Raw genomic sequence first — 41,184 nt, forward strand, 5'->3', positions numbered from 1 at the left:
TCTTCAGTTTTTAAAGCCGTATCCGCTTCTCATTATCCACCGAACCTCGCAGTTCGGGAGGGCAAAGGTAAAACCTTTTTCCTTTTAATTCAAAACTTTTTTAAGCTTTTTTTCCGAAGTTTTTTTTATCGTTTCTCTCTTCATTGTAAAGAGTTAAACCTTAAAATCTCGCTTCCATGTTTTCAAATGAACGTCGCCGTAGTTGCGGGTGCAAAGGTAGTAAACTTTTCGTTACATCCTAATCTTTTTGAAACTTTTTTTTCAAGGCCGCTTTTCAACGTTTTCAGCTATCCTATTATATAGGAATAACACCTCTTTTTAAATCCCATCAAGTTTTCTATGAACCTCGCTAACTTCTCTGTTGCGGGTGCAAAGATACTACTCTTTTATACTTAAACAACTCTTTTCTTACCACTTTGTTTAACTTTTTTTAACTCTAAACCATAAACCACTTAAACAACAAGAGTTACGGGAAGAAAAAAATCAAAAAAAAATTACTGGCACCAGTAAAAGTTGAAAAAACAACAGCAAAAACGGGTGTTCAATGTAAAATTATTCAAAACGAATAGCTTTTGAAGGCGCTATTTTAGTAATTATATAAGAAGGAATAAGCAGTAATGCCAGGCAAACCAAAACTGTTCCTACATTAATAATAAGTATAGCGGGTATGTTAAAGGTTACCGGAGCTACACTTACATAGTAATTTTCGGGACGCAGCTTTATTACGCCGAAGTATTTTTGAATAAAAAGAAGCCCCAAACCAATTCCGTTGCCCCAAAGAAGCCCCCTTATTATAAGATGACCTGCATTATACAGGAAAATTTTACGGATAGCCCAGTTTGATGCGCCTAATGCTTTTAGCATACCTACCATTTGCGTACGCTCTAATATAAGTACCAGTAGCGCTACTACCATATTAATGGTAGCTACTACCACCATTATTATAATGATTACAATAATATTAATGTCAAACAACTTTAGCCATTCGAATATATTTGCATATTTTTCCTTAATGGTTATGCTGTTTAAAGTACTGGGTATGGCTTCGTATACCTCTTTACCCTTTTCATCGAGTTTTGAAAAATCATCTATAAAAACCTCAAATGCGCCAACTTGCCCATTTTTCCATTTGTTAATACGCTGTACGTGCCTTATATCGCCAAGCACAAAGGTGGCGTCAAACTCCTGAAAACCGCTATTGTAAATCCCTACGAGATCAAATCTTCTTAAATTAGGCATACCATTTCCGCCTTCCTTCATAAAATAGGTGGTAAACTTATCACCTACTTTTAACTCCAGGCGATTAGCCATGTACTCAGAAAGTACAACCTCTGTATTTAACGCTCCTTTTAAGTTAGGCACGCGTCCTTTTACCATATATTCAGCTAGGGCATCCCACTTATAATCCTTCCCCACTCCTTTAAATACTATGCCTTCAAAAGATTTTTCTGTACGTATTATTCCGGCCTTACTGGCGGTAGCCTGCACATGGCTGATACCCTGAACATCTTTAAACCGGGGATAAAACGGCTGGTTGATGCCAATAGGCTCTACACTTACCTCACTTTGATTGTCGTCGAAATTGGTTATAATAATGTTACCGTTAAACGCCGATATTTTTTCGTGTATTTTATCTTGAAGCCCTACGCCGGTGGCTACAGAAACTAGCATCATAACAATTCCTATAGCAATTGCTACTACAGCAATTTTTATAATTGGCGCAGACACACTACTTTTGTGGCTTTTAGCCGAAACAAGCCTCCGGGCAATAAAGTATTCTAAATTCAAGGTTTTATATGGTATCTTATTTATCGGGCTTCCGCAAAATATTGCTAACCGTTGTCAAAAATACGGTTTTATTCTCATTATTATTATTTACTGCTTGCGGAAATTCGGCCAGTGTAACTAAAGGTAAACCAGTTACCATAGAAAATCCGGACAACCCCTACCGGAAGGGAATTAATACGGGAGCCGACCGGTTTTGGCTTTATCTTCCTGCACTGCGCGGTAAAAAAGTAGGAGTTACTACAAACCAAACAGGAGTAGTAACCACACAGGATACCGTACGCGAACTTGAAACCAACAAAATAGTACTGCAACCAAGACAACATCACCTGGTAGATTTTTTACTGTCTAAAAAAATCAACCTCCAAACCATATACGCGCCTGAACACGGCTTTAGGGGAACGGCAGATGCCGGTGAACTGGTTAAAGATGGTAAAGACACGCAAACAGGATTGCCCATTACGTCTTTATACGGCAACAACAAAAAACCGTCGGCAGAGCAGCTTGCAGGTATAGAAGTAATGGTTTTTGACATCCAGGATGTGGGGGCACGCTTTTACACCTATATATCTACCCTGCATTATGTAATGGAAGCCTGTGCAGAGCAACATATACCTTTAATAGTTTTAGACAGGCCAAATCCTAACGGGAGCATTGTAGATGGGCCTGTACTGGAAAAAGAGTTTAGCAGTTTTGTGGGTATGCATCCTATACCTGTACTACATGGCATGACCATAGGAGAATATGCACAAATGATTAACGGTGAAAAGTGGCTTAAAGACGGCGTTAAGTGCGAACTCACCGTAATTCCGTGCTCGTATTACAAAAGGGAGTTTTATTACTCGTTACCGGTAAAGCCATCGCCAAACCTACCCAATGACCAGGCCATAAACCTTTATGCAAGCCTGTGTCTTTTTGAAGGGACGAACGTTAGTGTGGGCAGGGGAACCGACAAACAGTTTCAGATATACGGGTCGCCGGATTTGCCGGGAGACGATTATTATTTTACGCCCGGGCCAAACGAAGGTGCTAAAAACCCTCCTTATAACGGTGTAATGTGTTTTGGCAAAGACCTTAGTGAAGTACGCCGTGTACATAAACTGGAAATTAAATGGCTTATAGACGCCTACCAAAACACTACCGATAAATCAAAGTTTTTTACCAGCTTCTTTACAAAACTGGCCGGCACTAAAACCCTGCAGGAACAAATTGAAGCCGGTATGGACGAATCTGATATAAGGCGCAGCTGGGAAACCGGTATTGAAGCCTTTAAGGACATGAGGAGACAGTATCTTATATATGGTAAATAATTTTCTTAAGGTTTGCACAAAGTAGCTTGAAATGCCGTAGCTATGTTGTAATTTTATAGTATCACTAAAAAAGACATAGCCATGAATATTAAAGAAACCATAGAAAATGTAGTAGAGTACATCCTTAAGTTTATTGAAAAAGCGAAAGGATATGTAGAAGATATTATCGAATTTTTCACCAATCTGCGTACCAGGATAGAAAACCTGCTGGAGTATGTAGAAGAAAAACTAGCCGGCATTACTCATTTTATTGAGGAATTAAAACAACAAAACGAGGCGCTTGCCGCCTAATATAAAAAGCCTTCCTTACTTATTGTTCGGAAGGCTTTTTATTTGATTTTCGCTTAAGCATACGTGCAACACCATTTAAAAACAGTAGCAATAAAAATACAGGCAGTGCCATAAATGCTATTTCGCCCAGCTCATCTGCTTTAGAATGGTGTACTATGGTCTCAGAATTTACAGAATATATGCCGTAGCCCACGCCTAACGACAACACTGCAAACAATAAAACGGTGCGGAAGGTTTTCATATTATTAACTATTTAACGGTTGGCCAAACTGTAGTATATAATTATTAGGATCGTATATGGCAAACTCGCGCATGCCGTACTCAAAATCTTCAATTTCGTAGCAAATTGTGCATTTGTCTTTCCATAATTCCCATAAACGGTCTACCCCGGTAACATTAAAGTAAAATGAGCCTGTAAACATAGGAGCATCAAATGGTACATGGGGGTTTGGGTATGCCAGCATTACCTCTATGCCATCGCGCTCTAAAACTGCCCACCCCTCTTCCTCCAGGGTACAATCAAAACCCAATACTTCCGTATAAAAAACAACGGTTTCGGGTATACGGTCTGTCCAGAGCATTGGGGTAATATAGTTGAATTTTGGCATAGGGTTATTGGTTTAGAAAATTATCAATTTCTTTGAGTGGTTTATATTTTGCCAATACAACATCATAATCCAAATGGATCATAAATTCTGATGCTCTATTTTCATGATACTTATTCATTGTAATCCTCTTCAATTCCTCTTTAGGTTTAGAAATAGACAGAGGATTTTTATACTTCAATTTTAACTTAAAAACTTTATTAAGGCTCTCTACATCAGAAAAGAAAATCGCTTCTAATTCATGAACATTTAAAAAAAGAACTGATTCCCCTTCAAATAAAGCTTTATTCTTAGTAAACCAATCATATCGATTTTTCACTTTAGCCTCATCGGTTTCAAATCCATCAAGATCTCTTACAAAGATCAAAACATCAAATTTTGTAGTCTTTAGTTCAGTCAGTAAGAGCTTAGAAAACTTTTCATTCTCAAGTTGATCACCTTTCCTACGTTTTAACACCGCAATATAATCATGCTTGTGCTGTTTTCTTAATAGCTCAGCTATCGCATCAGTATCATTGGGATTTTCGCCTATTAATCCTACTCTCATACTATTCTTCTAGATCAGAATGCACCCAATAATCACTAAGGTCTAGATCCTCCATATAAAGCTGCGCTTTGTGTTTTTGTTCATCTGTTAAGTGTACCAGCTTGGTCTGTCCATCTTCAAACTTAGCAATGATAATGCCATCTAGCTCATCTTTGTTCAGGATGTTAAGTACAACAGGAGAATGTGTTGTTATGATAAACTGTATGTCTTCAGACTTTTCTTTAATAAAATCCATCAATCTATGCAATTGATGAGGGTGCAAGCCTAATTCAGGTTCTTCAAGGAGGATAATATTTTTATCAGAGAGCGTAATTTCAGAGATTATATAAAACAACCTCTTAGTACCATCAGAAAGCTGGTTAAAAACAAGCCACTCATCATTAACAAAATATTCTAAATAAAGATTATTGAATGAAATTTCTTCTTCGTCAATGTCATTGATTTTGTAGTTCAGGCCGAATCTAATTTCCTTGATATGCGAAAACCTATTAAGGTTACTACTCAACTTTAACAAAACTGAACTGTTGACAAAATCTGCTTTGGATTTATTCTTGAAAATAACATTTGCAATATAATCAAACCCAATTGCTCCTACTAATCTAGTCTTTCTAGGATTTAGAAAATTAATATAACCTCCATTTCCGTCAATTTTTATAATAGATCCAGAAAAAGGTTCATCTGCTATATCATATTTTTCGGGTATACCGTGAGAAATTAAGACTGGAACTATAGCGGCAAGTATTGGTCGCTTTCCGTCAATTAAAATGTCATTATGAAAAAGTGAAATCTCATTAATCTCCATTTGAGTAAGGTCTTCACTAATGTATTTAGATGAAATATTTTTTTTTGTATATATTTCGTCAGAGTGACTAAAGTTTACCTCACTATTTGAAAATTCTGGAGACAACTGTAAACTATCGGTCAAATAATTTATAAAGTTAGTCTTACCAGTACCATTTTTACCAATTATTATATTAATACCTTTATTAAAAGTTATATTCACCTCTTTAATGGTAAGGTAATCTTTTAGTATGGCTCGTGTAATGTATACTTCTTTCATATAAAAATCTAGTACCCCAAATATAAACCTTTATGTTTATATTTTACAGCGCCATTTTCTTTTTCATTTCTTCTACTATATTATATGCTGCCGGACAAATGGCAACATTTTTTAACGTAATATCGCTTATTTGCTGAAACTTTTTCCTGTCGGTATGCGGATACTCCCTGCAGGCTTTTGGCCTAACCTCGTATATCATACAATAATTTTCGGCATCCAGAAACGTACAAGGAACGCTTTGCAACACATAGTCTTTGTCTTCATCTACACGCAGGTACTTGTCTATAAACTGCTGCGGCTTTAACCTTAGGTGTTTAGCTATGCGTTCTATATCGGCAAGGGTAAAAAGCGGCCCGGTAGTCTTACAGCAGTTGGCACACGTAAGGCAATCTGTTCTTTTAAACTCCCTGTCGTGCAGGTCCTGCATTACATAGTCTAGGTTTTTTGGCGGCTTTTTTTTAAGCTTATCAAAAAACTTTTTGTTTTCGGCATGTTTTTCCCTGGCCATACGGCCCAGGTCTTTTAGTACCTTTTCCACTATTTTATTTCCTTCAGCAGTGCTTTAATTTTATCTTCTACCTCAGCGCTATCCCATTTTTGTTCAATGCCTTCGGTTTTCATCACCTCATCCATAATCGCCTTTTGCCTGTCACCCAGTGCAAGCGCCTCACTGTACGGGCGGTAGCTAAAGGTAACCATACTGTAAAGAGGCTGCCAAAGTTCCGGGTATTTATCTGAAAAGTGTTTTTCTATTTTTTTACGCAACAGGAAATTAGCATCGGCAGTACTGCTGCTCATTTCCATAAAGTTACGGTAAGACAGTTCTGCTATGGCATCGGCATTAGGCTTACGGCTGGTTTCGTATTCATGGAATACCGCGTGCCAATCGTTACCATACTGCTCTATCATTTGGCTAAGTACGGTAATGTCTTCAAAACCCGCATTCATGCCATGCCCGTAAAAAGGCACAAGCGCATGGCAGGCATCTCCTATAAGCGCTACCTTGTCGCTGTAAGTCCACGGAAAACATTTCATGGTAACCAGCGTACTGGTAGGATTTTTAAAGAAATCCTCTACCAGCTTCGGTATTTCGTCTTTTGTAGAAGGGAAATATTTGGCAAAAAATGCCTCCAGTGTTTCTTTATCTTTAAGGCTGTCAAAAGAGTTTTCGCCTTCAAAAGGCATAAACAGCGTACATGTAAAGCTACCATCGTTATTAGGCAGCGCAATAAGCATAAAATCTTTGCGCGGCCATATATGCAGTGAGTTTTTGTCTAACTTGTGGGTTCCGTCTGCATTAGCAGGAATATTAAGCTCTTTATAACCCAGCGGTAAAAACTCCTGGCTGTAGTTAAAGCGGTTTTGGCGCTGCATACGGTGGCGTATGCGGCTAAAGGCACCATCTGAGCCAAACACCTTATCATAATGAAGTTCGTCCCATGCGCCGCGTTCCGTTTCGCCGGTAAATAGCGTAGCAGTAGCCAGGTCTACATCCCATATTCGGGTATTAAAGAAAAATTCTACACCTTCCGCTTCGGCAAGCGAAACCATTTTACGGTTCAGTTCGCCACGGCTTATGGAGTAAATGCACTCGCCTTCCTTACCGTAGTACTGATAGCTTAGCTCGTTGTTTACCGAGTGTATGGCACGTTTTTCCATAGGCACGGCCATCTTTCGGATTTCCTCTCCCAGGCCTACCTCATCCAGCGTACGCCACCCACGGTGCGACACGGCAAGGTTTATAGAACGGCCCGAAAACTCTATGGTTCTTATATCTGGGCTACGGTCGTAAACGTGTACGGTGTGCCCGGCTCTTTTTAAATATATTGCCAAAAGCGAACCAACCAATCCTGAGCCCACTACGGCAATCTTCAACGGAGTTTGCATGAAATCAATTTTCTTTCGAAGTACAAAAGTACTAATTAATTATGTGTATGATTTTTTTTATTGAATTATTTGCAACTGTTTAATTAAGAAAACTTTGGCTATTAAAGAATTCTTAATCAATTAACACATTCCGGTCATTAGATGTAATTTTAAAATATCAAATTTAAAAAAACACTATTATGAGAGATTTAATCTGGCTTATCGTTGTTATCCTTCTTATAGGATGGGCAGTAGGATACTTTGGCTTTGGTGAAGCTGTAGGATCTTTAATACACATACTACTGGTACTTGCCATAATAGGCATACTATACAGGTTAGCCACCGGCAGCAGGCCGTAGCGCAACCAGTACCTTTAAAAAACCTAAATGACAGTACAAAAAAACAAAAATCCCCAAATTGGGGATTTTGTTTTTTAAAAACCAGAAAACTACCGTAAACAAACGGCTTATATCTTTCTTAACGCACTACTGTTTAAGACCGTAATTTTTTTACCCGAAAGGGCTATGTAGCCCGCCTTATTAAATTCAGACAATAAACGTATACAACTCTCTGTAGCGGTACCTATCATACCGGCAAGTTCCTCGCGCGATAGTTTAAGGTTAAGGCTCTTGTCTTCGCTTTCGCCAAAGGTTTCGTGAAGATACAGTAACGTTTCTGCAAGACGCTGCTTAACCGATTTTTGCGCCATGGTTACCAGATGATCGTCTGCCTCTTTAAGGTCGCCACAAATGGTTTTCATTACCTGGAACGAAAAGCGGTTGTTGTTGTTAAAAAACTCCATAACCTCGTTCTTGGGTATGTAGCACACCGTCATATCCTCAAGTGCTACCGCGCTAAGGTTTACAGGCTCATCGCTTATCATGCTGCGCTGACCCAGCAACTCTCCCTTGGCTACCAGTTTTACTATCTGGTCGTTACCATTAGCACTTAGTTTGGTAAGTTTACACACGCCCTCGCGTACGCAAAATATACCGTTTACATTTTCGCCTTCGCTAAAAACAGCCTCACCTTTCCTTATGGTGTAGGTAGACTTGCAGTCAGCCAGTTTTATAAGCTCCTCTTTATTGAGGGCTTTTAACGAGCTGAGTTCCCTTACTATACACTGATCACATTTACTCATACCGGTGCAAATGTATTATTTGCCTAAAACCGAGAGTATGACAAAAATCATATTTTAAACATTTTAGCCTCCTCAACTTTGCTACAGGTAAAATTGAGCATTTATGGAAACCCAAAACTGTTATCACTGCGGGTTAGAGATCGTTAAAAAAGACGAAATCATTTTTGATGATAAATCATTTTGTTGTCCCGGTTGCAAAACCGTATACGAAATATTTACACAAAACGGCCTTACGCAGTACTACGACTACGAAAAAGCACCCGGTGCCACACCACAGGACATTGGCGGTAAGTACGACTTTCTAGACAATGAAACCATTACAGATAAGTTACTGGACTTTAAGGAGCAGCATACCCACATTGTGTCGCTGTACATACCGCACATCCACTGTAGTTCTTGTATCTGGATACTGGAAAACCTAAACCGGTTAAACAAAGGCATAAGCAGCTCTCAGGTAAACTTCCACGAGAAAAAGGCGCGTATAGTATTTAACCCGGAAGTAACTTCCCTGAAAGACATAGTACTGCTGCTAAACAGCATAGGCTATGAACCCTACATAAGCCTTGAAAACTACGAGGAGAAAAAGAAAAAAGTAAACCGCGAACTTATTTATAAGCTGGGAGTAGCATTTTTCTGCTTTGGCAATGTAATGCTGCTTTCGTTTCCGGAGTATTTTGAAGTGGAAGAATACTGGCTTGATAACTATCGTGGATTTTTCCGCTGGCTGATATTTACGCTTACGCTGCCTTCATTTTTATATTCTGCTAGCGGTTACTATGTATCGGCATGGAAAAGCATAAAGGCAGGCATGCTAAACATAGAAATCCCCATAGCACTGGGGCTTATAGTAATGTTTATACGCAGTACAGTAGATATAGTATTCGACTTGGGTTCGGGTTTCTTCGACAGCCTTTGCGGACTGGTGTTCTTTATGTTGCTGGGCAGGCTTTTCCAACAAAAAACATACAATTTCCTGTCATTTGAGCGCGACTTTAAATCCTATTTCCCTATAGCGGTTACTAAGCTTACCGGCAGACGAGAGGAAGTTTCGGTACCGGTATATGATGTAACACCCGGCGACAGGCTTATTATACGCAATAAAGAACTGATACCTGTAGACGGCATACTGATTACCGGGCAAACCGAAATAGACTACAGCTTTGTAACCGGTGAAGCCGAGCCTATTACCAAGAAATCAGGCGATAAAATATTTGCAGGCGGGCGTCAGCTGGGTCAGGTGGTAGAAATGGAGGTATTAAGTTCTGTATCTCAAAGTTACCTTACACAGCTGTGGAGTAACGAGGTTTTTGCCAAAAAAGATGACGAAAATTATAAAACCCTTACTGATACCGTAAGCAGGTACTTTACCCCTGCCCTGCTGTTAATAGCCATATTGGGGCTTACCGTTTGGCTTATAAAAGGCGACTATAATACGGCGTTTAATGTGTTTACTGCTGTGCTTATAGTAGCATGCCCGTGTGCGCTGGCACTAAGCGCACCGTTTACCGTGGGCAATGTACTACGTATAATGGGTAACCGTAAACTCTACCTAAAAAATGCTACCGTAATAGAACAAATGGCTAAGGTAGACACTATAGTTTTTGATAAAACGGGTACAATAACCACCAATAAAAAATCTGAAATAGTGTACGAAGGTGAGCATATAGATGCTAAAGAGCTTGCTTTTATACGCAGTTTACTGCGCGGAAGTAACCACCCACTAAGCCGCAGGCTGTATGAACACCTTCCGGCAAGCCAGTTGTTACAGGTAGAGGAATTTGAAGAAGTAACCGGAAAAGGAATACATGGGTATGTAAACGGATACCATGTAAAGGTAGGTTCGGCCACTTTTACCGGTGCACCGCAACACGAAAGCCTGCAAACGCTGGTACACATTTCTATAAATCGGAATTATGTAGGCAGGTTTATTTTCCAGAACCAGTACAGGGATGGGTTACCGGAGTTATTTAAAAGCCTATCGGCAAAATATCAGTTAAAAATACTTAGTGGCGATAACGAAGGCGAACGGCATGCGCTGGAACAACTGCTGCCCGCAGGTACAGAACTTGTTTTTAATCAAAAACCGGATGAAAAACTGGCTTTTATAGAAAAACTACAAAAACAGGGACATAATGTAATGATGGTGGGCGATGGCCTTAATGATGCAGGAGCACTGGCGCAGAGTAACGTGGGCATATCGGTTTCAGAAAACGTAAACGTGTTTTCGCCCGCGTGCGACGGTATACTAGATGCTACTCAGTTTAGCCGCCTGTCCTATTTTATGAAGCTGAGCAAAAACACGGTTAAAACCATTAAAATGAGTTTTACACTCTCCTTACTATATAATGTGATAGGGCTCACATTTGCCCTCATCGGTAAAATGCAACCACTGTTCGCAGCCATCATTATGCCACTGAGTACCATCACTATAGTATCATTTGTAACCATAATGAGCAACTATTATGCAAGCCGCAGGAAGTAGGTAATAAAATAAAGCAGTATGATAAATATCATGTTTTACCCCAAACCCCCATCCTACCTTTGTTAACATAAAATTAAGAAGTATGAGCGTAATCTATCTATTAATCAGCATTAGTGTAATTGTAGCCCTGCTGTTCCTTTATGTATTTATAAAGGCGGTGCGCAGCGGCCAGTTTGACGACAGTTATACCCCATCTGTAAGGATGCTTTTTGACGATGAAACTAAAAAAAGTGAAACCAAAAACTAATATGTAATTATTATGGAAATGCAGCAGTTTTATTACGACAATAAAATAGTCAAAAAGTTCCTATACGCTACCATAGTGTTTGGCGTTGTGGGCTTCTTGGTTGGTTTATTAATCGCGTTCTTTTATCTGTTTCCTAATCTTACCGAAGGCATCTCATTTCTAAGCTACGGTAGGCTAAGGCCGTTACACACAAACGCCGTTATTTTTGCCTTTGTGGGTAATGCCATGTTTGCAGGAACGTATTATTCTTTACAAAGGTTGCTTAAAACCCGTATGTTTAGCGATACGCTGAGCAACATTAACTTTTGGGGTTGGCAGCTTATTATTGTGGCGGCAGCCGTTACGCTTCCGCTGGGGTGGACTACCTCTAAAGAATACGCCGAGTTGGAATGGCCTATAGACATAGCCATTGCTGCAGTATGGGTAGTATTCGGTATAAACATGATAGGTACTATCATTAAACGCAGGGAGCGCCACCTTTATGTAGCCATTTGGTTTTACTTGGCCACATTTGTAACCGTAGCCCTGCTACATATTTTTAACAGCCTTGAGCTTCCGGTAAACTGGCACAAAAGTTACTCTGCATACGCCGGCGTACAAGATGCACTTGTACAGTGGTGGTACGGCCATAATGCGGTGGCATTCTTCCTTACCACACCGTTCCTGGGGCTTATGTATTACTATATGCCTAAGGCAGCTAACAGGCCTGTGTACTCATACAAACTGTCTATTATCCACTTTTGGTCACTAATATTTATCTATATCTGGGCCGGGCCACACCACTTACTATACTCTGCCCTGCCAGACTGGGCTCAGAACCTGGGTGTGGTGTTCTCTGTAATGCTTATAGCGCCATCTTGGGGTGGTATGATTAACGGTCTTCTTACCCTTCGCGGCGCGTGGGATAAAGTAAGGGAAAGTTCTGTACTAAAATTTTTCGTGGTAGCCATTACAGGTTATGGTATGGCTACGTTTGAAGGCCCTATGCTTTCGCTTAAAAACGTAAACGCCATAGCCCACTTTACAGACTGGATTATAGCACACGTACACGTAGGTGCACTTGCATGGAACGGTTTCTTAAGCTTCGGTATGATTTACTGGCTTATACCCCGCCTTACTAAAACCAAACTGTACTCAGAAAAGCTGGCTAACTTCCACTTCTGGATAGGTACCCTTGGTATAGTAATGTATGCACTTCCTATGTATGTAGCCGGTTTTACACAGGCAGCTATGTGGAAAGAATTTAACCCGGACGGTACACTTAAGTACGGTAACTTCCTGGAAACAGTAAAGCAAATTATGCCAATGTACTACATACGTGCCATAGGTGGTACCCTGTACGTAATAGGTATGTTTGTACTGGTATACAACATTATAAAAACCATAAAACAAGGCCAGCCTGTAGAAGACGAACTTGCAGAGGCTCCTGCACTGGAACGCATCAGCGAGAAAAGGCTTCAGGGAGAAAAATGGCACAGCTGGCTTGAAAGAAGGCCAATACAGCTTACCATACTGGCTACTGTAGCCGTAACCATAGGTGGTTTAATTCAGATAGTACCTACCATAATGGTTAAGAGTAATATACCTACCATAAGCGTGGTAAAACCATACACGCCGCTGGAACTTGAAGGTAGAGACCTTTATATACGCGAAGGCTGTGTAGGCTGCCACTCTCAAATGATACGCCCGTTCCGTAGCGAAGTAGAGCGCTATGGCGAATACTCTAAATCAGGCGAATATGTATACGATCACCCATTCCTTTGGGGTTCTAAAAGAACCGGGCCAGACCTGCACAGGGTGGGCGGAAAATACAGCGACAACTGGCACTTTAACCACATGTGGGATCCTCAAAGTGTGTCTGAAGGAAGTATAATGCCATCATACAAATGGATGTTTGACAATAAAAAGGCAGACTATACTGAGACCCAGAAAAAAATGGAGGTTATGGTTACACTGGGTGTTCCGTATACCAAAGAGGAAATAGCCAATGCACAGAAAACAATAGAAGCGCAGGCTACCAAAATAGAAAATAACCTGCATACCGACCCTGACTTTGTAAAAACATACGAAGCAAGTAAAAAGGCTGCTGCAGCAAAAGGCGAAACCTTTGTACCAATGCGCGAAAGGGAAATCGTAGCACTAATAGCGTACCTGCAACGTATGGGAACCGACATTAAAGCGAAACCGGTAGCCGAAACCACTAAATAATATGTTATGCTGAAGTTTGTAAAACACAACCTGGAAACCATCTCGGGAGTTGAGATTTATCCTATACTATCGCTGCTTATATTTTTCATCTTTTTTGTAATGCTGTACACCTGGACAATGACCTACAAAAGCGAGAAAATCAACGAGCTGAGCAACATTCCGTTTAGCGACGAAGCAGATGAAAACAATACTAATAGCTAACAAAAAACTGAAAGCATCATGAAAAAACTGATTCCGGTATACGTAAGGGTGCCCGTTATATTTGCCCTGGTATTTGCAGCTTTAGAATACTTTATAGACTCTGGCGACAGGCCGGCCTTTATAAAATACCCATTGGTATCGCTGTTCCTTGCCGTATTCCTGTTTATACAAATAGCCATAGAAATTGTAATTATGGCTATAGACAGGGTTACTTACAACCTGCTTACTGATGAACAAAAGGCAAAACTGGCAGAGGTAGAAGAACTGGGTATAGCAGACAGCGCCTGGTTTAAAAAACTAAAAGGCTACTTTGTAAAAACAAGGCCAGTTGCCGAAGAAGGCGAAATCACGCTGCACCATAATTACGATGGCATACAGGAACTGGATAACGTACTTCCGCCATGGTGGGTAAAGCTGTTTTATTTAACCATTATATTCGGCCTGGTATACTTAGTTCGTTTCCACATAATGGGAGACAAAAACCAAAAACAGGAATTTGAACAGGAAATGGCCGATGCAAAACTGGCTGTAGAAGAATACAAAAAAACCGCTAAAGACCTTATAGACGAAAAAACCGTTACCCTGCTTACAGATCCTGCGGATTTAGCAAAAGGGAAAGAGGTATTTACGGCAAACTGTATTCCGTGCCACAGGGCAGATGCCGGTGGTGCAATAGGCCCTAACCTAACAGACCAGTACTGGTTACTGGGTGGCGGTATAAAAAATGTGTTCCATACCATAACAAACGGTGGTAGAGATGGTAAAGGTATGGTGGCCTGGAAAGGCACTTTAAAACCATCTGAAATACAAGCCGTGGCAAGCTACGTACTTTCACTTCAGGGTACTAACCCTAAAGACGCTAAAGAGCCTCAGGGCGATCTTTGGAAAGAAGACGCGGCCGCTGCTGCAACACCCGCAAAATAAATTTTAAAAAGAGAGCATTATGTCAGTCGATAGGTATGAGCATGAACATGATGAAGATGAATTTCGTAACAAGATTTCAACCATAAATGAAGAAGGCAAGCGGGCCTGGATTTATCCTAAAAAACCCGCGGGTAAGTTTTACAACTACCGAAAAACGCTGAGTTATTTCCTGCTTGCCTTTTTATTTTCTGCTCCGTTTATAAAAATAAACGGAGAACAGTTCTTAATGTTTAACGTGCTGGAACGCCGGTTTAATATTTTCGGTTTTCCGTTTTGGCCACAGGATTTTTACCTCTTTGTAATTTGTATGATTACCGGGGTAATATTTGTGTCTCTGTTTACTGTAGCCTTTGGCCGTATTTTCTGCGGATGGATATGTCCACAGACCATTTTTATGGAAATGGTATTCAGGCGCATAGAATACGCTATAGAGGGCGACCGCAATGCCCAGATAAAACTGGAAAAGCAAGCGTGGGATGCCGAAAAAATAAGAAAAAAAGGCCTTAAATGGCTGGCGTTCTTTTTGGTATCGTTCCTTATTGCGAATGTATTCCTGGCATACATCAGCGGAAGCGACAACCTGATACAGATGGTAGAGGAAGGCCCGACAGAAAATCTGGGTACGCTTGTAGCGCTGCTTATATTTACCGGGGTGTTCTTCTTTATCTATATGTGGTTTAGGGAACAGGTGTGTATTATCGCCTGCCCATACGGAAGGCTCCAAGGTGCACTGCTGGACAACAAAAGTGTAATTGTGGCATACGACCATGTAAGGGGCGAAGGCGAAAAAGGCCGCGCCCGCATGGTAAAAAATGAAGACCGCAAAACAGCAGGTAAAGGCGATTGTATAGACTGCAAGCTCTGTATAGCCGTATGCCCTACGGGTATAGACATACGAAACGGTACGCAGCTGGAGTGTATTAACTGTACGGCTTGTATAGATGAGTGCAATACCGTAATGGATAAAGTAGGGCTGCCGAAAGGGCTTATCCGCTACGCGAGTGAAGATGAAATTACCAAAAAGGAAAAGTTTGTTTTTACCCCGCGTATGAAAGGCTACACTGCTGTACTTATTATACTTACTACCGTGTTTATAGGTTTGCTGTTCCTCCGTAATGATGTTGAAGCTACGGTACTAAGGCTGCCCGGGCAGTTGTATGAGCACAAAGGCGACAGCATAAGTAACGTGTACACTTTTAAGGTAATCAACAAAACGGAGAAAAATTTTAAAAACGTACACTTTAAGCTGGAAAACATAAAAGGTACCGTAAGGCTGGTAGGTAAACAAAGTTTTGCCGTGGCGCGTACAGGCATGGCCCAGGGTACATTGTTTATACAAATTAATGAGGCGCTTTTAGAAAAAGACAAAACCAAAATAATATTGGGCGTATACGAAGGAGACAAACGTATAGATACAGAAAAAACAAGTTTCCTTGCTCCCAGGACGTTTAACTAATAAAGAACTGCAATCATGAAAATTAACTGGGGAACCGGAATTGTAGCTGCGTTTGCACTGTTTATGAGTTTTATACTCTTCTTTGTATTTCGCGTGCAGAGCGACCATAAATACGACAATGAACTTGTAGTGGAAGACTACTACAAACATGAGCGCGGCGTAGAAAGTGATCTTGCAAAAGAAGACAACGCCGCCACACTGTCTCAAAAGGTACTTATAGAGAATACCGGAGAGGCAATAAAAATAACATTTCCCGAATCATTTGATTTTAAACAGATAACAGGAAAAGTGTCCCTTTACAGGCCATCTGACCAGAGACTGGATTTTGATACTCCTATTTCATTATCCGCTCCATACATGCTCATACCTAAAAACGACCTGGCAGGTGGCCGCTGGGACATTACCGTAGACTGGAAGTACAACGGTAAGGCGTACATGAACAAGGAAATGTTTAACCTTTAGTTTCAGTTAACGGTTTACAGTTAATAGTAGTTGTAATAAAACTGTAAACCGTTTGCTGTAACCCATAAACTAAACAAAAATGCTTTACACAGCACTATTATTAGGTTTGGTTTCCAGCCTGCACTGCATAGGTATGTGTGGGCCAATAGCCATGATGCTGCCGGTAGATCATAAAAATCCCGCTAAAAAAACCATTCAGGTTTTGGTATACCATTTAGGCAGGCTTACCGCTTATAGTATACTAGGCATAGTGTTTGGGCTTTTAGGCCGTGGGTTTTACCTGGCTGGCATGCAGCAACAGCTCTCTATAATTGCAGGCATTGTTATGATTATTATTGCGCTGGTACCCGAACGCATTTTTGCCAAATACAATTTTTCTAAACCCATATACAAACTCATTTCAGGCATCAAAGCCGGGCTGGGTAACCAGTTTAAGAAAAAAGGGTACAAAGCACTTTTTGCCACCGGGCTGTTTAATGGCTTTTTGCCATGTGGGCTCGTATATGCCGCACTCTTTGGCGCGCTGGCTATGCAAAACACCTTATACAGTGCGGCTTTTATGTTTCTTTACGGCGTAGGTACCATACCACTTATGAGCGCCGTTGTATTTGCAACCGGCGTGTTTAAAACACCATTGCGAAACACCATGGCAAAAGCAGTTCCGTATGTAGCAGTATGTATAGGCATGCTGTTTATTGTCCGTGGACTTGGGCTGAGCATCCCCTACCTGTCGCCAGGCAACACCAGCCTATTTGTAGGTGCTGTGCCAAACTGCAGGTAATGTATATGACCTAAAATAATTAACCCTTTCTTGTTTTTACAGCCCCAAATAATCGGGGCTTTTTTTATTATTAATGGGTTGAGAAGAATAAAAAAAGGGCAACCATAACAGTGCCCTTTTAGTGGCAAGAGTATTGCCGTTCGATAATAATTAATGAAGAAAGTACTGTCTCTTTACTTTTACACCACCATGCTAAACAAGCGGGTATCCGGAGCTTTTCTGCGCAGGCGCAAGTCAAAAGCCATACACACATTTCGTACGTAAGGCTTGCCTTTCTCGGTAACGGTAATACTGTTTTTGCCAAATGTTATAAGGCCGTCCTGTTCCATCTCGGTAAGGCTTTCAAGCACTTCGGGCATTTTTTCAAAATATCCATTGCCAAAAGGCTCCCACTCGGTTTTAAACCGGCACATAAGGTTAAGGATGTGCGTACGTATCAGCAAATCTTCTTGGTTAAGCAAATGCCCCCTAAACACGGGTAATTCGCCCTGTGCTATCCTTGCGTAATAATCTTCCAGATTTTTTTCGTTTTGTGCAAAACTGTACCAGCTGTCGCTTATAGATGAAACACCAAGGCCTATCATTAACTGTGTTTTACTGGCGTTGTAGCCCATAAAATTCCGGTGCAGGTTACCAGTATTAAATGCCTTATACATACTGTCAGTTTCCAGGGCAAAGTGATCCATACCTATTTCGTGGAATCCTTTTTCAGAAAGCAGCTCCTTCCCTACTTCGTACAACTTACGTTTCTCTTCATCCTTAGGCAGGTTACTTTCATCAAAGCCGCGCTGTCCGTTGCCCTTAATCCACGGTACGTGTGCATAGCTGTAATATGCCAGCCTGTCCGGGTTAAGGGATTTTGTTTTTTCTATAGTATCTATACAACTGTCCAGCGTTTGGAACGGTAAGCCAAAAACAAGGTCATGGCTTATAGATGTATAGCCTATTTCGCGTGCCCAAAACGTAACCTTAGCTACGTTATGAAACGGCTGTATGCGGTGAATAGCTTTTTGTACCGTATTGTTATAATCCTGCACCCCAAAACTTACCCTTCGAAAACCTAAATTAAACAAGGTTTGTAAATGTGCACGTGTGGTATTGTTTGGATGTCCTTCAAAACTAAATTCGTAACCCGGCATATAATCTGCACGAGCCATTATCCCATCTATGAGTATTTTTAAATTTTCCGGACTAAAAAACGTGGGGGTACCACCACCCAGGTGCAATTCTTTTATTTTAGGGCGACTGCCAAACATATTGCAATACATTTCCCACTCCTTAAGCACTGCCGCTATATATGGGTCTTCTACATCATGTCGCTTGGTTATACGCTTGTTACAGCCGCAAAAGGTGCACATGCTTTCGCAAAAAGGCAGGTGTATATATAAGCTTATCCCCTCACTTTCATTACTTTCATTAAACGCCCTTATGCAGGTTTCTTTCCACTGGGTGGTTGTAAAACCTACCTCATCCCAGTATGGCACTGTAGGGTAGCTGGTATAGCGGGGCCCAGGGACATTGTACTTTTGGACTAATGAATTTTTCATGGCGTATTTTATTTGCACGTACAAAGCTATAGCAGGGCTATGCCAAAAAAAATGATAATTATCATAGCCAAAGCTATAAAACATGAAACCGCCCGGGCACAGGCTCCGGACGGTTTCAACCTAAAAAACAGAAACTAAAACTCTAATTGAATTTTATATTTTACAGCTCCATCTTCTGGTGTTTGTTACGTAACGCCCAGTAGAAGAAGTTAGGGAATACAAGTAATGTAAATACCGTTGCTGTAACCAAACCACCAATGATAGATACAGCAAGCGGTTTTTGGCTTTCAGAACCTATACCGGTAGACAATGCCGCCGGCATTAACCCTATGGCAGCCATTAATGCTGTCATTACCACCGGCCTAGTACGGGCTTTTACACCCTGTATAATAGCATCGGCAAGCGACATCTTCAGCTTAAGGTTAGCATGGAATTCAGAAACCAGTATAACCCCGTTTTGTATACAAATGCCCAGCAGTGCTATAAAGCCCACACCCGCCGATATACCGAAGTTGATACCTGTTATTTGCAGCGCCAGTATACCGCCAATGATGGCAAACGGCACATTTACCAGTACCAACAGCGAATCTTTTATGTTACCAAACATGATGAACAGTAACACAAATATCAGTATTAACGATATAGGCACCACCTGGGTAAGCTTGGCGCTGGCACGTATTTGGTTTTCATACTCACCGGTCCAGCCAATGGTGTAGCCCGGTGGCAGCTTGATTTGCTTCACTTTGGCCTGAGCTTCGGCTATAGTACTACCGAGGTCGCGGTCGCGGACAGAGAATTTTACACCAATAAAACGTTTGGCGTTATCCCTGTATACAAACGATGGCCCGGTTTCGGTAGTAAGTGTAGCTATCTCCTTTAGCGGCACTTTTGTACCGCGCAGTGTAGGTACCATAAGGTTCATAATGTCTTCCTCGTCTTTACGGTAATCTTTTAGGTAACGCAGCCTTATGTCAAACTTCTTTTCGCCTTCGTATTTTTCTGTAGCGGTTTTACCACCTATAGCCATTTCTATAATCGCCTGAGCATCGCTTTTTTGTACACCGTATAGTGCCATTTTTTGTTCATCAAACTTTACGCTCATGGCAGGCTGCCCCAGGTTACGTAGCACGCCCACGTCTTTAACACCGTCTATGTTTTCAATTTTGCCCATAACCTCATTTGCCAGCTTATCCAGCGTAGGCAGGTCATCGCCAAAAATTTTAACCGCGTTGCTTGCCTTAAAACCAGCAACCGCTTCAGCTACGTTGTCTATAACAGGCTGCGAGTAGTTCCATGTAATACCCTGGTATACACTCAGCTTTTTGTTCATCTGTTCTACCAACTGATCCATAGTTATTTTGTGTTTCCACTCGTCTTTTGGTTTAAGGTCTACCTGGAATTGCAGGAACCCGAAACCGTTAGGGTCGGTACCATCATTGCTACGGCCGGTTTGCGAAAGCACATCGTCTACCTCTTCAAACGACTTTAATTCCTTACGAATAATCGTAGCCATCTTTACACTTTCAGATAGCGAATTACTTATAGGTAACTCGGCAGTTACCCAAAGCGCACCCTCATTTAACGGAGGGAGGAATTCAGTACCAAGAAAACGTGTAGAGAACAGGGTAAGCCCCAGGATTACAAACGATACTATAATGGATATCTTTTTGTGCCTGAAACTTACACCGAAACCTTTAGATACAATTTTGTTGAAAAACTCTACAAACGGGTTGTGTTTTTCGCGTACGTTTTTATTTAGTAAGATAGAGCACAACACCGGCACCAGTGTAAGGGTAAATATAAGCGCGCCGAGTAGTGCGAAACCAAGTGTCCATGCCAAAGGAGAGAACATTTTTCCTTCTACTTTTTCGAAAGAGAAGATAGGAAGCAGTGCAGATATAATAATCAACTTACTAAAGAAAATAGCCACACCCAGCTTAGAACCTGTTTTACGGATAAGTCCCAGTTTCGCCAACTTATTAAAACGCTCATCGCCTTCCTTCTCCCGCAGGTGATCGAGCGCCACAAAGAGCCCCTCAACCATTACCACAGCACCATCTATAATAATACCAAAGTCTACCGCACCCAGCGACAGCAGGTTAGCACTCATACCTTTTAGTTTAAGGCACAGGAATGCAAACAACAACGCCAACGGAATAATAATAGATACAATAACCGTAGTACGCCAGTCGGCCATGAAAAGGAATACAATAACCGTAACCAGTATAATACCCTCTACAAGATTGTGGGTAACAGTATGCGTACAGAACTCCATAAGGTTATCCCTGTCGTAGAATGTAACCATTTTTACATCCTTAGGCAATACATTATCCTGCACATAGGCAATTTTTTCTTTTAATGCCTTAAGCACTATAGATGGGTTTTCGCCTTTACGCATAATCACGATACCCTCTACAACATCATCATTATTGTTAAGGCCTGCCTGCCCCACTCGCGGTACATTGCTTTCTTCTACCTTAGCTATGTCTTTAATAAGTATAGGGTTGCCGTTATACTGGGCTACAATGGTGTTTTCTATGTCAGCTATATTATCCAGAAGCCCCACGCCACGCACCACGTATGCTTGTCCGTTTTTCTCAATAACGTCGCCCCCCACATTTACGTTGGCTTTACTAATAGCTTCAAATACCTGTGGAGAAGTAAGCTCATACTTTTGAAGCAGTGTAGGGTCTACCTCTACTTCGTAGGTTTTTTCCCTACCTCCAAATACCGCCACGTCTGCAACGCCCGGTACGGCACGCAGCTGCCTGTCTATAACCCAGTTTTGCAGGGTAAGCAATTCGCGGGTGTCTTTGGTTTTACTATCCAGCGTATAGCGGAAAATTTCGCCTGTAGGCCCGTACGGTGGTTGTACTTCGGCATCTATACCTTCGGGTAGTTCTACACCACGCAAGAGGTTATTTACCTGTTGCCTGGCAAAAAAGTCGTCTACATCATCATCAAAAATTATCTTGATAACCGAAAGGCCAAACATGGTAATACTCCTTACATTTTGTTTCTTTTGCAGGGAGTTCATGGAAATTTCTATGGGAGAGGTTACAAAACGCTCCACCTCCTCGGCACTACGGCCGGGCCACTGTGTTACGATTACAATTTGTGTATTGGTTACATCGGGGAATGCCTCTACAGGTATATTTTTATAACTGATGATACCGGCAACCACCACAAGCCCTACCCAAAAAAAGGTAAATAGCTTATTGCGTAGGGAAAACCCTATTATGTTTTTTATCAATTTTACCATGGCTGCTACAATTAATCGTTAATGGCATCATAGGTAAGCAGGTTGCCTTTTACAATAACCTTTTCTCCGGCGGTAAGCCCTGCCGAAATATAGGTTTTGTCGTCTAGCGCACGGTATATGGTAACCTCCCTGGTTTCTATGTTATTCTTTGCCTTAAATACCATAACGTAGTTTTTGTTATTGTCAAAAACCACGGCAGCACTGGGTACAGTAACATACTGCTTATCATCCGGGAAGTGTACCTTAACGGTAGCATTCATTTCCGGCTTTAATGTGCCATCTGTATTAGGCACTTTAATCAGTGCTTTACCCGCACGGGTATCAGGGTCTATTACATTAAATATTTTGTCTATTTTACCCTTAATATCTTTATCAGGATATGCTATGGTATGTATGCTGGCCTGCTGGCCCACCTTGATTTTGCCCAGGTCGCTTTCGTTTACATTAGCCAAAACCCATACATTATCTAGCTTTGCAATGGTAAACACTGCATCTTCGCGGTTAGCACTAAGCATTTCATTCGGGCTTATGTCTTTAGTGGTAATATAGCCACTAATGGGTGCATACATATTGTATACAGATCCGCTTTTCAGCTTATAAATCTGGTTGATTTCGCGCATACGGTTACGTTCTGCCTTAGCCTTATCCAGCTCTTTTTGCGCCATAACCAGTTCTTTTTCGCTGGCAAGCTTGCCCTCGTACATATCCTTAACGCTTTGTAGGTTGCGCTCTGCTATGCTTACGTTAGCATCGGCATCGCTGGTTTCACTTTGGTAACCCGCAATCTCCGTACTGCGCACACTGGCCAGTAATTGTCCTTGCTGAACATAGTCGCCCAGCTCTACATTGATTTTTATAACGCTGCCGCCTACTGCAGGGTATACCTGGCTTATGTTGTTGTTTTCTGCGCTAACCTTCCCAAAAAGGCGTATTTCGTTTTGCGCATTCTCCTGGGTGGCATCGGCAAATGTACACTGGGTATACATTTTATCACTCATTACAAATTGCTGTGCGGTTTCCTCCTTAGCGGCATCAGCCTCTTTTTTGCTGCATGCGGTAAACAGCGTAAGTGCGCTTACCGACATATATAAAGATTTTTTTAGTGTTTTCATTGCTTAAAAGTTGTTAGTACCGGTTACATAATTAATCTGCGCCGCGGCCAGTGCCAGCTGCTGTTTTACCCTTTCCACTTCAGTTTGTGCCTCATTATAGGCCTCAAAGAAGTCGGCAAACTCTATCATAGAAACATTGCCCTTCTGGAAATTGGTATTAATACCGTTAAAAACCGCATCAAAATCCTGGTTAATCAGTTTGTTAATGCGCTTGTACTCGTCTACGCTGCGGGTAAAATTCTGGTAAGCCGCCAGCACATCGTTTTGTATCTCCAGTTGTTTGTACTCTACATTTTTCTGGCTTTCCAGCTGCTGTACCTTAGCTGCCTGTATGTTACCCCTATTCCTGTCGAATACAGGAAGCGGTATGGCCAACCCCACATTGTACTGGTTGTTAAAGGCATCGCCCTGCTGGTTGTAACCACCGCGAAGTGTAACATCGGGTATCGCCTGCCTGCGTTGCAGCGACAAATTTACCCGCGCCGACTCTGTAGCCAGTTTTGCCTGATTAAGATCGGGCCTGTTTTGCAATGATTTATTTAAAATATCGTCGTATAAAAAAGTTTTAGCCGCAAAGCCTCCGGCATCTGCACTATCATACACCGTGTTTATTGTGGCCGCAGTACCTAAAAGCAGGTTAAGTTTTTGCTGGGCATCTATAAGCGTTTGCGTTTCTTCAGACTTGTCGTTGTTAATTTTTACGTACACTGATTTTAAACGTACAAGGTCTTTTAGCGCCACATTGTTTTTGGCTACCTGCACTTCGTAGCTGCTTATAAGATCTGAGAGTTTACTAAGCAGCTTGTTGTACTTTTCTATTATTTTTTGTTGGTTATGCAACGTGTAAAACGATTGCCATAGCTGTAGTTGTAAATTGCGGGTAAGATCTGTAAGTTCTGCCTCGGCCATTTTCTTGTCCAGTTTAGCCAATTCTATCTGCGCCTTACGCTTACCACCTATAATAATAAGCTGTTCCAGCCCTACGGCCAGGTTGTTTTTATTGCCCGAAGGGAAATACAATTTATCCTGGCCCTGGTAGGCAATAATGTCTGCCGATACTTCGGGATTAGGATATACTTTGCTCTGTATTTCAGCCGCTGCCGTTTTGTCGATGTTGTATTGCTGGGCAAGCAGCATAAAGTTGTTTTTGAAGAATAATTCTTCTGCCTGTTTTACGGTAAGGTTCAGGGTTTGAGGTGCCTGTGCCATAATACCGCTCCCGCACAGCATTACTGCCATGAAAGAGATTAAGTTTCTGAATTTCATTTACTATTTTGAGTTAAATGCGAGAATATTTTGCACCAAAAAGAAGGCGCATAGAACGTTTCCTGTTAAAGTTACAAAAACCCAACAGGCAACCATTTCAGTAAAACACTGAAAATGAAACGTAAATAAACCGGCATTATACCTCAGGAGGTGGAGAAAATAAAATCAGCTTAGGAGATTGATACAACGGATCTTTATAAAATACGTCAGGATGCACTATTTTATGATCGGTTACAAAAGAGCTTACCACTTTTAAAGGCTGTGCAGCCTCAAAAGCCCAAACTACTTTTTTTACGTTAATCCTGTTGTGGGGGGTACTTTTAGTATGGTGCTCAGGTATGGCATTGTGTATTTGCATAACGTCTTCCAGTACCAGCTCTACCACACTGTCTACCTCTTCAAAATCTTCGTCTACTTTATTTCCGTCAAAAAGGGTATGAGGATTATCGATACTAAAATTGAGTATGTGGAGTGCCATAAGCAACCACAAAACCCTGTGACCGATAAACATTTTATTTAACCTCATTTTATTTTCCTTTTTAAAAGGTTTGCCAAAAGTAGCAATCAGAATTTAGTAAACACAAACCTTGCCAAACTATTTAACACTTCTAAGAAAATTTTAAGAAACTCACACCCCGATAGACTCAAGCAATTTTTCCGCTGCTCTTTTCCCGCTGGTAAGTGCCGCTTCAACAGTGCCCATAGCAGGCCCTTCGTATAGATATTCTCCGGCAAAGTATATAGTCTCTTCAATGGGCTCAAACAGTACAGATCTGGCGTGTGCGCTGCTAACAGTATCGTATGCGTATGATCCTCGTGTATACGGCTCGTTAGCCCAGTTTACAACATCCCAGGCCGTTACGTGCTCATGTAATTCCCTTACCGAGATGTCAAAAACAGCTTCAAGCGAACGCAATGCAAGATTAAGTACTTCTTCTTTCGAAAAATCTTTAACCGCAAGTGCAGGCGGTCCTCCAAACCAACCCATAAGCAAAGGCCTTTTGAGCGGAGCCTGTGTCCAAAACGTAGGGATTTCACGGTTTGTGAAAAGAAATCCCATACCCGAAATATCCTGACCTGCTGCGGGAGCTAACAATTCTTTCTCCCAAAAGACGGAATTAAACTCTAACAGAATTTTCACCACCTGACCAAAACCTATATTATTAAATGCGGACTGTTGAACAGAAATTTCTGGATAGAAACGTATTCCGCCTGCATTTTCGGGATTCAGCTGCAAAATGCCTAATGGCAATGCCACAACTACTTTACCCGAGGTAAAGACTTCACCACCAATTGTTTTAATTTCCACCGATCCTTTTTGCCACTCAATGCTTTTAACCGGTGTATTTGTTAGTATAGTTCCGCCCATTTTATGGAACTCCGTTGTAAGATAGTTTAAAAGGCTGGCATAGCCTCCTTCAATACGGTATTGATCGCTGTCACTTTCATTATTCCATTCCCTGCGTAGGGCAAAACAGGAAGCATCTGCAATATTAGCGGTGTCATACCCCGAAACGTAATCAGCGATTTGCTGACGAATGGTTATAAAAGCTTCCCCGGAAAAATAGCGCTCTAAAAAAGTACTCATAGGCATATCCTGATCTAATGAATTGAGCTTTTCTAATAAGACATCCCAGTTTTGTATAAATTCGTGACTCTGTACTAAACTCCCATCTTTAAAATGCCACATCTCAAAATCAACCGGATGCTTACGTATACCTGCCTGTTTAAGTAGCTGTAGAGTCAGCGGTAAATTACCGTGGATAAATTCGGCGCCTAACTCTGTGGGTTCACTAAACGGATGGTGAACTGTATGAATACGTCCTCCTACCCTGTCCCGGGCTTCTAAAACGGTAACTGTTTTGCCTGCTTTGGCAAGGGTAAAGGCAGCCATTAAACCCGCAGCACCGCCACCCAGTACCAATATTTCTTGTGAACCAACGCTCATAAAAATTCTCATTTTATTGTACCGCAAAATAGCATAAATAAAAAAGCACCACAACAGGCTAAGCCATTGCGGTGCTTTTTTATTTTCAAGGTGTTAGCTGTTATGTAACTTGCTGCACCATAACTTTTGTAGTATTTATAGCAAACAATATCTATGTTCTTACTGACTTATTGCAAAGAGTCTTTTTTTGAAAACCGCAGTATTCTTTGCTGTGTTTTCTCCGCGCTACTCGCTGTAGTGTTTTCAGGAATACGCTTTTCCGGAGGAACAGAAGTAAAGTGTCCGTTGTTGTCTACGTAGATAATCATACTGTCAAAACCTTTGCCTTTATTGTTATTTACCTTTCTGTCCTCTCGCTTTTTTGCCTTTTGCTTTTTAACTAAAGTTTTCTTTTTATTATTTTCCTTTTTGAAAAAAGATTCTGCCATGTTTTAAATTTTAATAGTGAAATATGGATGTAAACTCAGCACCAATGCATTGCGAAAGCTAAATTGTTGAAACCGGTAGCTTAAACCCTATAAGTTTTTCAATGCTTCTTAAGTCCGCTTTTTCTTCGGTGCCACAAAAGGATACTGCAGTACCGGTTTTGCCGCCCCTGCCTGTACGGCCTATACGGTGTACGTAGGTTTCAGCTACATTTGGCAAGTCAAAATTTATTACATGTGGTAGTTCATCAATGTCTATACCGCGCGCTGCAATATCTGTAGCTACAAGCACCCTGAGTTTGTTTACCTTAAATCCATTCAGGGCTTGTTGCCTTGCATTTTGCGATTTGTTACCATGTATTGCCGCAGCAAAAATGCCCTCTTTTACAAGAAGTTTAACCAGCATATCTGCCCCGCGCTTTGTGCGGGTAAATACTAACGAACGAGAAATCCCAGCATCGTTTAAGATATGGGTGAGTAATTTTTCTTTATCGCGTTTATCTACAAAATACACACTCTGGCTTACGGTTTTAGCCGCTGATGATACCGGGGCTACACTCACATACTCGGGATTTTTCAGTAGGCTGTCGGCAAGTTGCTGAATGGCATTTGGCATTGTAGCAGAAAAAAACAGGGTTTGCCTTTTTGCAGGAAGTTCTGTAATAATCTTTTTTACATCGCGTACAAAGCCCATATCGAGCATGCTGTCTGCTTCATCCAGCACAAATATTTCAAGGTTAGAAAGATCTATGTACTGTTGTTGTAGTAAATCAAGCAGCCTGCCGGGTGTGGCTATTAATATATCAACGCCATTCCGCAGGGCTTTAACTTGATGAAATTGCGATACTCCTCCGTAAATAGCAGTATGCTTTAAAGCGAGGTGCTGCCCGTAAGACGTAAAGTTGTCACTAATCTGTATAGCCAGCTCGCGAGTGGGTGTAAGGATTAATGTACGTATTGCCTTGGCTTTTTTTGCGGGCCTGCCTGCCAGTTGCTGTAAAATGGGTATTGCAAAGGCAGCAGTTTTACCTGTACCGGTTTGCGCACATCCTATAAGGTCTTTACCCGAAAGAATTACCGGTATGGCCTGTTGTTGTATGGGTGTAGGATTTGTATAGTTTTGTTGCCCCAACGCTTTAAGTATGGGGGCTGTAATATTTAAATTCTCGAACGTCATAATAATGGTTGCCGTAACGGCTTTTGTTTAAAGTAGTAGCTTAAATACCAAGTAAGTATTTAAAGCATTAAATTCTAAGGTTGGCACGGAGTACTGGTTACACGCTGCGTACCGTTTAATACCAGATGAATTTTATAAACAAAAATTGTCACTATTATTAGGAATAGAAAATTCAAAAGGTAGAAAAAATAAGAATGGCCGCAGCCATTCTTATCTATATGTAAGTTTAGTATCTTCTGTCGTTAGACCTTGAATAACCACCACCTCTGTTTGAGCTGAAGCTGTTATTCTGCGTTTTAGGACGGGCTTCGTTAACAACAATCATCTGACTGTCTAGCCTTGAATTGTTTAGCTCTTCAATAGCTGTTTCTGCCTCTGAAGTATTTGGCATTTCTACAAAACCAAATCCCCTTGGGCGGCCACTAACCTGATCCATGATTAATTTTACGGAAGTTACTTCTCCATGGGCAGCGAAAGCATCGCGCACCTGATCTTCTGAGGTACTGTACCCCAGGTTTGCTACATAAATGTTCATAATGTAAATTGTTTAAATTAAATAAGGCAACTGGAACGCCTAAACTGAAGAGTAAGAAAGGACAAATTTTACAAGATGGACAAATTTGCTTATCAGCGTGAGCATTGGCAGAGAACCAATATGTGGCAAATGTACGCTAAATATATTTGACAACGGCTCTTTAGATGGAAAACTTTTAAAATAAAAAATTGAAAATCAATAAAATAGACCTAAAACACATTCCCTAAAACTTCTTTAATCGCGCCTACAGCCACCTGCAACGCACTTTTTATGCAAAAAAATGGCTGTTACTTTATAACAAAAATTGCAGGGATAAGCTCCATAAATTGTGGTTAGGTTACTTCTGTTTTATTTCCATGTGCTGAAAAATTTGGGAATCAATAACCAAAAACATCTCAAATTGCTACAAATCAAAAAGCTCCGCAGTTGCAGAGCTTTTCGTGTTTTTTGATGTTATATAATGTCAAAAAAAGTGACCCCATCGGGGGGCGAACTTCTATATAAAAGCCTTGTAAATCCGAGCTTTTTCAATATGTCAATTTCAAAAGTGCCACGAAAGTGCGATTAAAATGCAAAAAGCTTATTTTACTGGTATTCCCACCCTAAAATAAACCCCTGTGACTTCATTGGGGTCGGAATTTATTTTGATAACTACAGTGTTTTTACGAATTGAAAATATTTTTATTTGAAAGTCTCACAGAAAATTCATAATAACAACTTAAAGAATTGCTTCGAAAACTTTCTCTAATTCATTATTATTTTGCTTTTGAATATATAAATTTAATCCTGTTGATTTAAAGTACGCTTAATTCTTTTGTGAACTTACAAAATTTACTTTTAAAGAAAATCATAGGAAAATATTTCTCGTTAAGAAAATCAATCTAAAAAATTCATAAAAACAATTATGTACTATCCTACAGGATCGTAAGGTTGTTTTTAGAAATAACTACATGTGAACTGATTTATATCTTTTTAGGAGTTTGCACAACTTTTACTTCTCTAAATGAAAATGCAAAACGGCTTCTAGTATTACAATTATGGTTTATCTTTTACTTTACCGGAATTGTCACTTCTTTACCGGAAAAAGTTATTACAAGATTCTTTCTGTTACATCCCTTTACAGTAACCCCTTCTTTAGTTTGCCCTTTACCAATCCTGAGTGATTTACCATTAACTTTTACTAATGCGGTTTCCTCGCATGAGCCTGATTTTATGTAGCCAAAATATAAAATATCAGGCATTACAGGTAGTTCTGTAATAGGTTGTGGCACCGGGATCTTTGGAACATTTAACGCCTTTTTTACCGATGTGCTTCTGTAAGGAACATTATTATTATTATTTGCCTGATAATGTATAGTCTTTAAAAATGGGTCGTAAGCCAGTGGCTTAAGTGTAAAAGTATCACGGGATATATTTAAATTACTATTCCCGGCCCACTGCGCTTCATGCGGAATTGCACTATCTTGATTTATTAAACGGCCTCCTACATACCTGTAAATAGCAGTACCCCACAACATCAGTACTACAATAAGAAGCACAATATTAAGCGTCTTTTTCATTATTGTACCGTAAGTTTAGAATACGTGCTATACGCTCCGGAATTATTAGCCTGGTCTTTACTCCTAACCCTCCAGTAGTAAGTACCGGCCACACTAAAGGTGTAACCATAAGACAAGTTTGCAGTGTTTACCGTTTGTATAACATTAGTAAAACCAGTGTCAGTTGCTATTTGTAGCGTGTAAGTTACCGCACTGTTTACTACCCCTGTGTCTGTACCACCAGACCATTGAAAATTAACTTCATTCCTTAAAGACACAGTGGCATCAGTAGATGGCGAAGAATTTTGAGGGGCATTAGGAGGGGTAGTATCTATGTAGAACGAACGGGTACTATAGCCGGTTTGGGTGTCGTTATCAGAATTTTTAGCCTTTACTTTCCATGAATATTGCCCATCCTGGGAAATTATACCAGAGGTAACGGAATATGAATTTGTTGAAAGATCATTTTCCTGTACTATAGAACCACCTGTAGCGGTATTTATTATCTGAAACTCATATGATGTTGCTGCAGAAAGCTCTGTCCAGTTAAAACTCAACACGCTTGTGTTAGAATACGCATCGGCAAGTGGGTTTAACAAAAGTACCTGCTGATTAGTAAGGTCGTCTGTTTCTATGAGTTTAAAACCCTTAGGAAAAGTATATGCTGTTTGATAAGCAAAATTTTCGCCCCTTACCCTCCATTGATAATCACCTGGTTGTAAGGTTTGGGTAAAATTATTAGTTTTTACTAACGAATCCATTACAACCGCCCCTTCTGAATATACTTGTAAACGGTAAGAATTTGCTCCTTTAAGTTCATTCCACCTAAAATTAACAACATTGCTGTATATTTCCTGCCCTTCAGATGGAGAAACAGTTATAACCATATCGTTTGTAATATCTTTCTCCATTATATCATCGCAAGAAAATAATGTTAGTAAAAAAAATGCAATAAAAAACTTACTTATTGTTTTCATAGTTTTGAAATATCATTTTAAGGTGAAGTACCGTAGGCGTGTTATTTTTCTTTACGGTATAAAAATTCATGTTAGCAATTTTAGATAAGGTAAACTCTTTCTCAAAAGCATACGCCAGGGATAACAGTTCATTAAAATTACCTGTTACATCCAGTTGATTAGAATATATTGTATAATCTTCATCTTTAAAAGTATGTACAGATTTCATGTCAAAAATAGATACTTTAAATCTTGAAGAGGCAGTAAAACTAACTATCTCCTGTTGTATTTTTTCTTTGTCTACAGTTTCTTTACCTATTATACGATCAATTTTTTGCAATTTAGCAGACAAATCTGCCACGTTACCGTTATTTTTTTTAAACTCTTCTTTCTGGCTTTTTAGTGTTTTATACTCTCCCATAACATCAAAAAGCTGACTGAAAGATCTTTTATAAGCAGCAGCCATCAGTATTAAAAAAATAATACCAAGCGCCTGCAATTTTACTTTATAAGGGTAATTCTCAAAAATCATTCAGTATTATTTTTAGTTCAAATTCATGCCTTCCCTCTTTATTTTTTGTTATGGAAAGAATTTCCACGGTCCTTATCCAGTCAATTTTTTTAAGCACTTTAAGCCATTCATCCAAATTCTCATCTGAAATACATGTACCTGAAACAAGAATAACCTTTGCATTTATATCTATTTTCTTTTCGCCTTTTATTTCGCCATTAACAGGCGCTATCTGCATTTCACTAAAAGATATGCCGCTTGTTACAGATGAACCTAAACAAGATGCATAAAAGCTCATAAAATTTTTTGATATCCGACCCGTATTTTCCAGTATTTTCATCTTTTTATCCATATCTGATTTTAGCTTCTGGATTTCAGATACAGTATGCGATGCATATAAATTTTCCTGTTTTAAAGCTGCATTTTCAGACAACAGGTATTGAATGGTGCCATAGCTAACCATGAGCAGTAAAAGCATTGCTACAAGCATTGTAACCCCCAGCACATTAAATGCTCTTTTATATAGGACTTCATTTATATTTATTTCGGCAAGTACAGATTTTTCAAAACCCTCATTGTTAATATAAAAATTAGTGGCAGCAGCATAGAGCGGAAGTTCAGCAGCAGATACTACTGTATTTCCTATACTATATTTATCTGCGGGGCTATCCTGGGTAACTTTTTCTATACCGGCCAGCCCTGTTGTATCATACTCTAAACGGGTTTTATAAGATACTAAATATGGGGCATCTATAAATGGCTTTAAAACTACAGCTGTAAGAGGGCCTACATAAAAATCTATAATTTCGGTTTTATTCTGTTTTAGTACAGTAAGAATTTCGTCTGCAAACGGCTTTCGGGTAAAAGATATAAATGATGTACTATCCGTATTATAAGCCGTATAGTATATGGTATTAAAATCCAGGTTTTTTTTCCATGCTACATCTTCTTCATTCTTATAATCTATTTTCTTATTAAGTACACCTTTACCATCAAAAACCAATATTACCGGATCTTTATCTATAAGGGCTAAATCCTCAATCCGGGTAAACGAGTTACGCTTAACAATAGTAAGCTCTTCTTTTTTCTTTTCTACCGTGAGGGCTGTAAATAAAAAACTATTTTGATCGGCATCTTTGTAGACTCCGATTACAGTAATTCGTTTTATGCCAAATAGCCTTTGTAGCAACATACTTAATAAATTATGGTGGGTTTAATAAATATGTGGAGCTTAGCGGTGCTTTTTGATTTTCGCCTGCTGCTAAAAAACCATTTTATAATAGGTATGCGCGAAAGAAGAGGCACCCCTGAACCGGAGTTTTCTCTCTTTAGCTCATCTAAACCGCCCAGTAATACCATTTCATTATTTTTTACCCTAACTAACGACTGAAATTTTTGGGTAGCCTTACCAGGAGGTGCTGTTTCACCTACACGTGCCAGGAACGAACTTTTCTCTACGGTAATTGTAAGGGTAACATTTTCATCTGCAGATACATAAGGCTTAATATTTACACTCATATCAGCATCTGTAGATTTCCATGAACCGGATTGGAGTACGCTGTTTGTAAGCGAATTGGTTAGCAGCTGATTATTTTGCTCAAAATAATAATTTGTTTCACCTATAGAAAGTTTGGCCTCATGCCCGCTAAGTGTGGCAATTTTAGGGGTAGACTCAATTTTAATTACAGAGTTATCTTCCAGGAATTTAAGGTTAAGATAAAATGCCTGCGTAACCTTACCCAGTTTTACAATACCAAAGCCATTAAATGCATCTATAAGGCTATTTACTGATGAACCGTTTAGTGTAACATCTCCGGAAGGAAATACTGTACCGCCGGTTGTTGTGGGAGTAGTTTTGTTCAGCCCCGCCTTTAAGCCGGTTTGTATGTCATACGATTTATTATATTGTACAATTAAAACATCTATTTGTACTAAAGGAACCACTTTATCTATCTGATGGATATAATCCTTCATTTCGTTGATAATATTACGTGCTCCTGATACTATAAGTGAATTTAGCTCTACAAATTCCTTAATTTCAACTTTTTCAGAGAATATTTTCGGAAGGGATGCCAATACAGACTCAATAGACCTGTTTTGAAGTGCAATAGTTTCTGTATAACGCAGCCCTTCGGTAGACTGGTCTCCTATTATATACAGGTTATTTTGTTTCTTATAAGTATATTTCCTACCTTTTAGTATATGATCAAGTAACTCATCCATAGTTACCCCTTCAGCATATAACGTAGTTTTTTCATTATCAGGCTTATTATAAAAAAAATAGGGAACATTAAGTTTTTGGGCAGCCTCCATTATCAGTAATGCCGCATCAGCCATATTAGCTTTTACAGATAAAAGACCCGATTTATCAGCACTAACTTCAAAGAATCCTTCCTCACCTACTTTGCCTCGCTTCCGGGATCCGCCGCCTCCTGCACCAGCTACAACTTTTTCTCTTACCGCTGTAGCCTCAGCATCTTTTTCCAGGAAATAAATACCGTTCTCGTCTTTAGTAGCAACAAGGTTATTAGATTTTGCCAGCATTTCTACCACCTGGTCAAAAGGGCGGTTAACAACATAAGCGGTAACAAGCTGTGATTTTATATCTTGCGCCACAATAATGTTTTTTCCCGAAATATCAGTTATAGCCCTCACGGCATTCACCAGGGTATCGTTCTGAAATTTTATACTCAAAAAATCGTTTTCTGCAGCATATTTTACATCAATCGGTTTTGGAAGTTTTTTTTCAGGCTCTTTTACAACAGCCTCTTTGCGCTTAAAGATTAGTATATTGTTTTTGTATGTAACATCTAAATTATACTTATCTATCAGGAAAAGAAAAACGCTCTTTACTGTTACATCAAAAAAATTACTACTTACCACATCGGTAAGGCTTCCGTCTACACTTACATTTAATTCATGCTCAGAGGCTATAGAATTTATAAGATCGTGCAGGGTAATACCCGAAACATCTATTTTAACGATTTGGTTTATACCCGGTTTTTGAAAAGCTATCTCATCCAGTTTAGCAGATATATCTGATTCCTGCGAAAGTACCGGCAAGCAAAATAGGCCAATAAATAAAATAAAAAGTACTTTTTTTAACATACTGCTTACACGTTTAATAATATTGAATACACTTCATCAAGAGAAGTATCTCCTGCACACAAAATATCAAATCCCTGTGCGGCCAGGGGCTTGTAATCCTTTTTCTTGTTTAATTCCTGCAAATCGTTATTCTTTATATGGTTGGAAACTTCATGATTAATAAAAAACAGCTCATAAATTGCCACCCTGCCCTTATAACCTGTATAATAGCAGTTTGCACATCCTGAAGCTTTATATAGCGTATCCGGAACATAAGGTATGGTAAATGACACCGGAAAATCATTAGCATTAAAAACTGTTTGTGTTTTACAATGTGGACATAGCTTACGCACAAGACGCTGAGCCAAAGACACGTTAAGCGTTTCTGCAATCAGGTAAGCAGGTACGCCCATATCTATAAGCCTGGATATGGTACCTATAGCAGAGTTAGTATGTATGGTAGATAAAACAAGGTGACCGGTTAAGGAAGCCCTAATGGCCATTAAAGCCGTTTCGGGATCCCTGATTTCACCTAACATTATAATATCCGGATCCTGACGTAAAAAAGATTTTATGGCAGCAGCAAAAGTAAGCCCTATATCATCCCTAAGCTGTACTTGGTTGATACCTTTCAGCGTATATTCTATAGGGTCTTCTACCGTTACTATATTCCTCTTACTGTCGTTTAACAACTTAAGGGTAGCGTATAGCGTAGTAGTTTTACCTGAACCCGTAGGGCCACTTATAAGTATAATCCCGTTTGGCTTTTTAACAGCCTCTAAATAATGCCTTAGTTCGTCTTCTTTAAAACCTAATGTTTTAAGATCTATATTAGAAGCATCTTGCCCTAATAGCCTCATAACAATTTTTTCTCCAAAGAGCGTAGGCAAAACAGAAACACGAATGTCAAAATCTTTGGTCATTATACGGCCATCTTGTGGCAGCCGCTTTTCTGTAATGTTTAATTTAGACTTGATTTTTATCTTGTTTACAAGCTCAAGGTAATTATCCTGTTCTATTTTATAGCGTTCAATAAGCTGCCCATCAATACGGAACCTGATACGGGCATCTGTTTCATACACTTCAAAATGAATATCACTACTTTTTAGAGACCTTGCTTCGTACAGCAGCTCCTCCAGGAAATCCTTACCTGTAGTACTAAAGGCTTTTACATCATTTTTTATGCGTTCCCTGCGATAATGCACAGAAAGCAGCTTGTCTATTTCGGAAGGTTCCTGTGGCACTAAAACTACACGGTTACCCAGCAGCAGTTCTATTTCATCTTTTACCTCCTCTGTATGGTTGTTTTTATCTACAAATATTTCAATTGTCCCCTCAGCTTGTCTATAGGGTATAACCCGATAATAATTTGCTATATCAGGAGAAATTAAGTACAATATTTCTTTATCTATTAACAACATACCCTATAATGCTATTATTATATTTTTTACCGAAAGGATATCTAATACAACTAGTACAAAAAGCAATGCCGAGGAAAAACCTGCCAAAGGAATACTGTCTTTAGCTATATATTTTTTAAAAGCGAAATAACATACAACAGTAAATACCATAGATGCGATAAAAAACATTAAGTAGCCCGAAAGAAAAAACAATGGCGTTACAGCTATATAAAAAAGCAAATCACCTAACCCAAAATAATTTTGGAAAGGATTTACAAGGCTTTTCATTTTTATAACCATATATATAACCATACATAGAAATATCACTAAAAATAATATGAGATTATAACTACCGATATAAAATGCCGTTTGACCAATTTTCTTATATAAAAGGTAATAACCACTGATAAATAAAATAATGGGTAAGGCAATATTAATTTCGCGGTATCGTAGATCCTGAAAGAACATAGCTGTTAAGCACAATAATATTATCCCTTGCAGCATTACTCTTTTGTTACTTCTGTAAGTAATTTTTGTTCATTAATTTCCCATGTATTAAAACTACCGTCGCCATCAAGGTCAGTTACAGATGTAGCCCTGGCACGAAAAGAATTTGCAGTTGCCTCTATAATTTCAATTTTATACACAGCCTGTCCTCCCTCATCTACGGTCTTTTCCTGTTCAAAGCCTAACTCGTCCAGGCTTGAAGTAAACTTTGAGAAACGATAAAAATTACTTTTCTCTAACCCGTATACCTGATTTAGCATAGCCTGTGCCTCAATAGACTTAGCCTGGCTAATTACAGAAGTTTGGTTTGGCAATACCATAAGTAACAGTATACCTATAATACATAGCACAATTAATATTTCGGTAAGGGAGTAGGCTTTAACGTTACCCTTACGTCCTATTTTTCTTAACCTCCTTAATATCATAAAATTAATTTCTTATTATTTTACTTAAATCAAACATTGGAGCATACATGGATATCATGATTACCCCTACTATGATACCAATAATTATTATAATTGCCGGCTCCAGTACCACACCTATCATTTTAGTGCGGTGGCTTATATCTTCGTTATACTGCTCTGTAAGTTTTTCAAACATGGCGTCAAGCTGGTTAACCTGCTCTGCAACATCAATCATAGATACCATACGGTCTTCATAAACATTGTGTTTCCTAAAACACTCCGTTAAAGTATTACCTTTTGTAACATCTAAAATTATAGTGCCTAAAGATTTCTCTATGGGATAAAAACCTACCATTTTAGAGGTTAAACGTAGTGATTCTACTAATTGCGTTTTACTGGTAAGTAGTAATGACATAGACTGGCAAAAACGTGCCAGATAAATTTTCTTTACTAACTCCCCAAAATATGGAATCCGAATAACAACAGTAGACATGGCTAACCTGTAGCTGTCTTTTTTTTGGAGCACAAAATGCAACGCCATAAATGATATTATTATTCCCAATAAAACGGCGAAGAAAAGCCCCGAATGGTTAGAGAGTTTTATAATATATTGTGTACTCTTTGGCAGCTCGCTGTTAAACTGCCTGAATACAGAGGTAAACATTGGTACCACTTTAGTAAGCATAAAATACAATACCAGTACCGTTACTAAAAGCACAATAACAGGATATGTAAGTACAGATACTATTTGCCGGCGCATTTGTATTTTAGAAGCAAAATATTTTTGCAGCTCCTCCAATACCTCACTTAGTTTATTAGTTTCCTCCCCTATTTGTATACTGTAATACTCGTAAGGCGAAAACTTACCTGAAGCAATAAGTGCTTCATAAACCGTTTTACCACCTACAATCCTGTTTTTAATTTCCATGAGCATTTGGGCATCAACCTTATTTTTTGTTTGCCTGTGCAAAATTTCTAATGCCTTTTTAAAATCTACTCCCGCTTTTAAGAGCATCCCTAATTCCCGGTAAAAAGCAAGCTTTTTCTTATCGGTAAATTTCTTACCGAAAGAAAGTTCTGCACTGAAAGAAAAACCCGTTTCCTTCTTTGTAACAGTAGTGCCTTTATATGTGCTAAGATTAATGCTCATACATATACTTTTTTACCAAATCTGCCGGATAGATCTTTTTATAGAAATTAATATTATTATCCTTTGTTATCAGTTGTAGCCTATTATAGTGTATACTACCGCTTTTTGAAACAAGCGTATCGGCAACAAACCGTTGTATTTTCAACCTAAATGTATCTTTAAAATCTTCTTTAACACGTACCAAAATATCGTCCTCTATAATGTACTCAGTATCTATTTTCCCCTCACACAGAAAAGACAACTGTTCCTCATTAACAACAAAGGACTCGTTATCAAAAATATCTTTATTTAACGCATATACTATACGCGTACGATCTACTATGGCACTGTTTGCTTCCTTAAAATCCAGTAACCGCTCAGAAGTAATGGTAAATACTACAAAAATTATAGCTATTACTAAAGCTGTAACTACCATGCCTATTACTGCTTCTATTACCGTAAAACCCGGTATATTAAAACGTTTAGTTTGCATTCAGGTAAAAAATTTTTTCATGTTCAGATACTGCAGCACTATCCTTATAGGTTATAATCATTTTTTCTGTACCACCATTAACCTCGCCGGCTATATTACGTCCTACATTATCCGCCCCCTTAACAGAATCCCGCCTAAGTTGATATAAATAGAAAAGTTCATTAACAGATGCCTGATCTTCGTAATGTTTCATAGAGGTTTTAGAGGTAAAAACGGCTGCATAAACCATAGTTGCCACAAATAAACATATAGCTATTATGGTAAGTGCAATTACTGATTCTAATAGCGAACCCGCCTTAATATTATATAACCTTCTTAACAACCTCATATTTATCTTTATACATCATAGGAACAGCAACAAAATACCCAGGCCTGCCTGCTCCCCCCACCGTTACATTTGCTATAACATTTTCATGTATAACATTCGTTTTATACGAAACCCTGTTTGTATATACACTTCCCTGAACATCACTTTTTAAGGAAACATCGCCCGTACAATAAATATCGCAAACCGCCTTTACGTTTTCTTCAATGTAAATATTGTTCTTATGAACCCGGGTGTAATCACTACCTAATAATGCTATGCCACCGTAAATTTCTGACGATGGGTTTAGCTTTATATTTGTTATCGCTTCGGTATCACTATTTATACACAGAAACGATGGATATAACAGCTTAGCATTAGCACCCAGCGTAATAGAATAGTCGGCAAATACCTGTACACTGCCTTCAAAACCCTCTTCAAACGAAACTTTAGGGGCAATGATAATAACATCTTCTAAATGGGCTGATGAGGAAACGGAAAGAGAATCAGGTGATGAGATAATAACATTTCCTTTTACAGTAACTTCAGATAACCTGGAAGATACAGAAACATACAACGGGTTGTTACGAAAAGAGTTTGATAACCTCCCCTCTTTCAAAACATTGTAAATATTTTTAGCGGCTACTCCATCTCCCCTGTTAACCCCGCCAATACTCTTGATGGGTTTAGGTAACGAAGCTTCAGATTCTTTTATTACGCCGTTAAAGTTTAAACTTGCAGGGGTATTAACAACAAGAGCAGCGGTAAGGTAAGCATCTGGCACATATACATCACCTAAAAATCCTACTTTACCCGAATATCCTGTTTTTAAACCTCTTTCAGGAATATATAACGCCGTATTATCCTTATGCCCGCAACCTACTAAATGAGAAGAAACAACCGTATCATTACCCATAAAAGTACCTGCTGTTACTACCGGGAAAGCACCATATTGTTTTACATTATAATAATACTGAACACCAGATTCGTCAGCATCAGGAAGTATGTCTTTGTCCTCTAAATGGTTAATGGCAAAATTTACGAGCGACTCGTTGTATACATACAAATCCTGCCGGCTCATATAGTAACTGTTGAGCTGGGTATACAGGCCAGACATGTATAGCATACCGCTACACAGCACTGCAACCACAAGGCATACATAAATAGAATACAATAAGCTATTAGCCCTCACCATAACCTGTATCCGCTTAATTATGATGTACCTCAAACGTTTCAGGATTTACTCTTAGGCTTTGACGCTGAACTTCCACCCGACTTCGTTTTTGCCTTAACCTCTTTAGGAGGTGTAGCGGTACTGTTAGTATTTATTGGTTTTTCCCCTTTTTTCTTCTTTCCAAATAACCGTTGCCAAAACCCTGGCCTAGCATCCACTTTAGAGGTAACGTCATTACGTTTTACTTTAGAACCCTTATCATCCTTTTTATCAAACCACCTTTTCCATAAGCCCGGCTTGTGCGTAGATACACTATCTTTAGCAGTACTCTTTACAGGCTTTACCTTTACAGGAACCACTTCACCGTTACGATACTTCAGCGTATCTTTAGTAGTATAATTTATCCAGCGGCCGCTTTTACGGTCGTTATCATACGCACCTTTTTCAAGAAGTTTACCCGTATTGTCATAAAGTGCAAAAGCACCGTCTTTAGTTCCGCTGCTCCATTCGGCTTCGGTGTGTAGTATGCCGTTTTCGTACCAGGTTTTCCAAAGCCCGGTCTTTAGGCCGTTTTTAAAGGTACCCGCTTCGGCAAGCTGGTTGCTGTGGTAAAACTTGGCAAAGTCGCCCGTTAGCAATTCTCCGGCCATACCATACTCACTGTTATGAATGGCACCGCCCTTAAACCAATAGTAACTACGCCCCGGCTTTGGTGAAACTTTTTTTGTAGTAGTGTAAAACTCGTAACGAAACTGCGCATCAGAAATACGTTTAATGAGTGAAGTATCAGAAAACGAACATAAAAACAGTAACGCTACCAGCCACAGTAATCTATGCATATCGGTTAAATTGGTTTACGGGCGCAAGATAATAATTTTTTTAACGAAACTTTACCAAAAAAAGCGTATTTTCATTCTTGAGTAAACTCCGGGAAATGGGGTGTAGTTATGGCACAAAAAAACGACATAAATGTACCATATTTTGCAAAAATTAACCATCTTATTATCCGTAAAAGTTCTTGTATTTACTGACAAAATCATCCA

The 41,184-nt window shown here is 39.6% G+C and carries 41 protein-coding genes; 11 read left to right on the forward strand and 30 right to left on the reverse strand.

The genetic code is table 11. From position 1 onward, the window contains the following. Positions 1 to 552 precede the first annotated feature (552 nt). A complete protein-coding gene (locus ACLI08_RS16040; protein ID WP_411429523.1) occupies positions 553 to 1,788 on the reverse strand; it encodes an ABC transporter permease in 1,236 nt (411 codons plus the stop codon). An 8-nt stretch (positions 1,789 to 1,796) separates the two neighbouring features. Between ACLI08_RS16040 and ACLI08_RS16045 the strand changes: the two genes are divergently transcribed. Both ACLI08_RS16045 and ACLI08_RS16050 read left to right on the forward strand, forming a co-directional pair. Beyond that, on the forward strand, positions 1,797 to 3,095 hold the full coding sequence (locus ACLI08_RS16045; protein WP_411429524.1) for an exo-beta-N-acetylmuramidase NamZ domain-containing protein: 1,299 nt from the start codon (positions 1,797 to 1,799) through the stop codon (positions 3,093 to 3,095). Between the two features lie 81 nt (positions 3,096 to 3,176). After that, entirely contained in the window at positions 3,177 to 3,386 is a 210-nt protein-coding gene (locus ACLI08_RS16050; protein ID WP_411429525.1) for a hypothetical protein, read from the forward strand. A 19-nt stretch (positions 3,387 to 3,405) separates the two neighbouring features. Here the strand turns inward: ACLI08_RS16050 and ACLI08_RS16055 are convergent, their stop codons facing one another. The 6 genes from ACLI08_RS16055 to ACLI08_RS16080 are packed head-to-tail and all read right to left on the reverse strand — an operon-like array spanning position 3,406 to position 7,485. Further along, entirely contained in the window at positions 3,406 to 3,627 is a 222-nt protein-coding gene (locus tag ACLI08_RS16055; protein WP_411429526.1) for a hypothetical protein, read from the reverse strand. A gap of 4 nt (positions 3,628 to 3,631) precedes the next feature. After that, positions 3,632 to 3,994, reverse strand: a complete 363-nt coding sequence (locus ACLI08_RS16060; RefSeq protein ID WP_411429527.1) for a VOC family protein — start codon at positions 3,992 to 3,994, stop codon at positions 3,632 to 3,634. A 4-nt stretch (positions 3,995 to 3,998) separates the two neighbouring features. Next, positions 3,999 to 4,538 carry a hypothetical protein gene (locus ACLI08_RS16065; protein ID WP_411429528.1) on the reverse strand — a complete coding sequence of 180 codons (540 nt, stop codon included), beginning with the start codon at positions 4,536 to 4,538 and terminating at the stop codon, positions 3,999 to 4,001. A 1-nt stretch (position 4,539) separates the two neighbouring features. Further along, entirely contained in the window at positions 4,540 to 5,598 is a 1,059-nt protein-coding gene (locus ACLI08_RS16070) for an AAA family ATPase (RefSeq protein ID WP_411429529.1), read from the reverse strand. A gap of 43 nt (positions 5,599 to 5,641) precedes the next feature. Next, positions 5,642 to 6,106, reverse strand: coding sequence for a YkgJ family cysteine cluster protein (locus ACLI08_RS16075; RefSeq protein WP_411429563.1), 465 nt, complete (start codon positions 6,104 to 6,106; stop codon positions 5,642 to 5,644). Between the two features lie 29 nt (positions 6,107 to 6,135). Continuing rightward, entirely contained in the window at positions 6,136 to 7,485 is a 1,350-nt protein-coding gene (locus ACLI08_RS16080) for an FAD-dependent oxidoreductase (RefSeq protein ID WP_411429530.1), read from the reverse strand. 179 nt (positions 7,486 to 7,664) lie between these two features. Here ACLI08_RS16080 and ACLI08_RS16085 point away from each other — a divergent pair, with 179 nt between their 5' ends. Next, complete coding sequence (locus ACLI08_RS16085; RefSeq protein ID WP_411429531.1) at positions 7,665 to 7,823, forward strand: lmo0937 family membrane protein; 159 nt, start codon at positions 7,665 to 7,667, stop codon at positions 7,821 to 7,823. Positions 7,824 to 7,930: 107 nt separating this feature from the next. On the opposite strand, the gene ACLI08_RS16090 is transcribed toward ACLI08_RS16085, so the two are convergent. Next, positions 7,931 to 8,605, reverse strand: a complete 675-nt coding sequence (locus ACLI08_RS16090; RefSeq protein WP_411429532.1) for a Crp/Fnr family transcriptional regulator — start codon at positions 8,603 to 8,605, stop codon at positions 7,931 to 7,933. Positions 8,606 to 8,708: 103 nt separating this feature from the next. Between ACLI08_RS16090 and ACLI08_RS16095 the strand changes: the two genes are divergently transcribed. The 8 genes from ACLI08_RS16095 to ACLI08_RS16130 all read left to right on the forward strand — a co-directional run bounded on the left by ACLI08_RS16095 (position 8,709) and on the right by ACLI08_RS16130 (position 17,366). Then, a complete protein-coding gene (locus ACLI08_RS16095; RefSeq protein ID WP_411429533.1) occupies positions 8,709 to 11,087 on the forward strand; it encodes a heavy metal translocating P-type ATPase in 2,379 nt (792 codons plus the stop codon). Between the two features lie 82 nt (positions 11,088 to 11,169). Further along, complete coding sequence (gene ccoS, locus ACLI08_RS16100; protein ID WP_411429534.1) at positions 11,170 to 11,334, forward strand: cbb3-type cytochrome oxidase assembly protein CcoS; 165 nt, start codon at positions 11,170 to 11,172, stop codon at positions 11,332 to 11,334. Positions 11,335 to 11,346: 12 nt separating this feature from the next. Continuing rightward, positions 11,347 to 13,542: a cytochrome-c oxidase, cbb3-type subunit I gene (gene ccoN, locus ACLI08_RS16105; protein ID WP_411429535.1), complete on the forward strand. Its 2,196-nt coding sequence runs from the start codon at positions 11,347 to 11,349 to the stop codon at positions 13,540 to 13,542. A 6-nt stretch (positions 13,543 to 13,548) separates the two neighbouring features. Next, positions 13,549 to 13,743, forward strand: coding sequence for a CcoQ/FixQ family Cbb3-type cytochrome c oxidase assembly chaperone (locus ACLI08_RS16110; protein ID WP_411429536.1), 195 nt, complete (start codon positions 13,549 to 13,551; stop codon positions 13,741 to 13,743). A gap of 18 nt (positions 13,744 to 13,761) precedes the next feature. Then, positions 13,762 to 14,667 carry a cbb3-type cytochrome c oxidase N-terminal domain-containing protein gene (locus tag ACLI08_RS16115; RefSeq protein WP_411429537.1) on the forward strand — a complete coding sequence of 302 codons (906 nt, stop codon included), beginning with the start codon at positions 13,762 to 13,764 and terminating at the stop codon, positions 14,665 to 14,667. 19 nt (positions 14,668 to 14,686) lie between these two features. Further along, a complete protein-coding gene (gene ccoG / locus ACLI08_RS16120; RefSeq protein ID WP_411429538.1) occupies positions 14,687 to 16,123 on the forward strand; it encodes a cytochrome c oxidase accessory protein CcoG in 1,437 nt (478 codons plus the stop codon). 15 nt (positions 16,124 to 16,138) lie between these two features. Next, a complete protein-coding gene (locus ACLI08_RS16125) occupies positions 16,139 to 16,585 on the forward strand; it encodes a FixH family protein (RefSeq protein WP_411429539.1) in 447 nt (148 codons plus the stop codon). A gap of 79 nt (positions 16,586 to 16,664) precedes the next feature. Next, positions 16,665 to 17,366, forward strand: coding sequence for a sulfite exporter TauE/SafE family protein (locus ACLI08_RS16130; RefSeq protein ID WP_411429540.1), 702 nt, complete (start codon positions 16,665 to 16,667; stop codon positions 17,364 to 17,366). 179 nt (positions 17,367 to 17,545) lie between these two features. Here the strand turns inward: ACLI08_RS16130 and hemN are convergent, their stop codons facing one another. The 22 genes from hemN to ACLI08_RS16240 form a co-directional block, all read right to left on the reverse strand. After that, entirely contained in the window at positions 17,546 to 18,913 is a 1,368-nt protein-coding gene (gene hemN, locus ACLI08_RS16135) for an oxygen-independent coproporphyrinogen III oxidase (protein ID WP_411429541.1), read from the reverse strand. 160 nt (positions 18,914 to 19,073) lie between these two features. Then, entirely contained in the window at positions 19,074 to 22,175 is a 3,102-nt protein-coding gene (locus ACLI08_RS16140; protein WP_411429542.1) for an efflux RND transporter permease subunit, read from the reverse strand. A gap of 11 nt (positions 22,176 to 22,186) precedes the next feature. Further along, complete coding sequence (locus ACLI08_RS16145) at positions 22,187 to 23,287, reverse strand: efflux RND transporter periplasmic adaptor subunit (protein WP_411429543.1); 1,101 nt, start codon at positions 23,285 to 23,287, stop codon at positions 22,187 to 22,189. A 3-nt stretch (positions 23,288 to 23,290) separates the two neighbouring features. Further along, on the reverse strand, positions 23,291 to 24,553 hold the full coding sequence (locus ACLI08_RS16150; protein ID WP_411429544.1) for a TolC family protein: 1,263 nt from the start codon (positions 24,551 to 24,553) through the stop codon (positions 23,291 to 23,293). A gap of 136 nt (positions 24,554 to 24,689) precedes the next feature. Beyond that, the gene (locus tag ACLI08_RS16155; protein ID WP_411429545.1) at positions 24,690 to 25,079 is read right to left on the reverse strand and encodes a hypothetical protein; all 390 of its coding nucleotides are present in this window, start codon (positions 25,077 to 25,079) and stop codon (positions 24,690 to 24,692) included. Between the two features lie 102 nt (positions 25,080 to 25,181). Beyond that, positions 25,182 to 26,501 carry a flavin monoamine oxidase family protein gene (locus tag ACLI08_RS16160; protein ID WP_411429546.1) on the reverse strand — a complete coding sequence of 440 codons (1,320 nt, stop codon included), beginning with the start codon at positions 26,499 to 26,501 and terminating at the stop codon, positions 25,182 to 25,184. A gap of 167 nt (positions 26,502 to 26,668) precedes the next feature. Further along, positions 26,669 to 26,929 (reverse strand): hypothetical protein, encoded by a 261-nt coding sequence (locus tag ACLI08_RS16165; RefSeq protein ID WP_411429547.1) that lies wholly within the window; start codon positions 26,927 to 26,929, stop codon positions 26,669 to 26,671. A gap of 58 nt (positions 26,930 to 26,987) precedes the next feature. Further along, positions 26,988 to 28,103, reverse strand: coding sequence for a DEAD/DEAH box helicase (locus ACLI08_RS16170; protein ID WP_411429548.1), 1,116 nt, complete (start codon positions 28,101 to 28,103; stop codon positions 26,988 to 26,990). 226 nt (positions 28,104 to 28,329) lie between these two features. Continuing rightward, complete coding sequence (locus ACLI08_RS16175) at positions 28,330 to 28,638, reverse strand: RNA recognition motif domain-containing protein (protein ID WP_411429549.1); 309 nt, start codon at positions 28,636 to 28,638, stop codon at positions 28,330 to 28,332. Positions 28,639 to 29,687: 1,049 nt separating this feature from the next. Further along, positions 29,688 to 30,197 carry a hypothetical protein gene (locus ACLI08_RS16180; RefSeq protein WP_411429550.1) on the reverse strand — a complete coding sequence of 170 codons (510 nt, stop codon included), beginning with the start codon at positions 30,195 to 30,197 and terminating at the stop codon, positions 29,688 to 29,690. Next, positions 30,197 to 31,153: a hypothetical protein gene (locus ACLI08_RS16185; protein ID WP_411429551.1), complete on the reverse strand. Its 957-nt coding sequence runs from the start codon at positions 31,151 to 31,153 to the stop codon at positions 30,197 to 30,199. The genes ACLI08_RS16180 and ACLI08_RS16185 overlap by 1 nt, the downstream gene beginning before the upstream one ends. Continuing rightward, positions 31,137 to 31,664, reverse strand: a complete 528-nt coding sequence (locus ACLI08_RS16190; RefSeq protein WP_411429552.1) for a hypothetical protein — start codon at positions 31,662 to 31,664, stop codon at positions 31,137 to 31,139. The genes ACLI08_RS16185 and ACLI08_RS16190 overlap by 17 nt, the downstream gene beginning before the upstream one ends. Then, positions 31,654 to 32,835, reverse strand: a complete 1,182-nt coding sequence (locus ACLI08_RS16195) for a hypothetical protein (RefSeq protein WP_411429553.1) — start codon at positions 32,833 to 32,835, stop codon at positions 31,654 to 31,656. Before ACLI08_RS16195 ends, ACLI08_RS16190 begins: the two co-directional genes overlap by 11 nt. Positions 32,836 to 32,837: 2 nt before the next feature. Continuing rightward, positions 32,838 to 34,751 (reverse strand): type II secretion system protein GspD, encoded by a 1,914-nt coding sequence (locus ACLI08_RS16200; protein ID WP_411429554.1) that lies wholly within the window; start codon positions 34,749 to 34,751, stop codon positions 32,838 to 32,840. Positions 34,752 to 34,756: 5 nt separating this feature from the next. Further along, positions 34,757 to 36,151 (reverse strand): GspE/PulE family protein, encoded by a 1,395-nt coding sequence (locus tag ACLI08_RS16205; protein WP_411429555.1) that lies wholly within the window; start codon positions 36,149 to 36,151, stop codon positions 34,757 to 34,759. Between the two features lie 3 nt (positions 36,152 to 36,154). Beyond that, on the reverse strand, positions 36,155 to 36,634 hold the full coding sequence (locus ACLI08_RS16210) for a hypothetical protein (protein WP_411429556.1): 480 nt from the start codon (positions 36,632 to 36,634) through the stop codon (positions 36,155 to 36,157). Next, a complete protein-coding gene (locus ACLI08_RS16215; RefSeq protein WP_411429557.1) occupies positions 36,634 to 37,062 on the reverse strand; it encodes a type IV pilin protein in 429 nt (142 codons plus the stop codon). The genes ACLI08_RS16210 and ACLI08_RS16215 overlap by 1 nt, the downstream gene beginning before the upstream one ends. A 4-nt stretch (positions 37,063 to 37,066) precedes the next feature. Continuing rightward, a complete protein-coding gene (locus ACLI08_RS16220) occupies positions 37,067 to 38,191 on the reverse strand; it encodes a type II secretion system F family protein (protein WP_411429558.1) in 1,125 nt (374 codons plus the stop codon). Next, on the reverse strand, positions 38,181 to 38,663 hold the full coding sequence (locus ACLI08_RS16225; protein WP_411429559.1) for a hypothetical protein: 483 nt from the start codon (positions 38,661 to 38,663) through the stop codon (positions 38,181 to 38,183). Before ACLI08_RS16225 ends, ACLI08_RS16220 begins: the two co-directional genes overlap by 11 nt. Next, positions 38,653 to 38,991, reverse strand: coding sequence for a hypothetical protein (locus ACLI08_RS16230; RefSeq protein ID WP_411429560.1), 339 nt, complete (start codon positions 38,989 to 38,991; stop codon positions 38,653 to 38,655). The genes ACLI08_RS16225 and ACLI08_RS16230 overlap by 11 nt, the downstream gene beginning before the upstream one ends. After that, positions 38,966 to 40,195, reverse strand: a complete 1,230-nt coding sequence (locus ACLI08_RS16235; RefSeq protein WP_411429561.1) for a hypothetical protein — start codon at positions 40,193 to 40,195, stop codon at positions 38,966 to 38,968. The genes ACLI08_RS16230 and ACLI08_RS16235 overlap by 26 nt, the downstream gene beginning before the upstream one ends. A 5-nt stretch (positions 40,196 to 40,200) precedes the next feature. Then, a complete protein-coding gene (locus tag ACLI08_RS16240) occupies positions 40,201 to 40,980 on the reverse strand; it encodes a toxin-antitoxin system YwqK family antitoxin (RefSeq protein WP_411429562.1) in 780 nt (259 codons plus the stop codon). Positions 40,981 to 41,184: the final 204 nt, after the last annotated feature.

Source organism: Flavobacterium sp. RNTU_13, assembly GCF_046614455.1.
In the GTDB taxonomy this organism is placed as follows: domain Bacteria; phylum Bacteroidota; class Bacteroidia; order Flavobacteriales; family Flavobacteriaceae; genus Flavobacterium.

Coding starts and splice junctions, on each gene's coding strand:
- ACLI08_RS16170 (WP_411429548.1), bottom strand. CDS start 28,103: ATGACGTTCGAGAATTTAAATATTACAGCCCCCATACTTAAAGCGTTG.
- ACLI08_RS16200 (WP_411429554.1), bottom strand. CDS start 34,751: ATGTTAAAAAAAGTACTTTTTATTTTATTTATTGGCCTATTTTGCTTG.
- ACLI08_RS16110 (WP_411429536.1), top strand. CDS start 13,549: ATGCTGAAGTTTGTAAAACACAACCTGGAAACCATCTCGGGAGTTGAG.
- ccoN (WP_411429535.1), top strand. CDS start 11,347: ATGGAAATGCAGCAGTTTTATTACGACAATAAAATAGTCAAAAAGTTC.
- ACLI08_RS16055 (WP_411429526.1), bottom strand. CDS start 3,627: ATGAAAACCTTCCGCACCGTTTTATTGTTTGCAGTGTTGTCGTTAGGC.
- ACLI08_RS16180 (WP_411429550.1), bottom strand. CDS start 30,197: ATGAAAAAGACGCTTAATATTGTGCTTCTTATTGTAGTACTGATGTTG.
- ACLI08_RS16230 (WP_411429560.1), bottom strand. CDS start 38,991: ATGAGGTTGTTAAGAAGGTTATATAATATTAAGGCGGGTTCGCTATTA.
- ACLI08_RS16160 (WP_411429546.1), bottom strand. CDS start 26,501: ATGAGCGTTGGTTCACAAGAAATATTGGTACTGGGTGGCGGTGCTGCG.
- ACLI08_RS16145 (WP_411429543.1), bottom strand. CDS start 23,287: ATGAAAACACTAAAAAAATCTTTATATATGTCGGTAAGCGCACTTACG.
- ACLI08_RS16085 (WP_411429531.1), top strand. CDS start 7,665: ATGAGAGATTTAATCTGGCTTATCGTTGTTATCCTTCTTATAGGATGG.
- ACLI08_RS16125 (WP_411429539.1), top strand. CDS start 16,139: ATGAAAATTAACTGGGGAACCGGAATTGTAGCTGCGTTTGCACTGTTT.
- ACLI08_RS16095 (WP_411429533.1), top strand. CDS start 8,709: ATGGAAACCCAAAACTGTTATCACTGCGGGTTAGAGATCGTTAAAAAA.
- ACLI08_RS16050 (WP_411429525.1), top strand. CDS start 3,177: ATGAATATTAAAGAAACCATAGAAAATGTAGTAGAGTACATCCTTAAG.
- ACLI08_RS16210 (WP_411429556.1), bottom strand. CDS start 36,634: ATGCTGCAAGGGATAATATTATTGTGCTTAACAGCTATGTTCTTTCAG.
- ACLI08_RS16140 (WP_411429542.1), bottom strand. CDS start 22,175: ATGGTAAAATTGATAAAAAACATAATAGGGTTTTCCCTACGCAATAAG.
- ACLI08_RS16150 (WP_411429544.1), bottom strand. CDS start 24,553: ATGAAATTCAGAAACTTAATCTCTTTCATGGCAGTAATGCTGTGCGGG.
- ACLI08_RS16195 (WP_411429553.1), bottom strand. CDS start 32,835: ATGTTGCTACAAAGGCTATTTGGCATAAAACGAATTACTGTAATCGGA.
- ACLI08_RS16115 (WP_411429537.1), top strand. CDS start 13,762: ATGAAAAAACTGATTCCGGTATACGTAAGGGTGCCCGTTATATTTGCC.
- ACLI08_RS16075 (WP_411429563.1), bottom strand. CDS start 6,106: ATGGCCAGGGAAAAACATGCCGAAAACAAAAAGTTTTTTGATAAGCTT.
- ACLI08_RS16215 (WP_411429557.1), bottom strand. CDS start 37,062: ATGATATTAAGGAGGTTAAGAAAAATAGGACGTAAGGGTAACGTTAAA.
- ACLI08_RS16045 (WP_411429524.1), top strand. CDS start 1,797: ATGGTATCTTATTTATCGGGCTTCCGCAAAATATTGCTAACCGTTGTC.
- ACLI08_RS16175 (WP_411429549.1), bottom strand. CDS start 28,638: ATGAACATTTATGTAGCAAACCTGGGGTACAGTACCTCAGAAGATCAG.
- ACLI08_RS16205 (WP_411429555.1), bottom strand. CDS start 36,151: ATGTTGTTAATAGATAAAGAAATATTGTACTTAATTTCTCCTGATATA.
- ACLI08_RS16155 (WP_411429545.1), bottom strand. CDS start 25,079: ATGAGGTTAAATAAAATGTTTATCGGTCACAGGGTTTTGTGGTTGCTT.
- ACLI08_RS16090 (WP_411429532.1), bottom strand. CDS start 8,605: ATGAGTAAATGTGATCAGTGTATAGTAAGGGAACTCAGCTCGTTAAAA.
- ACLI08_RS16240 (WP_411429562.1), bottom strand. CDS start 40,980: ATGCATAGATTACTGTGGCTGGTAGCGTTACTGTTTTTATGTTCGTTT.
- ACLI08_RS16185 (WP_411429551.1), bottom strand. CDS start 31,153: ATGAAAACAATAAGTAAGTTTTTTATTGCATTTTTTTTACTAACATTA.
- ACLI08_RS16080 (WP_411429530.1), bottom strand. CDS start 7,485: ATGCAAACTCCGTTGAAGATTGCCGTAGTGGGCTCAGGATTGGTTGGT.
- ACLI08_RS16225 (WP_411429559.1), bottom strand. CDS start 38,663: ATGCAAACTAAACGTTTTAATATACCGGGTTTTACGGTAATAGAAGCA.
- ACLI08_RS16190 (WP_411429552.1), bottom strand. CDS start 31,664: ATGATTTTTGAGAATTACCCTTATAAAGTAAAATTGCAGGCGCTTGGT.
- ACLI08_RS16165 (WP_411429547.1), bottom strand. CDS start 26,929: ATGGCAGAATCTTTTTTCAAAAAGGAAAATAATAAAAAGAAAACTTTA.
- ACLI08_RS16060 (WP_411429527.1), bottom strand. CDS start 3,994: ATGCCAAAATTCAACTATATTACCCCAATGCTCTGGACAGACCGTATA.
- ACLI08_RS16065 (WP_411429528.1), bottom strand. CDS start 4,538: ATGAGAGTAGGATTAATAGGCGAAAATCCCAATGATACTGATGCGATA.
- hemN (WP_411429541.1), bottom strand. CDS start 18,913: ATGAAAAATTCATTAGTCCAAAAGTACAATGTCCCTGGGCCCCGCTAT.
- ACLI08_RS16130 (WP_411429540.1), top strand. CDS start 16,665: ATGCTTTACACAGCACTATTATTAGGTTTGGTTTCCAGCCTGCACTGC.
- ccoS (WP_411429534.1), top strand. CDS start 11,170: ATGAGCGTAATCTATCTATTAATCAGCATTAGTGTAATTGTAGCCCTG.
- ACLI08_RS16220 (WP_411429558.1), bottom strand. CDS start 38,191: ATGAGCATTAATCTTAGCACATATAAAGGCACTACTGTTACAAAGAAG.
- ACLI08_RS16070 (WP_411429529.1), bottom strand. CDS start 5,598: ATGAAAGAAGTATACATTACACGAGCCATACTAAAAGATTACCTTACC.
- ccoG (WP_411429538.1), top strand. CDS start 14,687: ATGTCAGTCGATAGGTATGAGCATGAACATGATGAAGATGAATTTCGT.